This is a genomic window from Lentzea californiensis (assembly GCF_024648825.1).
GTDB lineage: Bacteria > Actinomycetota > Actinomycetes > Mycobacteriales > Pseudonocardiaceae > Lentzea > Lentzea californiensis.
On the sequence record NZ_JANBBE010000019.1, the window covers coordinates 55548 to 112187 of the forward strand.

Genomic DNA, 56640 nt, shown 5'->3' on the forward strand with positions numbered 1-56640 from the left:
CGACACGCCGCAGTAGTACACCTGGCGCAGTCCCAGGTGGTCCAGCAGTTCCACGACGTCGCCCGCCAGGTCCTCGATCGAGCAAGGCCCGGCGACCGGCGAGCTGGCACCGTGGCCGCGGTGGTCGAAGCGCAGCAGCCGGAACGGCAGGGAGAACTCGCGCCACAGTTCGGTGGTCGTGCCCAGGGCGTTGCCGAGCACCAGCACCGGCGCGTCTTCCGGCCCGGTCAGCGTGTGGTGAACGAGCACGGCGCCACCTCCTAGCGAGACCCCGACAACCGGAGTCTGCCTGGGGTGTTCCCCACTCGCACGACGAATCCAACCTGCGGATACCCGCTCGTCGACAACCACCGGCCTGGCCCCCGCCGAAACACTGTTACGGGGAGCAGAATGGGTACCTGCCGCAGCCACCGACCTCACCGGGAAGCCGATGAACCCCGTTGCCCCGTTCGCGCACGAAGCCCTGTTCTACCGGGACGGGGACACCTTCCTCTCCGGTACGGCCAGATTCGTGACGGAGGGTGTCGACAGGGGCGAGCCGGTGCTGGTGGCGGTGCCCGAGGAGAGCATCGGCCCGTTGCGCGAGCGGCTCGGCGACGACGCGGAGCAGGTGCACTTCATCGACATGACCGAGGCCGGCCGCAACCCCGGGCGGATCATCCCAGGTGTGCTGATGGCGTTCAGCGCGAGCACCCAGCGCCGGTTCCGCGTGGTCGGCCAGCCGATCTGGCCTGGCCGCACCGACCTCGAGTACCCGGCGTGCGTGCAGCACGAGGCGTTGATCAACACGGCGTTCGAGGGACGGCCGGGCGTCATCCTGTGCCCGTACGACGCGGCGGCGCTGCCCGCACACGTGCTGGACGACGCGCGGCGCACCCATCCCGTCGTGATCGACGGCGAGCGGCGCGTGGCGAGCGAGTGGTACACGGAGCCCACCGGGCTGGCCGACATCTACAACGTGGCGTTGCCGCCTCCGCCCGCGGACGCCGAGGTGCACTCGTTCTCCGTCGGCACGCTCGCGCACATGCGCAAGCTCGTGTCGGCGTACGCGCACTGGCTGCGCCGCGAACAGGTCGAGGACCTGGTGCTCGCGGTGAACGAGCTCGCGACGAACAGCATCCTGCACGCATCGGGCCGCGGGGTGCTGCGGCTGTGGCGGGAGGGCGGCACCGTCGTGTGCGAGGTGAGCGACACGGGCTCCGGTTTCCCGCCGTCGTTCACCGGCCTGTCCGGCTTCGGGATCGTGATGGTGAACCTGTTGTGTGACCTGGTTCGCACCCACACGAGTCACAGCGGTACCACCGTTCGAGTGTACTTGGGGCGGTAGGGAGTCACCGCCATCTCATCGCAATGCGCACGACACGATGACCTGTTTTCCTTGCACAGATATGACAGACCACCTCTCTCCCCTCGACATCGCTTTCCTCGCGATGGAGGGCGACACGAATCCGTTGCACCTCGGCGCGGTCGCGACCTTCGCACCGTCCACTCCGGTGCATCCGGCCCGCATCGCCGCGGTGCTCTGTGAACGGGCGCAAGAGATCCCGCGCCTGCGCCAGCGCGCCCGCACCTCGTTGCTCGGCGGCGCGCGCTGGGTGGAGGACCCCGGTTTCGCGCCGGAGGACCACGTCTTCACGCACCACACGCGCGGCCGTGACCGGTTCGCCACCCTGGTCTCGCACCTCATGGCGCAGCCGCTCGACCTCGCGCGCCCGCCGTGGGAGCTGCACGTCATCACCGGCCTCGCGGGCGGCAGGTTCGCCGTCGTCGCGAAGCTGCACCACTCGCTGTGCGACGGCATGAAGGCCGTCGGCCTGGGAATCCAGCTCTTCGACCCGTCGCGGCTGTCCATTCCGGACGCCGCGGAGCCGGTGGCGAAGTCGATCATCCCGTCGCTCCCGTCGCTGCGCGGAATCAAGGACGCGCTCGACATCGCGTCGAGCGTGCTGATGAACACCCGCCCGCCGACGCTGAACTCGCCGGTGCTCACCGCGTCCACCCGGCCACGCCGCGTGGTGATGTCGCGCCTGGATCTTGCGGACGTGCACCGAATCCGCCGCGCGCACGGCGGCACGGTGAACGACGTGCTGCTCGCCCTCGTCACAGGTGCGTTGCGCCACTGGCTTTCCGCACACGGCAGCGCGGGCCCCGATTCGGTCGTGCGCGCCCTGATCCCGGTTAACCAGCGCTCACGCTCCGGCGACGGCGGCTCGGGCAACCAGATCTCCGGTTTCCTGGTCACGCTGCCGGTCGGCGAGGCGGACCCGGTGGAACGGCTGCGGAACGTCCGCGCGCAGATGGAGTCCGCGAAGGCCGCCGGCCCGGACCGGGGTGCCGGGGCGCTGCCGCGGCTCGCCGACAAGGTGCCGCCGCTGGTCCACCGCCTGGCCGCGCCGGTCATGGGCCGCTGCGCGCCGCTGCTCTTCGACACGCTGGTCACCTCGGTGCCGCTGCCGTCCGTCGCCCTGTCCCTGGACGGCGCCGCGCTGTGCGAGATGTACCCGGTCGCGCCCGTCGCACCCGGCCACGCCGTCGGCATAGCGCTGTCCGTCTACAAGTCATCTGTCCACGTCTGCCTGAACACGAACCAGTCGTGGATGTCGGACGCGCACTGGCTCGACAGCGTGCTGCGCCGCGAGCTCTCCTCGCTCCAGGAGAGCAGGGAACTGGTGGGTTTGCCTAGGTAGACGTGCGGGCAAACCTGTTTTCATGAGCAACACCTTGGTCCTCGACGTGGACGGCACCCTGGTCGACACCAACTACCACCACACGGTGGCGTGGCTGCGCGCCTTCCGCACGGTCGACATCACCGTGCCGGGGTGGCGCGTGCACCGTGCGATCGGCATGGGCGGCGACAAGCTGGTGGCCGCCGTAGCGGGCGACAAGGTCGAGCAGGACCATGGCGACAAGGTGCGCCAGGCCTGGGAGCGCAACTTCGACGAGGTGCTGGACGAGATCCAGCCGCTGGAGGGCGCACACCGCCTGGTCCGCGCCGCCACCGACCTCGGGCTGGCCGTGGTGCTCGCCAGCTCGGGCAAGCGCAAGCACGTCGAGCACTACCTGAAGCTGCTCGACCCCGGCGACGTCGCGTGGACGACCTCGGACGACGTCGAGGACAGCAAGCCGGCACCGGACCTGATCGAGGTGGCGCTGCGCGAGGCCAAGGGTGAGCGCGCGGTCGTGGTGGGCGACTCGGTGTGGGACTGCGAGGCGGCCGCACGGATCGGGTTGCCGTCGATCGGGCTGCTCACGGGCGGGTTCGGCGAGGACGAACTGGTCGACAGCGGAGCCTCGGCCGTCTACTCGGACCTGGACACGCTGCGGGCGGAGCTTTCCGACCTTCCGTTCGCCGTGGTGGAGGACCCGAAGGCCTGAAATTCCGTTGCGGAGCCGTCCGGGCAGCCGATGCCCAGACCGCATGTTCTGCTGGATGGACCTCGAGACCCACGACCCCGACGGCACCGCCGCCTACTTCTCGCAGACCCTGGGCTGGCGCTTCGAGGTGGACGAACAGGACTGGCGCAAGGCCGTCAAGATCTCCGTCGACGGCCACCTGATCGGCGGCGTGAGCGACCTCACGAACCCGGTCTACTCGCCGGGAACACCGGCCCACATCGCCTACTACCTGGCCGTCGACGACGTCGACCGCAGTACCGCGACGGCGGAGGCGAACGGCGCCCGCGTCGTCGTGCCGCCCTTCGAGGCGGGCGACCAGGGCCGCCTGGCCACAGTGATCGATCCGTTCGGCGCCGCCTTCTCGCTCTGGCAGCGGGCCGGCTTCGCCGGGTGGACGTTCCCGCCCGGGCTGCCGGGGGCGCCACGCCGCGTGGTCCTGGCCTGCGCACGACCGGACGACGCCCGGCGCTTCTACGAGGAGACGACCGGCGCGCCTTTGCCCGGCGCGGACTTCGTCCTCTCAGCAGGATCCGCACCTCCTCGGTGGGAGCTCGCGGTCGAGGCGCCCGGCCCCTGCGGCGAGCGGGTGAGCAGCCCGGAAGGTCTGACGTTCCGGGTCTACGGCTGAGGAACGGCCGACGGAATCGGCAACCCCGAAGGCTTGCCGTTCCTCTTCTCCTTGCTGGTCTTCGTCGTCTCCCCGGTCGGCTCCACCTCGGTGGTCTCGACGACCGGTGTCGACGACGGCACGACCCCACCGGCGCCTGGCTGCGGCGCCCCGGGCTCACCGGGCGCGATCGAGGCGTTCGAGGCATCCGAAGCGCCCGGCGTCTGCACCACGGTCACCGCGGATTGCGTCACCGTCACGACCTGGGTGTGCGCGTCCGGCGTCACCGGCTTGTCCGCCGCCGGCGCCTCGTTCCCGCCACCGGCGAAGTTCGCCACCACGACGGCCACCGCGCTGACGGCGACGGCCGCGGCCGCGATCGCCAGGCGCTTGCCCTTCCGCGACCTGGGTTCGGGCACGGCAGGAGGCGCGTCCGGTGCGACGGCCGCGTCCGGCAGCAACGCGGGCAGACCGCGGCTGGCCTCGAAAGCGGCCTGCAACGATCGGGAGCACTGAGCGGCGGTCGGACGGCGTGCCGGGTCCATGTCCGTCATCGCGGACAGCAACGACACCCACGCCAGCGGCAGGTCGACGGGGATCCGCGGCGACCGGGCGAGGCGGGCGAGCGCTGCCTCGGCGTCGCCGCCGGGGTACTCGGTCCGCCCGGTCAGGCACTCCAGCAGCACGAGACCCAGCGAGTAGACGTCCGCGGGCGGGCCGACCTCGGCGCCGCGCACCTGCTCCGGCGACAGGTACCCGGCGGTGCCGACCAGCACGCCGGACGTCGTCACCCGCGTCACCTCCGCCACCAGCGCGAGGCCGAAGTCAGCCAGGTAGGCCTGCTTCTCGGTGTCGTCGAGCAGGATGTTGGACGGCTTGATGTCGCGGTGCACGACGCCCAGGTCGTGCACGTGGTCCAGCACCGCGGCGATCTGGCTGCCGATCCGCGCCACGAACCTCGGCGGCAGCGGTTCGCGCATGCGCTGGCGCAGCGTGCCGCCGGTGATCTCGCGCATCACGAAGTACGGGCGCCGGGACACCGTTCCGGACGCGTAGACGGGGATGATGCCGGGGCAGTCCAGCGAGACCAGCATCGAGGCCTCGCGCTGCAGGCGCAGTTCGTCGTCGGGCAGGCCGGGGCCTGAAAAGATCTTGATCGCCACCGAGGACGTCGTCGATCGGTCGTACGCGCGGTAGACCTCCGCCATGCCGCCGGACCCGAGGAGTGTGCCGACCACGAAGCGGTTGTCGATCACCGCCCCGGTCAGATCGCCGTCCCAAGGTGCGCTCATGGGCCTCCGCTCGCCTGCGCAGCAACCTAACGGGTCACCTGGAATTCCGGTACCCGCCTTACCTGAAGATCAAACTACGACAAGTCCGGCGTTGATCTCCCGGTGCCTACCGAACCCAACGACCTCCGCAGGTCATCGGTTCGCGACACGGTGAAACCGTCCGGGCCGATCGTCGCGAGTTCCCGCACACGAGCACCTTGTCGTCGCGAAGGTTCAGCCCGTTAGCGCAGCCGGAGATCCGGCCGAGGCGGCGGTCATTCGAACCGCAACGTCTTGTAGACGGGTGCCGTCACCAGACAGCCGGACGACGCCCGCCACACCCTTGCGAGCCGCGTGCGGAGATCCGTGCCGCCGCTCAGTGCCTGGGCCACGAACTGCAGCCCGAGCAGCTCCGCGACGATCTGCTCGGCCGCGTGCCGGACGTTCACCTCCGGCCGCAGCTCACCGCGTTCCCGCGCGAGCGACAGCAGCTCCCGCACCACGGCGACCCAGCCGACGACCTGCGCGGCGGCCACGACGTCGAAGAACACGGCCTCCCGCAACAGCTTCGCGCTGACCCGCACGGTGAGGTCGGAGTCCAGCCTGCGGGAGAACTCGAACGACATGGCGATCAGCGCCTGGATCGGTGACTGCTCGATCGCGAGCTGCTCGTCGCGCAACCGGTGCCACAGCAGCGACTGCTCCTCGATGATCGCGACGCCGAGCGCCTCCTTGGAGCGGAAGTGGCAATACAACGCACCTTTCGACACGTTCGCCCGTGCGCAGACGGCGGTGAGGCTGGATCCGGCGAACCCGTCCCGGTCGAACACCTCCGCCGCGGCGTGCAGCAGCTTGGCCCTGGTGCGGATCGATCTCTCGCGGTTGCTGCTCATGCCTCAGTCCGCGCGGCCCCTGTGGCAACGGCGGCGGCCAGTGTGTCCGGCATCTGCCAGTACTGCTCGATCTCCCCCAGGTGCACCGACACCACCACGGCGAAGCGCACGTCCACCCGCTCCGACGTGGCAAGGACCCGCCAGCGCGCCGAACCGATCACGGCCGCGTCTCCTCCGTCGACGATCACCTGGCGGGCCGAGAGCCGCTCCAGGTCGAACGTGGCGAACAGGGTGAGGAACTGGGACTCGACCTCCCGGCGGGTGCGCGGGCCTGTCGTCCAGCGGGTGCCGCCCAGGTCGGGCGCCTCCCATTCCACGGTCGGCGCGCACAACCGCGCTATGCCTGATGCGTCCTGCGCGGCCAGCCGCGCGAGAAGCACCTGCACCACTTCGACCGTCGAGAGCATTTTCTCCACCTTCTCATCCCGGTCATTGCTGTCGCAACGGCCGGCGCAGTCACACTAGTCAAAGCTCCACAATGCGAGAGCGCACGCCCCGTTGGCCCAGTTCCCTTTCACCCAAACATCCGATCGACTGATTCCGGCGGTACGCGAACTTTCAACGACCGTCGGTATCACCGCAATGCAGGGACCCATGATCCAGACTTTGCGGCATGGTGGTCGAGTCACCCACCTCATCACACCGAAACGGAGCAGAACCGTGCTCAAGGCAGCCAGACCAGCCCCAGAGCACCAGGACGTGCCGTCCATTACCGCGCTGATTCCGCAGGCCAGGCGGGAACAAGGCCTCACCCAGCGCGAACTGGCGGACCTGTTGTGCGAGATCTCACAAAACGACAGCGTCACTCGTGAAGAAGTGTCGAGATGGGAACGCGGAAAACGCATTCCCGGTCCCTACTGGCGCGCCTTCCTCAGCGCCGCGCTCGACGTGCCGCACGCCGCGGTGGACAAGGCGGCGACGATCGCACGTGAGACACGCAGGGGCACCAAGGAAGACCACCCCGCTTGACGGGGAGCGGGCAGGCGCAGGAGCCCTGCGCCCAGCCGGAGGAGCGGTGGACCGCCGAGACCCCGCGGTCACCGTCTTCCCGCAAGTCCCAGGCAGAGAAGGTCTTTGGCCCCCTGTGACGACCGCCGGGCCCGCGCCAGACTGCGATCGTGACACCCCCAGGCAACTCCGTCGCAACGTACCTGCTGCTCGCCGGTGCCGCGCTCGGCGGCACACCGGGGGTCTCCCCGGTGAAGGTGAACGAGATCGCGCTCGGATCGAGCGGATTCGTAGAACTGCGCAACACCGGCTCCACCGGCGCAGACGTCGGAGGATGGACGATCCAGGCCTGCGCCGGCTCCACTCCGCGAATCCTGGCCACCATCCCTCCGGGCACCGTGCTTCCGCCGGGTGAATACTTCCTGGTGGTCGGCAGCGCGTTCAGCGGAACGGCGCCCGGCGGGATCGTCGTGGAAACCGTGGACGGAAGTGGCGTAATCGCCCGAAACCGGCACGGCGCACACACCGACAGCGTTGGCCTCAGCTCCTCCTCGCCGTGCCGGGAAGCGGGATCCGCGACACCGTGCGCAGATTCATCGCTCGGCCGTGATGGCCCCTCCCACGACACTGATCACAACTCAGCCGACTTCACCTGCCGCATTCCTTCTCCCGGCGAAAGCAATGACTGATCAATCATCAATGGCCCCTTTCGAGCCCGAACGAATGCGAGCAAAGTCAGTCCCAGCGGCAAGACAGGTCGTTCCCCCGGACCACCTGGCCGCTATGAGAAATATCCGAATTCACTTTCTCGAAGGGACAGGACAATGCGTCGACTGCTGAGCGGAGCTGCCGCCCTGGCAATCGCGAGCACCATCGCGTTCGCCGGACTGGCAACGGCCGCCGAGGAGCCCGAGTCTCCCGAGGTCATGCAGCTGCCGGCAGTGCTGATCAACGAGGTCTCCACCATGGGACCGAACGGCCCGCTCGACGAGGCGATCGAGCTCATCAACACCACGAGCGAGCAGGTCGACCTGAGCAACTGGGTCATCAGGATCTACAACCAGCGCAACGAGGTCATCCAGACGATCCCGTTGGTCGACCCGCTCGGCGGGCCGCTCACGCTGGCGCCGGCGAACAACGTCGGCAGCACGCTCGTGCTGACGGGTGCCGAGTTCTCCGGCACGACGTCCACGCCGAACGTTCTCCCGGTGCGATTCACCGGTGTCGAAGGCATCCCGGCCCTCGGCGGTGTGGCGGTCTTCGGCAGCCTCGCCCCGACTGCCTTCAAGATCGACGGCGTCGCATTCTCGTCGCCGGTGACCACGGCCAAGGAAGGCGTCCACGCCCAGCCCGAGAACCAGCGCACCGCCCAGCTCAACGGTTCCAACACGCGCAACCTGCTGAACCAGGACACCAACAACAACCAGCGGGACTTCTCGCTGCAGGAACGCACCTTCTGATCAACTCCATCTGACCGTCAAGCGGGTGCACCGATCGAAGTGCCCGGACCACCTCCCTCGGTGGTCCGGGCACGCTCGTGTGCGGCGTGAAGTCGCCAACGGCGACTAACCGCCGCTTTTTGCTGTTTCCCAACGATTTGCGGCCCCTCATCCTGCTGTGACCTGATCACCGAGGGAGGGCGCCGTGATTCGACAAGTTCTGGCACTCGCCACAGCTGCCGCAACGCTCGTCGCACCAGTCGCGTCCGCCGCGTCACCACCGCCGCGGGCGCAGACATCCGAGGCCTCACACCGGGTCACGCTCATCACCGGTGACGTCGTCGACTACACCGAACGCTCGGACGGGCGAAAATTCGCCCAGATCCACGCTGCGCCAAGGGATGGCGAGCAGCCGATCTTCCACACGATGACGACGGCGAAAGGTCTGCACGTCTACCCGTCGGACGCGATGAGCGCCGTCACGTCCGGAACGGTCGAGCGCACGCTCTTCAACGTCACGGAACTAGTGCGCACCGGGCAGTCCGATGACCGCGCGAGCACGGTTCCGGTGCTGATGACCGGTGGCTTCTCCGCCAATGCACATACCCGGATCAGCAGTCTCGACGCTTCGGGCATCCGCGTCGAGAAGTCGAAGGCGCAGGAGTTCTGGCGTTCCCTGGACATGAGCGCCAAGTCCGGCGTGCGGGTGAAGTACGACCGTCCGGTCCGCATCTCGCTCGACCAGACCACCAGGCAGATCGGCGCCCCGGAGGCGTGGAGGGCCGGTCTGGACGGCACCGGTGTCACGGTCGCCGTCGTCGACACCGGCATCGACGCGAACCACCCCGACGTCGCCGGCAAGATCACCGCGTCCGAGAACTTCTCCGGCGAACCGGACGTCGTCGACCGGCACGGCCACGGCACGCACGTCGCCTCGACCATCGCGGGCACCGGCCAGGGCGCCGCCGGCAGGTACAAGGGCGTGGCCCCCGGCGCGACACTCGTGATCGCCAAGGTGTTCAACGGCGCCGGTGAGGCGGACACCTCCCAGGTGCTCGCCGGCATCGAGTGGGCGGCCCGCTCCGGAGCGAGGATCGTCAACCTCAGCCTCGGTGGTGACGTCACCGACGGCAGCGACGAGATGAGCGCGCTGGTCGACAGGCTCTCCGCGGAGACGGGCGCGCTGTTCGTGGTGGCGGCGGGGAACAACGGCCCGGCGGGCCGCTCGGTCACCTCACCGGGCGCCGCCGCGTCCGCACTCACCGTCGGCGCGGTCGACCGGCAGAACAAGCTGGCACCGTTCAGCAGCACCGGTCCGCGCATCGGGGACGCGCACGTGAAACCCGAGATCAACGCACCCGGGGTCGGCGTCGTGGCCGCCCGCGCGGCGGACACCTCGATGGGCTCACCGGTCGACGGCCGCTACACGGCCGCCTCGGGAACCTCGATGGCGACGCCGCACGTCGCGGGCGCCGCGGCGCTGCTCACGCAGCAACACCCCGACTGGGACGCGCAGACGGTGAAGAACGCGCTCGTCAGCAGCGCCACCGATGTCGGCATGTCCTGGTACGAGCAGGGTGCCGGCCGTCTCGACGTCGCACGGGCCATCACGCAGAAGGCCACGGCCACCGCGTCGGCGAGCTACGGGCGCCACGAGCGCGGCGCGGGTGGGGTGCTCACCAGGGAGGTCCAGTACGTCAACACCTCCGGCACGGCGCTCGACCTCGACCTCACCGCGACGTTCAAGGGCTGGGACGGGAAGTCGACGACCGGGTTCGCCCTCGGCACCACCCGGTTGACCGTTCCCGCCCACGCCAAGGCGTCGGCCACCCTCACCCTCGACCCGGAGGTGGGCCCGGCGGGCGTGTACGGCGGCGTGGTCACGGCGACCGGAGGCGGCACGACGTTGCGCACCCCGGTCAGCGTGTACGAGGCACCGCAGACGTTCCCGGTGTCCGTGCGGGTCCGCGACGGCGCCGGCAAACCACCCGCACCGGCGATGGGGCAACTGATCGACGACACCAACGGTGGTGACGACGTCAACGACCCGTTCGACGAGACCCTGAGCTACTACTTCGACGTCGTGAACGGCGAAGGGGTCGCGAACGTGCCGAGCGGCCGCTATTCGGCGGTGACCTGGGCGACCGAGAACACGGCGGGAGTGCGGCGCTGGTCCGCGCTCGCCGCACCGGAGCTCACCGTCACCGGCGCCGCCGACGTCTCGCTCGACGCGCAGAAGACCGTGCCGATCGAGGTCGTGCCACCAGGTCCGGCCGAACAGCGCGACCGCACCGTGACGATGCGCCGCGTCGTACCGGCGGAAGGCGAGAAGTCACCACTGATCACCGAGATGGCCGCCGCGCTCGGCAGCGCACCGTGGGAGATCCGCGCGACGCCTTCCGCGGCGGCGAAGAAGGGCGCGATCTCGTTGCAGGACAACCTGACCCTGCAGACCGCGACGGTCACAGCGTCTTCGGGAGGCCGGATGCTCACCACGGACGGCGACGTGGCCGTGCTGTCCGCGAAGTGGTCCGGTGAGCGCGACCTGACCCTCGGCGTGGACACGGTACTGGTGAAGATCACGCCGGACACGCCCGCCAACATGGTCAAGGCGGCGAACACCGCCGCCACCGCCGCGGCCCAGGCCGGCAAGAAGGCGATCTTGTCCTATGTGGACGCTCCGGGCGCGCTCGCGCTCACCGGGCTCTCCAGCGCCTCGCTCCCGGCGCTGGGCGTCGGCAACTCGGACGGCGAGTTCCTCGCTAAGCAGACGTCCATGAGGCTGACCGTCGAACCCGGCCCGGAGTCGGTGTTCAACCTGAGCTTCCTGGACGCCAACGGCATCCCGGCCGACCACCGCCGGACGGTGGACCCCGCCAAGCTGGTCAAGCGGCAGACCGCCTACCACGCCGACAAGCCGGGCCTGACCGTCCAGAAGTCGTGGTACCCGTTCCCGACCGGCCTGTGGCAGACGCAGATCCTGCGCGGCACCACGTTCACCCCGCCGGCCGCGTGGACGGAGTACATCGGCCCTGGTGACGACCGGATCGTCTGGAAGCGGCACGTGACGCTGAGCGGAACCGACGCCAAGGGCCAGCGTGCGGCCATGACCATGTTCCAGGAGAACGTGTTCCGCGAGGGCGCCGATCCCGCACCGGAACGGTGGTTCGCGGGACCGATGCACAGCACCGCGATAGCGCTGCAGTCCGATCATCCCGCTCGCTACCCCGCCGCGAACGGCGCGTGGCGGCAGCTCTGCTCGAACTGCCGGACGGGCGACACGTTCGTCCCCGCCCTGCAGTGGACCGACGGCAACCCCGGCCACTACACGAACCCCTACCAGAACAGCAAGTTCTTCACGACCACCAAGGTCCGCCTGTTCCGGGGCGACGCGGAGATCCCGGCCACCCAGGAGCCACTGGCCTTCTACCCCACCTTCACGATGGCACCGGAGAAGGCGGCCTACCGGCTCGAAACGGTCGAGACGCACGCTCCGGGAGCCGTCGCGGGCGCGGTCAACCCGGTGCTGTTCACCCTCGCCCCGCGCACCGAGACCACGTGGACCTTCCAGTCCTACCGCTCGCAGAACCCTCCTCCCCCCGGATACGCGTGTCACGCCGGCCAGCCGGCCTGCCAGTTCCAGCCGCTCATCCGGCTCCGCCACGACCTGCCGCTCGGACTCATGAACTCCGCGCCGGCGGGCACACCGTTCACCTACCACTTGCACGCGTCCAACAGCGCACCCATCACCCTCGTGAAGGTGCAGTGGTCGTCAGATGACGGCAGGACGTGGAACCAGGCGGCGAGCCAGCCGAGCGGAGATCGCTGGCAGGTCACGATCGACAAACCGAGCGGCGACGTGTGGCTGCGCACGGAGGCAAGGGACGGAGCGGGGAACACGGTCGTGCAGACCATGCAGAAGGCTTTCCGCACTCACTCCGGTAGCTGAGGTGGCAGCAGGGAACTAGCCCCTCGAGCCGCGGCGCGCAGACCCGCCTGGAACCGGGTCTGCGCGCCGAGTTCGTCCATCAGCCGGTGCAGGCGGCGCTGGTACGTCCGGTAGCTCAGCCCGAGCTGCTTGGCGATGCTTCGGTCCGGCAACCCCGTGGCCAGCAACGCGAGCAGCCGCGCGTCCGCGATCGAGACCTCGGTGCTCGCGGGCTGCCCCGGCAACGACAGCGGTACCGCGTCGTCCCAGAGCTTCGCGAACAACGCCCCGAGCGAGTCGAGCAACGCCGACCGGTGCACGATCACCGCGCTCTCCAGCGTCGTCTCGGTGCTGTACAACGGGATGAGCCCGAGATGGGAGTCCGCGAGGATCATCTTCGTCGGCGCGGCCGCGACGACCCGCGCCTCCTCTCCCAGCGACAGCCCCATCTCCAGGTCGGCGCGCAGGTCGTGCAGCTCCAGGGCGCGGCGTTCGTAGATGCCCCGGAACCGGATGCCGCGGTTCAGCAGCTCCTCCTCCACCGGGTGCAACGACGTGGGTGCCTTGGCGTACGGCGGTTTGTCCACGAACCGCACCTCGTGCCGGGCCGTGCGCATCACCTGGTCCGCGCGCCGCGAGATCGCCTCGGCGCCGTGCACCACCTCGACGAGGTCCGCGGGAGCGCGCACACCCGCCGCCCGCTCGTAGCGGACTTGCAGCGCGCCGGCGAGCAACCGTTCCCGTCGCAGGTCGTCCTCGCGGCGCAGGAAGTACGCCGCCAGCGCGACGTCCGGGGCGACGGCCGTGTGCAGCCCCTCGACCTGGTGGACGAAACCGAGCTCGGTCAGCGACCTCAGCGTTGCCCGCACCACGTGCTCGGCGAGGCCCGCCGCAGGGCACAGCTCGTCCAGCCCCAGCTGGTAGGAGTCCACGAGCACCTCGTAGACCGCGAGTTCCGCCGGACGCAATCCGAGCACGCAGGTCAGTATGCCGACTTCGGGCAGCGGTTGACGCGGGGCCGGAAACGGCGTGGACGGCGTGGTTCAGTCCCGGACGAGGTGCGCCTGGAGGTCGTCGACGAACCGGCTGAGCAACCGGCCGAACGCCGTCTTGTCCTCCTCGGACCAGTCGGCGATGGCCTCGGCGAACCAGCCTAGGAGGGCCTCCAGATAACGCCCGGACGCGTCGGCGCCCTTCTCGGTGAGCTCGACGAGCCGCGCGCGCTGGTCGTCGGGATCGGTGACGCGACGGACCAGGTCGGCGCGCTCCAGGTCGTGCAGGTGCCTCGTGACGTGCGGGCCGACGACCTGCATCCGCGTGGCGATCTCCCCCACCCGCAACGGCCGGTCGGCCATGCGCAGGGTGATGAGCACGGTCGGGTCGAACGACTCCACGCACGGCTTCCTGAGCTTCGCGCGCGCCGAGGCCCCGTTCCGCGCGTTCCGCGACCCGCAGGCCCAGCGCGACCTCGTGGCGGAGGTGTTCGCCGGCGACGGCTGGGAGGTGCCGGGTCTGGTGAAGGCGATGCAGGAGGCCGACGACCTGTTCTTCGACGCGGTCAGCCAGATCCGCATGCCGCGCTGGTCCTCCGGCCGCGTCGCACTGACCGGGGACGCCGCGCACGCCCCGTCGTTCCTCACCGGGCAGGGGTCGAGCCTTGCACTGGTCGGCGCCTACGTGCTGGCGGGCGACATGAGCGACTTCGGGGCGTACGAGCGCACGATCCGGCCGTTCGTCGAGGCGAACCAGAACCTGGTCGACGTCGGCGACGCGGAACTGTTCCCCGGCACCGCCGAGGCGCTGGCCGCGCGCAACGCCGCCCTGCGTTCGCGCGAGACGATGCCCGCCGAGACCGCGCGCCCCGAACACTCCGCGCTGACCCTGCCGGAGTTCAGCTAGACGCATGACAGGTTCTCCACAGGCGGCTCACAGGATTCGGCCGCAGTCTGGGTCGCATGACGGACAACCACGACCGCGGCCTCCAGTTCGACCTCGCCACGCTCATCGGGCGCAGGCGGGCGTTGTCGCTGCTCGGCGGCGCGGGCCTCACGCTCGTGGCCTGCGCCCCGTCGACCACCACCGCGACCTCGACCACCACCACCGGTCCGTCCGCCACGGCCGGCGGCTCGCCGCTGGAGACCATCCCCGCGGAGACCGCCGGCCCCTACCCCGGCGACGGTTCCAACGGCCCGAACGCGTTGACGCAGAGCGGGATCGTGCGTTCGGACATCCGTTCCAGCTTCGGTTCCTCCAGCCGCACGGCCGAGGGCGTGCGGCTGACCATCGACCTGACGGTCCAGGACGACGACGGCAAGCCGTTCGCGGGTGCCGCGGTCTACCTGTGGCACTGCGACATCAACGGCGACTACTCGATGTACTCGGACCGCGTGAAGAACGAGAACTTCCTGCGCGGGGTCCAGGAGGCCGACGCTTCCGGCGAGCTGACGTTCGTCAGCGTCTTCCCCGGTGCGTACGCGGGGCGCTGGCCGCACGTCCACTTCGAGGTCTACCCGAGCCTCGCCGAGGCGACCAAGGCCGGCAACAAGATCACGACCTCGCAGCTCGCGTTGCCGGAGACGACGTGCAAGGAGGTCTACGGCACGACCGGGTACACGCAGAGCGTGCGGAACATGGCGCGGACCTCGCTGAAGCAGGACATGGTGTTCCGCGACGGCGTCGACCACCAGATGGCGACGATGTCGGGCGACGCCGGGTCCGGCTACACCGCCTCACTGACCTTCGCGGTGCAGGGCTAACCACAGTTCCGCGCGCAGGCCGGGCGAGTCGAGCGAGCGGTTCAGCGCCTGCTCGGCCCTGCGCACCCGGTTGCGCAACGTGTGCCGGTGCACGCCCAGTTCCATCGCTGCCGGGTCCCACGCGCCGTGGTGCGCCAGCCACACCCGAAGCGTCGCACGGGTTTCCGCGTCGAGTGGTTGCAGCAACGCGTCGGCGAAGCCGTCCGGCAGCGGCAGGTTCCCGGCGAGCTCCTCGAACGTGCGGACGCCGGCCTTCCGCGCCTGGCGGGCCTCGCGGTACCCGCGCGCGACGCCGTTCTGGTCCACTTCGGACGAAGCGACGCCGTCGAACTCATCGGTGAGCACGACGATGTCGCCGTCGTGCTCTGCCCAGAACACGTCGTCGTCCGGTGGTTCGGCGGTGAGGAAGACCCGGAACCGGCCGGGCAGTCCGTCGACGGCGAGCCCGGCCAGCAGCATCCGGAACTGGCCGGCGCGAAGCTCTCTCCTGGCCGCGTCGACGGAGTCGTGCTGGGCGAGTGCGAGGACAAGCAGCGACGCGGCCGTGTTGACGATCCCCGGCTCCGGCCTGGCGGTGCCGACCGCCAGAACGCCTCGGGCGCGGCTGCCCAGGACCTGGAGGAACACGTGCACGCCGTCGAGTTCGAACGCGGCGCTGGCCAGGCCGCCCGCAGTCTTCAGGCGGGTGAGCTCGGCGGTCAGGTCCGGGACGAGCCGCGGGTTGTGGGCGTGCACGGTCCGACCGGCCGCGTCGAGCAGCACGGCCCAGCCGTCGATCCACTGACCGAGCCTGCGCACCACTCCCCCGACGCCGGTCCGGACCGCGGCTCTGGTGAGTGCGCGCTGGGCTTCGCTGGTCCTGGTCAGCGCCGCGTACTCGTCGGCGGCGAGCGCCTTCGACACCGCCTTGCTGATCGCGATGAACGGCACGTCGCGCGGCACCTCGACGAGTCCCAGGCCCACCTCCTCGGCTGCCTCCACCAACGCGGGCGGCACGACGTCGTGCCCCAGTCCCGTGCCGAAGCCGAGCCCGACGACGCCCGCGCGCACGAGCCGTTCGACGTAGCCGTCCCGCAGGGCGTTGAGGCCCGTGGTGAGCAGCAGCTCGCCACCCTCCAGGAACGGTGCGGGGTCCGCGAGCTCCGTGCCGTGCACCCACCCGACCGGCTTCGACACGTCTCCCGCCAGCACCGGCAACGCCAGCTTCCCCGCCAGTTCCCGCACCGTGATGGGCATGTGCCACTTTGTACAACCTCACCCGCACAGATCGCCATTTCAGACCCTGCGCGCGCCACTGACCAGGGCCATGCTGAGTACATGACCCGACTGCGCACCGCGATCCCAGGTCCCAAGTCCCTGGAACTCCAGGCGCGGCGCAAGGGCGCCGTCGCCGCGGGGGTCGGTTCGACGCTGCCCGTCTTCATCGACTCCGCCGACGACGGCCTGCTGATCGACGTCGACGGCAACCAGCTCATCGACCTGGGCTCCGGCATCGCCGTGACGAACGCCGGCAACCCCGCGCCCGCCGTGGCCGAGGCCGTGCACGCGCAGATCGACAGGTTCAGCCACACCTGCTTCATGATCACGCCGTACGAGAGCTACCTCGAGGTCTGCGAACAGCTGAACGAGCTGACCCCGGGAGACCACGAGAAGCGGTCGGTGCTGTTCAACTCCGGCGCCGAGGCCGTCGAGAACGCGGTCAAGATCGCCCGGCACGTCACCGGCAGGCAGGCTGTCGTGGTGTTCGACCACGGCTACCACGGCCGCACGAACCTCACGATGGCGTTGACCGCCAAGAACATGCCGTACAAGCACAGGTTCGGGCCGTTCGCTCCCGAGGTCTACCGCGTGCCGGCGTCCTACCCGTTGCATGACGGCCTGACCGGTGCCGAAGCGGCGGTCAGGGCGATCGCCGCCGTCGAGAAGCAGGTCGGCGCGGACAACACCGCCGCCGTCGTGATCGAGCCGATCCAGGGCGAGGGCGGGTTCATCGAACCCGCCGAGGGCTTCCTGCCGGCGATCGCGCGGTGGTGCCGGGAACGCGGCGTGCTGTTCGTCGCCGACGAGATCCAGACCGGCTTCTGCCGCACCGGTTCGTGGTTCGCGCTCGACCACGAGGGCGTCGTGCCGGACCTGATCACCACGGCCAAGGGCATCGCGGGCGGGTTGCCGCTCGCCGCCGTCACCGGTCGCGCCGAGATCATGGACGCCGTGCACGTCGGTGGCCTCGGAGGCACCTACGGAGGCAACCCGGTGGCGTGCGCGGCGGCGCTGGGCGCCATCCGCACGATGCGCGACCGCGACCTCAACAGCGCTGCCCTCCGCATCGAGGAGACGGTGCTGGGCCGGCTCAGGGCGATCGCGGAGAAGACGGACATCATCGCGGACGTCCGGGGCCGCGGCGCCATGCTCGCCATCGAGTTCACCGAACGCACGCCCGACGTCGCCGCGCGCGTCGCGAAAGCGTGCCACGAACAGGGTGTCGTAGTGCTGACGTGCGGCACTTACGGCAACGTGATCCGCCTGCTGCCCCCGCTGGTCATCCCCGGCGACCTGCTCGCCGAAGGACTCGACGTGCTCGAAGGAGCTCTGCTCGCATGATCGACTTCCACACCCCCGGAGACGTCGAGAACGCCGTCGCGAAGGCGCACGCCGTCGCGCCCGAACTGGCCGCGCTCCCCGCGCACCGCCGCACGTCCGCCCTGGACCACGTGTCGCGGCGCCTGGCCGAGCGTGCCGAGGAGTTCGCGCAGGCCATCAACGACGACTCGGGCAAGCCGCTGAAGTGGGCGCGCGTCGAGGTGACCCGCGCGATCTCCACGTTCCGCTGGGCCGCGGAGGAGGCCCGCCGGTTCTCCGGTGAGCTGCAGCGCCTCGACACCGACCCCTCCGCCGAGGGCCGTCTCGCGCTGGTGCGCCGGGTGCCGCGCGGCCCGGTGCTGGGCATCGCGCCGTTCAACTTCCCGCTGAACCTGGTGGCGCACAAGGTGGCGCCCTCGCTGGCCGTCGGCGCGCCGATCGTGCTGAAGCCCGCGCCCGCCACGCCGAAGGTCGCGTTCCTGCTCGGCGAACTGCTGGCCGAGACCGACCTGCCCGGCGGTGCGTTCGCGGTCCTGCACCTGTCCAATGAGGACACGGCGGCCCTGGTCGAGGACCCGCGCCTGCCGGTGGTCTCGTTCACCGGTTCCGGACCGGTCGGCTGGGGCATCAAGGAACGCGTGCCGCGCAAGCACGTCACCCTCGAACTGGGCGGCAACGCGGCCGCGATCGTCGCCCCCGACTGGCAGGACCTCGAGTTCGCGGCGCAGCGCATCGCCACGTTCGCGATGTACCAGGCCGGTCAGTCGTGCATCTCGGTGCAGCGCGTCTACGTGCACACCGACGTGTACGACGCCGTCTCGGAAGCCGTTGTGCAGCACGTGAACAAGCTCGACGTGGCCGGCGACGTCGGCCCGTTGATCAACGACGCCGCGGCCGACCGCGTCGAGTCGTGGGTGCGCGAGGCCGGTGCCACGGTCCTGACGGGCGGAACCCGTGACGGCCGCACGTACGCGCCCACCGTGCTGACCGACGTGCCGGAGGACTCGAAGGTCAACGCCGAGGAGGTGTTCGGCCCGGTCGTGACGCTCACGCGGGTGGACAGCGTCGAGGAGGCGTTCGACCGCGTCAACGCGTCCCGCTACGGCCTGCAGGCGGGCCTGTTCACCACGGACGTGCGGCTGGCTTTCCGGGCCGCGCAACGGCTCCAGGTCGGCGGCGTGATCGTCGGCGACGTGCCGAGCTACCGCGCGGACCAGATGCCTTACGGCGGCGTGAAGGAGTCCGGCATCGGCCGGGAGGGCCTGCGCGCGGCCATGGACGACCTCACCGAACAGCGCGTCCTGGTGCTGACCGGGCTGGAACTGTGACCGGCGGACGGGGTCGTTCTTGACCTTGACTGCGATGATTTGCCCGTGGCCGTCACGATCAGGGATGTCGCACTCCAGGCTCAGGTCTCCGTTTCGACCGTCTCACGTGCTCTGAGCGCGCCGGGACTCGTCAAGGAGGCCACCCGGCAACGGGTCCTCGACGTCGTCGCCGGGCTCGGCTACCAGCCGAACCGGGCGGCGCGAAGCCTGATCACCGGCCGCACCGGGAACCTCGGCATCGTGGTGCCCGACCTGCTCAACCCGTTCTTCCCCTCGATCCTGCGGGGCGTGCAGACGAGGGCGGGCGAGGCGGGCACCTCGGTGTTCTTCTGCGACAGCAGGGAGGACCCGGCCACCGAGGCCGAGCTCGTGCGGACGATGGCGGCGCAGGTCGACGGCGTGGTGCTGTGCGCGTCGCTGCTGTCCGACGACACGATCGCCGACCTGGCGGCGATGACCCCGCTGGTGATGGTCAACCGCATCGTGCCGGGCGTCTCGTCGGTCCTGATGGACAGCGCGTCCGGCATGGACCAGGTGGTCGCGCACCTGGAGTCGCTGGGCCACGAGGACCACGTCTACCTGGGCGGCCCCGCCGCGGCGTGGTCGAACGACCGCAGGATGCAGGGTCTCGCCGGCCGTGCCCGGCTGCTCGGCTCGTTCGAACCGAACTTCAACGGCGGCCACGCGGCCGCCGAGCAGGCGCTCGACACCGGTGCGACGGCGTTCATCTGCTACAACGACCTGATCGCACTGGGTGTGCTGGCCTACCTCGCGGCGCACGACGTGAAGGTGCCGGAGCAGATCAGCGTGACGGGGTTCGACGACATCCTCTACGCGACGATGTGCTCCCCCGCGCTGACGACGGTCCACATGCCGACCGAGGCCGCCGGTGAGGTCGCCGTCGACCTCCTCGCCTCGCTGCTCGACGGCGGACCGGCCGAGCACCGGGAGCTCCCGACGACGCTCGTGGTCCGCGCGAGCACGGCTGGACGTCTGCGGGCTGCCTGACGCCCGGCCCGGAACAGGCTTGGACGATTCCTCACGAAGAACGAACAACTGGTCCGCATTCGGGCCGAGGGAGTCGCTTCGGGGTGACTCCCTCACGCAGCCGATGAGTGATGTCTAGTCGTAACCGCGAACGTGCCCGTCCTCGTCGGCGAGAATCTCGTAGCCGTCCATGCCCAGCTCCTTCCGTTGGTGTCCGACCTCATAAACCGTAGAGCCTCAGACGCGTCCTGTGGAGTGAATTTACATCGCAATCGGGGTAGCCGAAGATAACCCAGAGCAGTCGTGGTGACGGCTCTATCTCGATTCCGAAGCGTCAAGAACAACGCAAGAATGGGCCGCTCACCTACGCGTAACAAAGCGCTCCCAGGCGTAACCGGAAATCGATTCAGTGATCGTGAAAGTCCTGGAAGACCGGGATGGCGAATCACGCCGTTACGACTGCGCGAAGAGTCACCGCAGCCCGGCGGTCTCCGTGACCGCCCTCAGCGCCGCCACCACGGCCGAGAACGGCGGCACGAACGGCTTCACGGCCGGCACCTCGCCGTGCCACCGGACCCCGCCGCCGTCGATCCGCGACGGCGGCAACGGCACGAGCGTCCCCAGCCGGTGCGTCAGCGCGCCCCGCGCCCGCAACCGGATCAGGTTCACCTGCGACGCCTCGTCGGCGGACTCGGTGAGGATGAGCCATCGCCCGGGAGCCCCCGCGGCCGAGGGCAGCACCACCACCGGGCCGCCCAGCATCCGCACGGACAGATAGGCCTGCACCTCCCGGCCGATCCCCGCCGCCATCTCCACGGCGGACACCGAATGGTCGGTGGTCAGCAGCAGGCGGTTCTCGGACCGCAGCACCAGCCACCCCCAGCCCGAGTAGCGCTCGAGCGCGCCGGCGAACGTGTCGAGCTGCGGCAGAACTCCGGCCGGTAGTACTCCCTCAGGCGAGTTCATGGATCTCACCCTCACTTGTTTCAGTACGGTGTAACTCCGATCACACGATTTGACTCTCCGCCGCCTTGAACTCACTATCGGCCCGCCATCGGCACACTCGAACGGGGCTGGAGAGCGTGAGTCACCTGCGGGAACGGCATGTCACCATGATCGCGCTGGGAGGTGTGATCGGAGCGGGCCTCTTCGTCGGGACGGGCGCCGGCATCGCGCTCGCCGGACCGGCGGTGCTCATCTCGTTCGGTCTCGCCGGAATTCTGGCGTTGCTCGTCCTGCGCATGCTCGCGGAAATGGCGGCCGAGCACCCGAGCGGCGGCGCGTTCTCCGTGCACGCGGAAAAGGCGATCGGGCCGTGGGCCGGGTTCACGGTCGGCTGGACGTACTGGGCGGCGGTCGGTGTGGTCCTCGCGGTCGAGGCGACCGGCGCGGCCAAGATCGCCTCGGGCTGGGTTCCCGCGGTGCCGCAGTGGGTCTGGGTGCTGATCTTCATGAGCGCGCTCACCGCGGTGAACCTCGTGGGCGTCCGCAACTTCGGCGAGTTCGAGTTCTGGTTCGCGGGCCTCAAGGTCGCCGCGATCGTCCTCTTCCTCGCGCTGGGGGCGGCGGCCATCGCGGGCCTGCTCCCCGGCGTCGACTCCCCCGGCACGCAGAACCTGAGCGACTTCCTGCCCCACGGCTGGGGAGGCGTCATCGCCGGGTTCATGGCGGTGGTGTTCGCGTTCGGCGGCCTGGAGGTCGTCACGATCGCGGCCGCCGACGCCGAGAACCCCCAGCACGCCGTCAAGAAGGCCGTCCGGACGTCCATGACCCGGCTGCTCGTGTTCTACCTCGGCTCGATGGCCGTCGTCGTGACGCTCCTGCCGTGGAACGACTCGGAGGTCGGCGCCAGCCCGTACGTCGCGGTGCTGAACCGGATCGGGATCCCGGCGGCCGGGCAGATCATGAACGTCGTCATCTTCGTGGCGCTGCTGAGCGCCATCAACGCCACGCTCTACGGCGCCGCGCGCATGCTGAGCTCACTGGCCGAACGCGGCGAGGCCCCGAAAGCCTTGCTGGTCAAGAAGAACGGTGTGCCGCGCAACGCGGTGCTGGCCTCCACGGCTTTCGGGTTCTTCTCCGTGCTCCTCAACTACCTGTGGCCGGACACGGTGTTCCTGCTGCTGCTCAACGCGGTGGGCTCGGCGCTGCTGGTCGTCTGGGCGTTCATCGCGGTCTCGCAGATCCGGCTGCGCCGCACGATGGAGAACCCGGCGGTCCCCATGTGGGGCCATCCGTACCTCTCCTGGCTGGCGCTGGCCGCGATCGCCGGCGTCATCGTGCTGATGCTGAGCGACGAGCAGGCCCGCGGGCAGATCCTGTCCACGGGCGTGCTCGTCGCCGTGGTCGCGGCGGTGGCGCTCAGCCGGTCGGCCTTGCGCCTGCGCCACCACGACCGGACCTGACGCTCAGCCCGTGACGTTCTTCAACCGGTAGGGCTTGTACTTCGAGTTCGTCAGGCCGTACGTGAGCACGCGGTGGTCGGTGCCGTGGCCGCCGCGTTGCTCGTAGGCCATGTACTGCGACTTGTCGGCCTTCGTCCACTTCTCGAAGATCACGACGTGGCGGAAGTCGTCGCCGGGTTCGTCGACCGGGTCGATGAAGAGATCACCGGGCTTGAGATCGGCGATCTTGATCGGAGTCGTGTACTTGCTGGTGGCGAGAGCGACGGTGTTCGGCCCACCCTTGGGATTGGCGTTCCCCAGTGTCGCGGCCATCGAGACGAAGCCCGAACAATCCTGCCGATAGCCGTCCTTCCAGTACTTGGACATGCTGTACGGCACCTGCTTGCCGTTGTTCGCGGTCAGCCAGGTGGCCGCCCGCTTGAGCACCTCACCCCTGCTGATCTGCGCTTCCGGCGTTGCGGACGCCACGGGCGCGCCGACGAGAACGAACGCGAAGAACGCAGCGATCACAGCTGAAATGAATTTCACCATTTCCCCCTGATTCGAGAAGAGCGAATCTCGTGGATCCACCCGAACACGGGGCACAACGGGTCGTCAAGGTCATCTGCTGAACTGCCGCTGATCTCAAACTTTAGTGGTAACTCGACCGAGCGAATTCTCCGCGATCAGGCCGATCGGCTCTGCGGGGTCAGCAGTTCGTTGATGGAATCGAGGGAGATCCCGAGTGCACCGGCGAGGGCGGCGATGGTGAAGAACGACGGCGTGGGGGCGCGTCCCGTCTCGATCTTGCGCACGGTCTCGGCGGACAGGCCGGCGCGTGCCGCGATCTCGACCATGCTCGCCTCGCCGCGGGCGTCCCGCAGCAGCTGACCGAGCCTTCGGCCGCGCTCCCGTTCCAGCGACGTCAGTGGGATGCGCACCATGCCTGCGGATTCTACGCGAAACGGGCGCCCGAGGTGACGTGAGAAAAGTCCGTTGCGAGCCCCGCCGCAGTCGACGTAGGTTCGTCTTACACACGAGAGGAGGTGGTCCGAAGTTGTATAGCAACAGGACTCGTGAGGTGGCTGTCCGATAGGACCGCCTTTTGGTGACGCCTAGTCGTAAACCCAGGCAGCCACCCGACCCCCGGACTTCGAGCGCTGGTCCCGCTCGGCCTGCTCGCGCAGGAGTCGTCCGGGGGTTGTCCCGTTTCAGGGCGTCTTCAGGGCCTTCAGGTCCGCGACGAACGCGTCGAACGCCTCGCTGAAGTTCTCCGCGCGTACGACGGACGACGGGTGCACCGTCACCCCGACCTTCAGCCCGTCGTGGTCCAGCACCTGACCGCGATTCTCAGTCAGCTTGAACGACGGCCCCAGCACCGCCTTGGCCGCCACGGCCCCCAGCACGACCACGAGCCGGGGCTTCACCACCCGGATCTCCTCGCGCAGCCAGGGGAAGCACGCCACGACCTCGCTGCGCCGGGGCTGCTGGTGGATCCGGCGCTTCCCGCGCTCGGTGAACCGGAAGTGCTTCACCGCGTTCGTCAGGTACGCCTTCGAGCGATCTATGCCGGCTGCCTCGAACGCCTTGTCCAGCAACCGTCCGGCGGGCCCCACGAACACGTGGCCCGCGGTGTCCTCGCGATCACCCGGGCACTCCCCGACCACCATCAGGCGGGCCGGTACCGGGCCCTCGCCGAACACGGTCTGCGTCGCGTCCCGGTAGAGCTCGCACCCGTGACACCCCACGGCCGCAGAACGCAAAGCCGCCCAGTCCGCCCCCTCGGGGACGTACTGGGCGGCATCCGCGTTCTTGCCAGGACTGCTACTTGTCCGAGCGGAAGGCATCCTTGACCTTCTCACCGGCCTGCTTGATGTCGGCCTTGGCGCGCTCCGCGCGGCCCTCGGCCTGCCACTGCTCGTTGTCGGTGGCGTCGCCGACGGCTTCCTTGGCGCGACCCTTGAGTTCTTCGGCCTTGTTCTCGAACTTCTCATCGGCACCCATGCAACTCGGTTACCCGGCGAGCACCGTCCGAAACAGTTGATAAGGTGATCACTCGCGGTTGAGAACCCAGCCGCAAGCCGATGTGACGGCTTGCCCTGGGTGTGCCCGCCTTTCGCCATGCAGCTCCCGAGCACCGTCGTCACACCGGCATGCCGCTGTGACATGACGACGCGAAAGGAGCCGGCGGTGTCGTCCGCGAGAATCACCGCCCTCGAGGCCGAGGTGGCGGGGCTGCGCAAAGCTCTGGTGTCCCGGACTGTCATCGGGCAGGCCACGGGCCTGATCGCCGCACGCAAACCCTGCACACCCCAGCAGGCTTTCCAGCTGCTGGTGCACATCTCCCAGCACCACAACATCAAGCTGCACGTCGCCGCGGACCGGCTGGTCACGGCGTTCGTGCACGCGTACCTGGGGCGGCCCGTCGACCTGGCCGACCAGATGTTGTGGGATCACGTCGACGCGACGACCGCGAACGAGTCCGGTGGAAGCGACGACGGGTTCGCCGAGGAGGCGAGCAGCACTTCTCCGTGAGGCAACGGGACGGGGGTCGTGCCGAGGTTCACCACCACGCGGATCGCTCCGCGGTGCAACACCAAGCACTCCCCGTCCTGCTTCACGACGAACCTGTCCAGTCGCGGGTCGGCCAGCTCAGGGCGGGAGCGGCGCAACGCGATCAGGGCCTTGTAGGTCTCCAGGACCTCGGCGTGGTCACCCTCCCGCACCTCGTCCCAGCGCAGCCGCGAGTTCTCGACCGTCTGGGGCGACATCGGGTCCGGAACGTCGGATTCGCCCCATCCGTGCCGTGAGAACTCACGCCTTCGGCCGGTACGGACGGCCTCCGCGAGCTGCGGGTCCGGGAACGACGCGAAGAACTGCCACGGGGTGGACGCCGCCCACTCCTCCCCCATGAAGATCATGGGCGTGTACGGCGAAGTCAGCACGATTGCGGCTGCACACAACAACTTCCCCGTCGACACGGACGCGGTCAACCGGTCCCCGGAGGCCCGGTTGCCGATCTGGTCGTGGTTCTGCGTGTACGCGAGGAACCGGTAACCGGGGATCAGCGCCGTGTCGACCGGCTTGCCGTGGTGCTTCTCACGGAACGACGACCAGGTGCCGGCGTGGAAGAACACCTTCTCCAGCGTGTTCTTCAACGCTCCCGGCGCCGCGAAGTCCTCGTAGTAACCGTAGGTCTCGCCGGTCAGCGCGACGTGCAGGCAGTGGTGCAGGTCGTCCGACCACTGCGCCTGCAGGCCGTAGCCGCCGGCTTCGCGCGACGTCACGAGCCTGGCGTCGTTCAGGTCGGACTCGGCGATCAACGTGAGCGGCCGGCCGACGGACGCCGACAGGGCGTCCACCTCGGCGGCCATCTCCTCGAGGACGTGGGTCGCCCTCTGGTCCGCCAGCGCGTGCACGGCGTCGAGCCGCAGCCCGTCGACGTGGAAGTCCCGCAACCACTGCACCGCGTTGTCGATGACGTACCGGCGCACCTCGTCGGAGCCCGGCCCGTCCAGGTTCAGCCCGGGACCCCAGTCGTTGCGCCCGGCGAAGTACGGCCCGAACTTGTCGAGGTACGCACCGGACGGCCCGAGGTGGTTGTAGACGACGTCCAGCAGCACGGCCAGACCGCGCGCATGGCACGCGTCCACGAACCGCTTGAACCCGTCCGGCCCGCCGTAGGGCTGGTGGACGGCGCCCCACAGCACGCCGTCGTAACCCCAGCCCTCGACGCCGTCGAAGCTGTTGACCGGCATGACCTCGACGAACGAGATGCCGAGGTCCACCAGGTGGTCGAGCTTGCCGATGGCCGCGTCGAACGTGCCCTCTGGCGTGAACGTGCCGATGTGCAGCTCGTAGATCACACCACCGGGCAGCGCCCGGCCGGTCCACCCGCTGTCGGTCCACGCGAACTCGTGGGAGTACACCCGCGAGGCCTCGTGCACCCCGCGCGGCTGCCACAGCGACCGCGGATCCGGGTACGCCTGGCTCTCGATGACGAACGCGTAGTCCGTGCCCACCGGCGATTCGACGTCGGAACGCCACCAGTCGCCGTCGCGCTTCATCTCGTGGTCGGCACCGTCGACGCGGACGTGCACCGACTCGGGCGTCGGCGCCCAGACGGAGAAGCTCACTGATCCCCCTGCACCAGCAGCGCTACCGGATAGGTGTCGAGCAACGACGCCAGGTCCTCCGTCGCCGGACGCCCGGTGAGCACGTCCGTCCACTTCGCACCCGGCAGCGGCAGAACCGTGTCCTGCCAGCCCTTCTGCTCCAGGCCGACCGGCAGCCTCGTCGCCACCGTGATCACCCCGGACCGTTCGAACGCCAGCACGTGCTCGGCGGCCGGACCCTCGGCGTGCAGCGGCCGGTAGCCGTGCAGGCCGCGCTTGCGCACGTGCAAGGCCTTCTGCACCACGAGGAGCTTGGCCGCGCCCGAGTCGTCGACCTCCGGCAGCCAGCCGGATTCGATGCGCGCCAACAGGTCCCGGCGCACGTCGTAGTCGACGGGCCTGCGGTTGTCCGGGTCGACCAGTGAGAAGTCCCACAGCTCGGTGCCCTGGTACACGTCCGGCACCCCCGGCGCGGTGAGCTGGACCAGCTTCTGCCCCAGCGAGTTCGACCAGCCGGGAGCCTTGATCCGTTCGGCGAACGCGGCGACCTCGGGCTCGTTCAGCGCCTTCGCCGGCCACGCGGCCACCTCGGCGTCGAACTCGGCGTTCCGGTCGACCCACGAGGTCTTGATCTTCGCCTCGCGCGACGCCTTCTCCAGGTACTGCCCCAGCCGTTCCTCGGTGAGCGGCCACGCGCCGACGACCGACTGCCACGCCAGGCGGTTCAGCGTCGGTTCGGAGAGGCCGTGCTTCTGGCTCATCTCGGCCTCGAACGCGAGGTAGGCGTCCGGGATCTCCGCGAGCACCGCGAGCCTCGCCCGCACGTCCTCCGAACGCTTCGTGTCGTGCGTCGACAGCGCCGTCATGGCAGCCGGCTCAGCGGACTCACGCCGGGCGGCGCGCTGGTGGAACTCGCTGACGGGCAGGCCGAACCTGTCCGGCGAGCCGCCGACCTCGTTGAGCGCCACGAAGTTCGTGTACCGGTAGAACGCCGTGTCCTCGGTGCCCTTCGCGACGACCATGCCGGACGTCTGCTGGATCCTGGTCGCCAGCTCGCCGTGCGGATCGGCGCGGACCTGCTCGTCCAGCGCGCGCACGGCGGGCGACCTGCTCAGCCTGACCGCGGTCTCCCAGTGCCGCAGGCCTTCCGGGAGGTACGACCGGTAGACCGGGAAGTTGACCATCACCTCGGCGACGGCACGGCACGCCTCCTCGAACTCCACCCCTTCGACGAGGCGCGCGATGCGGCGCACCTCCGCCACCAGGATCGAGTCCGCGACCTGCTGCCGTGAGGAGTGCTCGACCGAGTGGAAGTCGCCGTCGTAGGCGTCCGTGGGTGCGATGAACACGCCGCAGATCTCGCGCAGCGCGTCGTAGCCCGTGGTGCCGTCGACCGGCCAGCTCTGCGGCAGCGACTCGTCCGGCCCGAGGATCTTCTCCACGACCAGCCAGCCGTCGAAGTGCTCGCGCAGCCGCCGGAAGTAGCCGCCGGGGTCGGCGAGCCCGTCCGGGTGGTCGATGCGCAATCCCGTGACACCCCACGACAACACCTCCCGGTGCGTCGCCTCGAACACCTCGGGGTCCTCGACCCGCACCGCCGCGAGCTCGGTGATGTCGAAGAACCTGCGGTAGTTCAGCTCGGTGTTCCCGCGCCGCCAGTTCGCCTTCAGGTAGTGCTCGTGGACCTCTTCGGGAGCGTCCTCGCCCAAAACAGGCAGCAGCACCTTGCCCGACGACCAGTCGATGTCGAAGTACCGCGCGTACTTCGAGGCCTGGCCGTGCGCGAGCACGTCCTCCCACCACGGGTTCGGCACGACCATGTGGTTCGGCACGATGTCGACCACCAGGCCGAGGTCCAGCGCCTTCAGCCGGACCTGCAGCGCGACCCGCTCGGCGTCGCCGCCCAGCTCGGGCCGCGCGCGAGTCGGATCGGTGACGTCGTAGCCGTGGGTCGAGCCCTCCCGCGCGTCGAGCATCGGCGACCCGTAGAGCGCGCCCACTCCCAGGCGCGCCAGGTAGTCCGCGATGCCGGCGGCGTCGGCGAAGGTGAACGACGGGGTGAACTGGACGCGGTAGGTCGAGGACGGCGCGCCCATCAGCCCACCCGCTGCAGCACGACGAGCGACCGCGCGGTGAGCGACAGCTGCCCGGAGGCGGCGATCGGCTTCTCGTTGCCGCCGACCTCCCCGGTCGTGGTGTTCACGACGACCCTCCACTCGGGACCGTACTCGGGGTCGGGCAAGGTGACCTGGATGTCCTCGTGGTGCGCGTTGAACGCCATCAGGAACGAGTCGTCGGTAACCCGCATGCCGCGCGAGTCGAGGTCGGGGATGCCCTCGCCGTTGAGGAAGACGACGATGCACCTGCCGAAGTCGTCCTCCCAGTTCTGCTCGGTCATCTCCTCGCCCGCCGGCGTGAACCACGCGATGTCGCGCAGCTCCTCGCCCTTGCGGATCGGCCGGCCCGCGAAGAACCGGCGGCGCCGGAACACCGGGTGCGCCTTGCGGAACGCGGCGAGCGCCGAGGTGAACTCGGCCAGCTCGGCGTTGGCCTCGAGCAGCGACCAGTCGACCCAGGAGACCTCGTTGTCCTGGCAGTAGGCGTTGTTGTTGCCGTTCTGCGTGCGGCCGAACTCGTCGCCGTTCACGATCATCGGCACGCCCTGCGACAGCAGCATCGTCGCCATCAGGTTGCGCCGCTGCCGGCGCCGGAGCGCGAGGATCTCCTCATCGTCCGTCGGCCCCTCGACACCGCAGTTCCAGGACCGGTTGTGGCTCTCGCCGTCCTGGTTGTCCTCGCCGTTGGCCTCGTTGTGCTTCTCGTTGTACGACACCAGGTCGTTCAGCGTGAAGCCGTCGTGCGCCGTCACGAAGTTGATCGACGCGTACGGCCGGCGGCCGTCGTCCTGGTAGAGGTCGCTGCTGCCGGTGATGCGCGACGCGAACTCGCCGAGCGTCGCGGGCTCACCGCGCCAGAAGTCGCGGACCGTGTCGCGGTACTTGCCGTTCCACTCCGTCCACAGTGGAGGGAAGTTGCCGACCTGGTAGCCACCGGGACCGACGTCCCACGGCTCGGCGATCAGCTTGACCTGCGACACGACCGGGTCCTGCTGCACGACCTCGAAGAACGTCGCCAGCCTGTCCACGTCGTAGAACTCACGGGCGAGGGTGGCCGCGAGGTCGAACCGGAAGCCGTCGACGTGCATCTCGGTGACCCAGTACCGCAGCGAGTCCATGATCAGCTGCAGCGTGTGCGGCGTGCGCACGTTCAGCGAGTTGCCCGTGCCCGTGTAGTCCGTGTAGTACTGCGGGTCGTCGTCCTCGAGCCGGTAGTACGCCTCGTTGTCGATACCGCGCATCGACAGCGTCGGCCCGAGGTGGTTGCCCTCCGCCGTGTGGTTGTAGACGACGTCGAGGATGACCTCGATGCCCGCCTGGTGCAGGGCCCTGACCATGCCCTTGAACTCCTGCACCTGGTTGAGCGGCAACGCCGAGTAGCCGTCGTGCGGCGCGAAGAACCCGATCGTGTTGTAGCCCCAGTAGTTGCTGAGCCTGCGCTCCGCCAGCGTGTGATCGCTGATGAACTGGTGCACCGGCATCAGCTCGACCGCGGTGACGCCGATCTTGACGAGGTGGTCGATCATCACCGGATGCGCGAGACCCGCGTACGTGCCCCGCAGGCGCGGCGGGATCTCCGGGTGGTCGATGGTGAGACCGCGAACGTGCGCCTCGTAGATGACGCTCTCGTTGTACGGCGTCTTCGGCAGCCTGTCGTTCGTCCAGTCGAAGAACGGGTTCACCACCACGGATTTCGACACGTACGGCGCGGAATCGTCGTCGTTGCGCTCGTCCGGCGACCCGAACTTGTAGCCGTACAGCGCCTCGTCCCACGACAGGCCGTTCGAGATGGCCTTGGCGTACGGGTCGATCAGCAGCTTGTTGGGGTTGCAGCGCAGGCCTCGCGCCGGGTCGTACGGGCCGTGCACGCGGTATCCGTAGCGTTGTCCCGGGCCCACGCCCAGCAGGTAGCCGTGGTGGACGAAACCGTCCACCTCCGGCATCCGCACGCGTGTCTCCGTGCCGTCCTCGTCGAAGAGGCAGAGCTCGACGTACTCGGCGACTTCGGAGAACAGGGCGAAATTGGTGCCCACTCCGTCGTAGCCGGCGCCAAGCGGGTAGGGCCTACCGGGCCAGGGTCGCACAATGCTCCTCGTCGCAAGAAACTAGCTGCTGAAAAGACCATATCCGTGCGACAACGTCGTGGCATCACGTCGTTGCGGCACGGCAGGCCGGGTTCTCATCCGGTCCGGTCACCCGGTGCGGGGACGACGTGTCAAGGCCACCAGTCCACGTGCAGCGGGTCTTCAGGTGGGCGCCACGCCCGTTCGAGCCGCCGGGGCTTCAGGGGTGTCAGCCCGGCCTTCACCGCGCCAGGATCCGAGCGGATCTTGGACGACGGGGACCAGCGGGCTGCCACGACCAGACAACTACCCAGTCGGCGCGCTTCGTACTCCTGCTGACGAAACTCCGCGCGCGAGACTGGGCGGGACCTGCGGCGCGACACGACCGGCGCGTGGGCCGAAGCGCGCGCGAACCTCACGGCACCGCGGTGCGCGGGCAGTGCCCACGCCAGGGCCGGGTTCGATGCGAACCGGCAGGCCTGGTGAACGATCACACCCGAACCCTACGAGCGAGCACTGACGTTTCCGGCCCGCTGCAGCAAGGTTCTCACGAGAGTGGGAGCGGCTTTATTCGATCGTGTGATCGTCACCCTGCGGCGACTACCGGACGCAGTCACACTCCTTCGTGCGCCAGCACCAACTGGCCGCGGGCGGCGGTCAGCAATGTGCGGGCTTCCTGGATCTCCACGTACTTCAGGTGTTCACACGCGGCCTCGGCGCACGCCAGCGCGTGCTGCAGGGCCGTGTTGTCGTCCACGGGACCGGCGTCCCGCAGCGCGTCACGCAGGGATTCCTCCGCGCGCCGTGCCCCGACGACCGGGTCGCCGAGCGCAGTGGGTCTCACCGAAGCGAGGACCTGCTCGACGGCCAGTTCAAGCACGCCGGTCGATGTCCGCGTGCCCACGGCTGAGCTCATTTGGTACGCCACCTCCAAGAACGTTCGTCTTCCGCCGTCCGGTGACGGCTTTAGAGTACTACTCAGGTCTATGACCTGCCGTTACGCAAAAGTTTCATGTTCTGCGGCTGCGGAGCGGCCGGGTGACCTCACGGACGCGGGGGAAGAACTCGTCCAGGTCCACCGGCAGCGGGATTCTCCAGTTCGGGTGCTCGTCGATGGTGCCCGGCACGTTCGGCTGCCGGGTTTCCCGCAGAGCGTCCTGAGGTGAAGTCAGGACCAACGCGCAGGGTGCCTGCGCGAGCAGTTCGTGGGCGCCCTCGACCCTGTCCGCGGGCTTGATGCCCTCCTGGCGCATCAGCTCGTCGAAGTCGGGGCCGTCCGGTCCGGCGAAGAACGTCGCCGCGGTCGGCAGGTCGTGCGTCGAGATGCTGGCCATCTGGTTCGGGTTCCACTGCGACGGCGGGATCAGCGGGTGACCCTCGGCGTAGTAGTCGCGCTGGAAGTACAGGACGGCGCTGGTCAGCATGCCGTTCTCCTGCAACGTCTTCGTGACGACCGGCTCGACCGTGCCGAGGTCCTCGCCGACCACGACCGCACCCGCCCGGTACGCCTCCAGCGCGAGCACGCCGAGCATGGCGTCCGCGTCGTAGTAGACGTACGTGCCGCGCGACGGCGGCTCGCCCGGCGGGATCCACCAGAGCCGCCACAGGCCCGCGACGTGGTCGATGCGGATGCCGTCCGCGTGCTGCAGGACGCTGCGCAGCACCTGCCGGAACGGCCGGTAGCCGGTCTCGGCGAGCCTGTCCGGGCGCCACGGCGGCAGGCCCCAGCCCTGGCCGTCCGCGCTGAACGCGTCGGGCGGCGCGCCCACCGTGACGTCGATGGCGAACGCGTCGGGGTCGGCGAACGTGTCCGCGCCACCGGGGTCGACGCCCACCGGCAGGTCGTGGATGACGCCGACGGCCATGCCGGCCTCGTGCGCGGCGAGCCGGACGTCCTGGAGCTGGCGGGTGCAGAGGTGCTGCACCCAGGCGTGGAACGCGACCCGTTCGGCCGGTGGGTCCTCCCGGTCGGCCGGCCACTCGCGCCAGTCCTTGCCGTGGATCTCGGCGAGCGCGCAGTAGGTCGCGAACTTCTCCAGCTCGGCGTCCATCTCGACCTCGCCGCCGGGGAAGAGCAGTTCCAGTGCCTGCTTCTTCGCGTCCCACACGGCGTCGTAGTCGATCAGGTCCTCGTTCACGGGCTTGAGGTCGCGGATGAGCTGCCGGGTGCGCGGGCAGGCCTGCAGGAACTCGGCCGTGTCGGTGACGCGCAGGTAGAGCGGGTTCGCGAACCGGCGGGTCGTCGGCGAGTACGGCGAGCGCTCGACGGGATGCGTCAGGCTCGGCGCCTGCACCGGGTTGACCAGCAGGACGCCGGCGTCGAGTTCGAGGGCCGACCTGCGGGCGATCGTCGCGAGGTCGGCGAAGTCGCCCATCCCCCACGACTCCTTCGAGCGCGCGGCGTAGAGCTGGAGCATCCAGCCCCAGGTGTGCGGGACCTCGGGCAGCGTCCTGGGTGCGACGGCGAGCGTGACGGTCTGGTCCTCGGTCACCACCCGGTGCCAGCCGAGCGGCACCGAGTCCGGAAGGTGCCGTTCGACCGTGAACGAGGTGCCGTCCTCGAGTTCGACGGTCGCCGGCCCGCGCAGGTCGTACGTCTCGTACTCGCGGATGACGATCGTGGGCGGGAGCTTCTGCTCGGCCCTGCGCCGCTCGACCTCGGCGAGCTCGCGGGCGACCGAGTCCTCAGTGGACGCGTCGACTCCGAACTGGGCGAGGATCTTGACCACGACGTCGCGATCGACCGCAACCTCTTGCTGGTCCGCGTTTTCGTACCGAGTGGCTACGCCCCAAGCGTCCGCCAGCCGCGTCACCAACTGCTCCACGAGTACAAGCTATGTCACAGCTCGGTCCGCATTACCAGAGCAAATGGTCCCTGGTCACCCGATGGGTGCAGGCCGGACGGGACGCACACGCAGGGATGCTTTTACTCAAACATCCGATGCTTCACTTGGAATAGCGACGACCGCCTCGACCTCGACCAGGAAATCGGGTCCGAACAACGCCGCCACCTGAACCAGCGTGCTGGCCGGGTTGTGCACCTCGCCCAGCGCGGGCCGCAGAATTTCGTCACGTACGGCACGAATGGTCCGAACGTCTGATGCGTCGAGCACGAACCAGGTGAACTTCACGACATCCGACCAGTCGGCGCCAAACCTCCGGATGACGTGATGAAGATTGCTCAGTGCCTGCCTCGTCTGCGCCGCCAGGTCGTCGACGCCGACCACGCACCCGTCCGCGTCGACCGCCACCTGACCGGAGACGAACGCGAGCTTGCCGGTGACCGCCACGGCGTGCGCGTAGCCGGGGGTGGTCGGCAACGCGGCGAGCTCGGTCAGGCGTTCTTCGGCGGGCATGGCGCCACCCTACTCAGGCGGCGGGCCCGCTGGAGTTGCGCACGACCAGCCGCACGTGGTGCTCCGCCGGTTCGATCTCCCCGCCCCTGATCAGCGTGAACAGGTCCGCGACCGCCCGTTCCCCCTGCGCCTTCGCCGCCCCCTCGACGGCGGTCAGCCCGACGACGCGGGTGAGCTCCTGCCCGTCGAGCGACACGATCGACACCTCGTCCGGCACCGCGCGCCCGTCCCGCTGCATGCGCAGGAAGATCCCCACCGCCGCGGCACCGTTCGAGCTGATCACCGCGGTGGGCAGGCGTTCGCCGTCGAGCAGCACGTCCACCACCTGCTCGCCACCGTCGACCGTCGGCGAGCACCAGACCGTCCACTCGGGACGCACGGCGAGCCCGGCGGCGACCAGGATCTCGTCGTAGGACTCGTCGACGCCGTCGGCCAGCACCAGGGCCACGTCTCGGTGCCCCAGCCCCTGCAGGTGGGACACGGCGGTCCGCAGCGCGTGGCGGAGGTCGGTGTCGTCGACCGCGACGTGCGGGACCTCCAACGACTCCAGGGAGACCTGCTCCACCGGGGACAACGACATCGACAGCAGCAGCACACCGTCCACACGACGCCCCAGCGGCAGCTCACCGAAGAACTTCGCGCGCGCGTCCTCGTCCCCCAGCACGTAGAGCAGCACGTCGTACCCGGCCTGCCGCAACGCACCCTCCGCGCCCGCCAGCACAGGGCTGACCTCGGACGTCAGCACCGCGATCGCGTACCGGCGCCCACCGGCCAAAGAGGAGGCGTCGCGCGCGATCGCGTACTTCATCCGCCGCGCGATCTCGCTCACGTGCTGCCGGGTCGCCTCGGACACGCCCGGCTCGCCCCGCAGCGCACGCGATACGGTCGCAGCGGACACCCCTGCGGCCTTGGCCACGTCGGACATGCTGGTCACGGCCCGAGCGTATTGGAGATCCATGAAGCCAGGCGACCTCGCCCCCGACTTCACACTGCCCGACCAGGACGGCACCGACCGCAAGCTGTCGGCGCTGCTCGAGGCCGGCCCGGTCGTGCTGTTCTTCTACCCCGGCGCGATGACCACCGGGTGCACCGCGCAGAGCTGCCACTTCCGCGACCTCGCGAAGGAGTTCGCGGAGGCGGGCGCCCAGCGCGTCGGGATCTCGATGGACGACGTGGCGAAGCAGAAGCAGTTCGCCGAACTGAACGACTTCGACTACCCGCTGCTCTCCGACACCGGCGGCGACGTCGCCGAGCAGTACGGCGTGCGGCGCCGGTTCGGGCCGATCCCGGTCAAGCGGCACACGTTCGTCATCGGTGCCGGCCGGGAGATCATCGAGGTGATCAAGAGCGAGTTCTCCATGAACGCGCACGCGGACAAGGCGCTGGCCGCGCTCAGGAGTCGGTGATCGTCAGGACGCCGTAGGGCCCGGAAGCCTTGCCCTCGCGAACAGTCGCACCGTCGATCGTGTACTTCCCGTGCACCTCGGCGCCGTCCGGACCGGCGACCACCACGAGCATCACGGACTCGGACGCGCGGTCGGCGGGCACCTCGACGGTGCGCGTCCACGGCAGCGTCACGCCCGCCTCGTTGTGGATGGACGCGCCGACGGTCGCGGTGACGTTGAAGGCCTTGCCGGTGCCGGTCACCTCGAACACGACGGTCCGCTTCGCCGGAGCGGGCGAAGGCGACTGCGAGGGCACCATCACTTGGCCTGAGGAGGGGCCGGAAAGGCCCTCAAGCTTGTACATCACGTGATTGCCGAACGCGAGTCCGCCCACGACCACCGGCACCGTGATCAGCAAGAGCAACCAAGGCCACTTCGGCGACCTGGCTGGCTCGTGCAGCGGTGGTGCGATGCCGTATTCGGGCGGTTGGTGTGACATGGAGTCCCCCTCACCCCGAAATGTCGATCTCCGAGCGCCCGTCGTTACCGTGCCCCGCTCGCCGCGCCTGCCCGCGCGAGCCGTTCGACGTGGTCGGCGCTGAGCGGGCCGGCGTCGTGGCGCCGGTACTCCACCGCGAGTTCGCGTGCCCGCAGCCGGAACGTGCCGCCGTGCAGCACTTCGCGCACAGCCGCCTTGATCGCCTTCTCCGACGGCGCCGACGTGCGCAGGTTCAGCCCGGCGCCGGACCGTTCGACGCGGGCGGCCACCTCCGGCTTGTCCTCCGTCGTGCCCGCCACGACCAGCGGGACGCCCTGTGCGAGCGCGAGCTGCACTCCGCCGAACCCGCCGTTGGTGACCATGGCGGAGAGTTCCGGCAGCAGCCTGTCGTAGGGCAGGAACGGCGCGGTGAAGGCGTTGGCGGGCAACGGGCCCACGTCGTGCGCGCCGGTGCTGGCGACGACGGTGACGTGCTCGTCCGCGAGCGCGCGGATGGCGGGCAGGACGAGTTGTCCGAGGTCCGTGTCCGCGACCGTTCCCTGGGTGACGTGCACGATCGGGCGCCCCGCGGTGATCATGCGGTGCCACCAGTCCGGCAGCGCGGCCGGCGGTGCCGGGTCGACCAGCGCGCCCACGAACTCCACCTGCGGCGGCATGAACGAGCGCGGGTGTTCGAGGCCGGCGATGCCGTTCTGCAGGTGCAGGTGCTGTGACACGGTCGCGAGTTCGCGCTCGCCTTCGGGCAGGCCCAGGCCGGCGAGGATTCGGGCGCGGTGCTCGAGGACGGGCTTGAACACCACGTTGTCCAGCAGCCCGCGCACCACCGCGTACCGCAACCGGGCGAGCGGGCCGGTCCGGTGCTTGAGGCCCGGTCCGAACGGCGGCACGTCCGGCGCGGGCAGCATCATCGGCATGACGCCGACGCTGACGGCACGCGGCCCGCCGAGCTGTTCGAACACGCTCGCGCCGATGTACGCGGCGTCGTGCAGGACGAGGTCGGCCGGGCGTTCGGCCAGCGCCTTCCGCAGGTCACCGACCTGCGCCGGGATCGGGTCGAGGAACACCGCGTTCATGTCGTAGCGCAGCTTCGTGATGCCCTTGAGCTTGGCGCGCTCAGGGAACAGCTCGTCGACGTTGCGGCCCTGGTGGTCGATCGACGGGTCCATCTCGACGAACTCCGCGCCGGTGGCGGCGATCCGGTCCGCGAACACCCGGCCGGTGCACCAGCGCACGTGGTGGCCTCGCTCGGTCAGCTCACGGGCGATGGGCAGCAACGGCGCCACGTGGCCGGGGACGGGCATGGTCGCGAACAGCAGGTTCAGCACGCCTCAGTCGACCAGACCGCGCTTAACGCTCCCTAATTCGTCATCTCAAGCCGGCCAGCACGAAGTCCGCGATCTCCCCCGCCAGCTGAGCGGGCGTCTTCTGGCCGTCCGGCCGGAACCACATGGGCAGCTGGTTCACGACGCCCAGCGCGATCCGCACGACGGTGTCCGCGGGCACGACGGAGCTGAACTCGCCGTCCGCCTGCCCCTTCTCCACGACCGCGAGGAACGTCTCGTGGTAGCGGCGGCGTTCGGCGCGGAAGTCCGTCATCCGGTCCTCGCCGAGCCGGTGCAGCTCCCGGACGAACACCGCCGTCTCGTCGACCCGTTCGGCCGTCGAGATGACGAGCGACGCCAGGATCTCGCGCACCGTCTCGGCGGCGGACAGGCCGAGGCCGATGATCCGGTCCATGTCGGCGGACTGGGCCGTGATCAGCAGCCGGTAGATCTCGAAGAGCAGGTCGTCCTTCGAGCGGAAGTAGTGGTACAGCGCGCCCTTGGTGACCTCGGCGGCCTTGACGATCTCCTGCACCGAGGTCGCGTCGTAGCCCTGCGACGCGAACAGGCGCACGGCCACGTCGATGATCTTCTGCTCGGTCGCGCTGGGCACGGTTATCCCCGGGGTGCGAGCGCGCGTGCCTGCTCGGCCTGGTCGCCCCCGGTCGGGAGCAGCGCGATGATCGGGGTGTCGACGCCGTTGGCCTGGTACTCGGCCACGCGGCCGCGGCAGTGGTCGAGCGACCCGTGCACGACCAGCGCGTCCACGACCTCGTCCGGGATCGCCTTCGACGCGGCCTTGCGGTCGCCCGCCGCCCACGCCTCGTGCATCGGGCGCAACGCCTCGCCGCGGCCGAGCCAGTCGTGGAACGCCGCGTACGCCGGCACGGTCAGGTACGTGCTGATCAGCATGCGGCCCAGTGCCCGCGCGGCGTCGGCGTCCTCGGTCGGGCACACGAAGATCCGCGCCGCGAGCTCGGCGTCGCCCAGCTCGGAACGCACCTGGGCCACGTCGGTGGCGGCGAGCCAGTTCGTGATCGCGCCGTCGGCCTCGCGACCGGCCAGGCGCAGCATGTTCGGGCGCAGCGCGGCGAGCATGATCGGCACCTTCTCGGCGGGCGGGCGCTCCAGCTTGAAGCCCTTCACCGAGAACGTGTCGTAGTCGGCGGAGACCTTCTCGCCCGCCAGCGCCGCCTTCAGGAACCGCAGCGTGTCGCGGGTGCGCTTGAACGGCTCCTCGAACGGGATCGCGTTCCAGCGCTGCACGATGGCGGGCGACGACGAGCCGATGCCCAGCACGAACCGGCCGCCGGTCACCTCCGCGAGCGTCGCGGCGGTCATCGCCAGCGTGGCCGGGCCGCGCGTGTAGACGGGCGCGATCGCCGTGCCGAAACGCAGCTCCGAGGACCACTGCGCGGCCAGGGCGAGCGGCGTGAACGCGTCGGTGCCGGTCGTCTCGGCCGACCACACGTCCGTGTAGCCGAGCCCGGCGAGCTCGGACACCAGCGCGCGGTGCTCCAGCACCGGCACACCGATCAGCGGCAGCGTGATTCCCCAACGAGCCATGAACGCCTCCAGGTCGACTTCGCTGCCACCCTACCGACCGGTCGGTATGCCCACAACCTCACTTCTTGCGAGCCATGGTCAGCCCGTCCGCGATCGGCACCAGCACCGACTCGACCCGCGTGTCGGCGAGCACGAACCTGTTGAAGGCGTCGATCGCGGCGGCGTTGCCCTCGGGCTGCTCGTCGGCCGCCTCGCCGTAGTAGAGGGTGTTGTCGGCGAGCAGCAGGCCGCCCTGCCGCACGCGCGGCACCAGCAGGTCCCAGTAGTGGACGTACCCGACCTTGTCCGCGTCGATGAACACCAGGTCGATGACCGGCTCCTCCGGCATCTCGGCCAGCGTCTGGGCCGCCGCGCCGAGCCGCAGGTCGATCCGGTCGCGCACACCGGCCGCCTGCCACGCCTCCTCCGCGATCGAGGTCCATTCGGCGGAGACGTCGCAGGTGATGACCTTGCCGGACGGGGGGAGCGCCTGCGCGAACGCCAGCGTGGAGTAGCCGGTGTAGGTGCCGACCTCGACCACGGTCTGCGCGCCGGTGATCCTGACCAGCAGCGACAGCAGCACCGCCTGCTCGTGCGGGATCTGCATCTCCGCCGAGTCGCCGAGCTCCAGCGTGCGCGCGATCAGCTTCTCCTGCACCGCGCTGGGCCGGCCGGCCTGCTCGCGCACGTAGCGGTAGATCTGCGGGGTCATGACCACGGCCTTGAAGTCGTTCACGCGCGGCCTTCTCTCATAGTCGGGTGGCGAACGTCCTGAGTGTCTCTCCGTACTCGGGGCTCAGCGGGTGTTTCGCGAGGTCGTGACCGATCGCGGACAAAACGGCGGCGCGGTGCGCGCGGTAGCGGCTCACGCACACGTTCTCCCGGCTGACGAGGAAGAACTCGTCGAACCGGGCCCGTTCGGCGTCGGTGGTGGACGTGCGCGCACGGCCGGACTCGCGCAGCAGCGACGGGCCGCCGGGCACGAGCCTGCGCATGACGTCCATGTGCGCCACCAGATTCGCCTTGCTCGCAGAGGTGAGCGGTTCGGCCGCCACGGACCCCAGTGCGGCACGCGCCCGGCGCAGCAGGCCGGGCAGTGGCTCGTAGTCACGTGCCCATCGCCCGCTGAACGCCGGGTCGAACGTCACCATCATCGGCCGGATGACGTCCTCGTACACCTCACGGGAACAACTGCCCGAATAGGCGAGCATCACCGAGTACGCGTCGTATCCAAGCGCAGTGACGCGGACTAGCCGCGAATCAGGCTCACGTATCAACCGATCGAGTGAAGCCGAAAGAAACTTCCAGACCAGGAACGCGCCGTGGTGGCCGAGGAACCACCGGTGCACGGCGCGCTCGACCGGATCTTCCGGGGTGCCGATGGCGATCGGCAGCTCGAAGCAGCCGGTCGCGCACGGGATCAGTTCCTCCTCGGGCATCGGCAGCCGCAGGACCGGCAGGTCGACCCAGGTGTGCCCCCACCGGGGGAGGCAGACGGGAGCACTCATCAAGCACCCTCCACTTCGGACACGAGACTGTCGAGGACGTCCGCCACCCGGCCCAGCGCGGTGTCGAGCGGCCGGTCCTCGGTGATCGGCGGGACCTCGTCCGCGAGCCGGTCGAACACCGCCGCGAGCCGAGTTCCCTGCGGACGGCGTGCGCCGACGTGCACTGCCTGGCGCAGCCCGATCACGAGTCCCGCGTGCAGGTACCGCAGCAGCCGCGCCTGGTCGAGCGCCGTCAGCGCGGCCTGCGTGCCGAACGGGACGACGTCCTGGTTGTGCAGGTTCGTCGGCAGGCTCTGCACCGAGGCCGGCGTGGCCGCCCTGCGCATCGCGGCGACGGTGGCGGTCGCACAGAGCTGGACGCCCTGCAGCGCGTGGTGCTGACCGGGCAACGGGCTGAGCATCGGCGGCAACCCGTTGCTGCGGTGGGGGTCCACCAGCAGGTCGAGCTGACGTTCGGCCAGGTTGCCCAGCTGCACCAGGGCGACGTTGAGCTGGTCGGCCGCGAAAGCGCTGGGCTGGCCGAAGAAGTTGCCGCCGTGCACGACCTCCCCGGTCTCCGGGAAGAACAACGGGTTGTCGCTGACGCCGTTGAGGTCGCGGCGCACCACCTCGTCGGCGTGCCGCACGCTCGTGCCGGCCGCGCCGATCAGCTGTGGTGTGCAACGGATGCTGTACGGCTCCTGCAACGGGCGTGCCCCGGATGGCGTACTGCCTTCGAGCCAGGTCCTGATGGACGCACCCGACTCAGCGACGTCCGGATGCCCGAACGCGGCCAGTAGTCCAACCGACGTGAACTCGGTGCCGCAACCGAGGACGTCGGTCATCAAGGCGGACAACAACTCCGCCGTCCGGCGCGCGCGAACCGCCTGCGCGACAGCGAGTCCGAGTGCCGCGGCGGTCACCGAGATGCCGTTCACCAGCGCGAGCGCGTCACGCCCGTCCAGCACGAGTTTCTGGAGACCGGCCCGTGCAAGCGCTTCCACGGCGGGCATCAGCCGCCCCTGGAAGAAGGCGTTCCCGTTACCGCGCAAAGCATGTGCCACGTAGGCGAGCGGCTGTAGATCACCACTCGCACCGAGTGAACCCAAACGAGGCACGGCTGGGGCGAATTCGGTGTCCAGCATGGCAGTCAGCGAGTCCACGACCTGCTCGGACACTCCGGATCGCCCTTGCGCCAACGAGAAGAGCCGGGCGAGCACGGCCGCACGGGCGACGGCGGGCGGCAGCAGTTCACCGTGGCCGACGATGAGGTGGAAGATGGTGTTGTCACATTGACCGGCGCTGTCCGGACGGCCCGCGAACTCGACCAGTGGGCCGAAACCCGTTGTGACACCGTAGATCGCGCGTCCGGACGCGCTGACTTCGAGCACGAACCCGCGGCAGCGCGCGATCCGGTCGCGCACGTCCGCCGGCAGATCGACGTGCAACGGGTCGCGGGCGAGTTCGAGGTGAGCCGGTTCGAGGTGCGCGGCCAGGTTCAGGGCAGCAGGGGATGTTCCGACAGGCACGACGCCTCCTGGGGAATTGGGGAGCCACTCGCGACGATCCCCGTTGACCCGTCAGCGAGGAAGGGCCTTATGTACGCATCAAACGAGGAAAAATTCTCAGCTGTCCTTCGGCGTGATCAGGCCACCGGAGAGGTGATCGAACTCTCCGCGCACGATTCGAGCCAAAAGATCGGCCGACTGCTCCACCGGGGTGAACCTGCCCGCGGCGCGCTGAGACCTCGACCACTCCGCGATCCTGAGCCGGTGCGGATCACCGGAGTCCATCGTGGCGCCGCGGCGCATCAGGCCTATGTCGACCATGCCGGGGTCGTAGCTCAGCACGGCGATCGGCCGGTGCTTCAGTTCGACCGCCAGGTTCTCGGTCAGCTTGATCACGGCCGCTTTGGACACCGAATACGCCGTGACGTAAGGCCATCGGTGCGCACCGGCGTTGCTGACCACGTTGATGATCCGTCCGCTCGTCATCGTGCGGATGGCGGCGTTCGCGGCGAACGCGGTGCCGCGCAGGTTCACCTCGAACGTGTGCCACCAGTCGGTCTCGTCGACCTGCCACGTCGGACCGACGGGCCCGCCGAGCGCACCGTTGTTGACCAGCACGTCGATCCCGCCGAGGCTCTCGATCAGCTTGGCCGTCGCGTGCGGGTCCCCGAGGTCGGCCACGTGGGTCTCGACATCGACGCCCTGGGCCCTCAGTTCGGCTTCGGCGGTGCCGAGCGCCTCCTCGTCGCGACCGGTGAGGACGAGCTGATGTCCCTGCGTGCCAAGGACGCCGCTGAACGCCCTGCCGAGTTCCTTGGCGCCACCGGTGATCAGCACCTTCACTGAGAGGGGGCCTTCAGCAGGCGACGGAGGATCTTGCCCGACACGGACCTCGGTATCTCTCGCACGAACTCAACCTGGCGGATCTTCTTGTACGGCGCCACCTCCGCCGCCACGAACGCCATCAGTTCGTCCGCCGTGACGTCGCCTTGCGTGACCACGAAGGCTTTCGGGATCTCGCCGTTAACCCGATCGGGCGCACCGATCACCGCCGCGTCCCGGACCGCGGGATGACGCCGCAGCACCGCCTCCAGCTCGGCGGGCGCCACCTGGTACCCCTTGTACTTGATCATTTCCTTGATGCGGTCCACGACGTGGAACCGGCCGTTGTGGACGCGCACCAGATCCCCCGTGCGCAACCAGCCGTCCACGAAGGCGTCACGCGTGGCCTGCTCGTCACCGAGGTAGCCGTCCATGACCTGCGGGCCGCGGATGAGCAGCTCGCCCTCCGCCGCGTCCGTCGTGGTGCCCGGTTCGACGATCCGCGCTTCCGTGCCCGGACACAGCACACCGACGCTCGCGGGGTCGGATTCCACGTCACCATCGAATGTCTGGTGCGTGCCACCGGCTTCCGTGAGGCCGTAGCCCTGGCGGACGGGTGCCTGGAGCTTGCGCTCGGCCTCCCGGCGGACGGTGTCGTCGAGTGGCGCGGCGCCGCAGAGGACGAGCTTGAGGCCGAGTTCCGGAACCGGTCCCTCGTGGTCCGCGATGGCGGCGGCGAGTGGCGGCACCAGGAACGCCCGCGTGACGCGGTGTTCTCCGAGGCGCCGCAGGTAGGTGCCGGCGTCGCTGCGGGGCATGGTGACGAGCGTGGCGCCGCCGAGCAGACCGGAGTTGAGGATGACGGCGAAGCCGTAGACGTGGAAGAACGGCAGGTTCGCGGCGAGGACGTCGGTCTCGTCGATGCGCCAGCCAGGCCGGTGCTGCTCCAGGTTCGCGACGAGCGCGCGGTGGCTCAGTCCGACGGCCTTGGTGAGACCCGTTGTGCCGCTGGAGAAGAGGACGACGGCGGTGTCGCAGGGATTTCCCGGTGGGAGCGAATCTTCGTCGCTCGCGCTCGCGGGAAGGTCGTCGAGGTCGAGCGTCGTCGTGGCGTTCGCGAGTTCCTTCAGCCGCGTGATCTCCGGCGGCGTGAGCATCGGGTTGATGAGCGCGGCCGTCGCCCCCGCGGCCATGACCGCGTGCAGGCCGACGGCGTAGCGCGGCCGGTTGCCGCTGGCGATCGCGACGGTGTCACCGGGTTTGATCCCGTTGCGCACCAAGCCTTTGGCCGTCGTCTCGACCTGCCGTGCCAACTCGGCGTACGTGAGCGACTCGCCGGTGACGGCGTCCACGAGAGCGAGCTTGTCGTTGTGCCGCGCGTGTTCCAGCACGTGTGCGGGGACGGTGCGCTCGGGAACGGCCACCGCGGGCAGGGGGCTGCGGTAGATCACTGGCTCGGCTCCGGTCTCCACGCCGCCGCACCTCATGCACGGCGGCGTGGCCGGAGACTATCGAGAGTTCTCGTGATCGTGTGACCGGATTCGGTCAGAGACTCACACCGCGCTCGGCCAGCCAGCCGACGGGGTTGACCTTCTGACCGCCCGCGACCCACACCTCGAAGTGCAGGTGCGGCCCGGTCGACTGGCCGCGGTTGCCGATCGTCGCGATCTGCTGCCCGGCCTTGACCTTCGCACCCTGCGCGACGTCGATGGTGTTCATGTGCCCGTAGACGGTGATGGTGCCGTCCTCGTGCTGAACGCGAACCCACAGCCCGAACCCGGACGCGGGCCCGGCCTCGACGACGGTGCCGTCCAGGACGGAGACGATCGGCGTGCCGATGGCGTTCGCGATGTCGACACCGTTGTGGCTGGTACCCCAGCGGGCACCGAACCCGGACGTGAACGACCCCTCGGCGGGCCGCACGCACTTGGGCCGCTTCGCCTCCTCCTCGGCGGCGATCCGCGCGGTCTCGGCCGCGACCCGCTCAGCCTCGGCCTTGGCGACCGCCTGCCGCTGCGCGTAGGCGCCCTCGGCGGACTTGAGCGCCTCGGCGAGGTGGAACTGCGCCTGGATCTGCTCGGCCTGCAACAGCTTGCGCGCCTCAGACCCGGTGCTGACATTGTGGATCGTCTGCGGCCCCTGCGGCTGGGCCTCGGCCGTCATCACCGCGGCGAGGTTCTTGGTGGCCGCGACGGGGGCGATGATGCGGTCGACCGGGCTGACGGTGGTGGCCGCCTGGGCGAAACCGGCGCCGGCGATGGCGCCCGCGGCGACCACCACCGCAACTGCCTTCTTGCGATCCAGGTCCACCTTGGTGATGACGTCCACCAGGGGACCCTTCGAACGATGCCGTGCCAAACCAGACTCCATGCACTCGGGGGAGTTCGGATGACCGCGCTTCGCCTGGCGTCGGGGGGCCTGGCTGCGGGCTTCGGGGGCCCGGTGGTGGACTGGACCGCTTCGGGGGTGATCCGTGTCCTTGCGGTTATCGAACCGTGACATGCGACGCAAAACGTAACCTCGTGTGACCGGCGCGGGCAAGCGAAGTGGGCGTTCAGGTGATTAGACCCACTTCTGGTTACTTTGGGTAGTCGAGTGGTTTAGGGCATGGTCAACGCGCTTTAGACCAATCTGCGGGTTGGTGTTTGTACTGGTCAGTCGCTTTATCGTGAAAGGTTTGCGGGGTGGCGGGGTGGGGAGCGGGCTTGGTTGGGCGGTTACTTCGGGTGGCTGGGTCGTTTGGGTGGGCTTGATGGGCTGACTTGGGCCTGGGCAGGTGTGCGGGCAGGCGTGTCGTCGCGAGGTGGGCGGCGAGAACGCGCGGGTGGGTGGGCCGCGCGGGTCGGCTTGAGTGGTTGGCGCGGTTCCAGCGGGGTGGTCACCTGCCGTGCGGGCGGTCGCCTTGCGAGGGGCGGGCCGGTCACCACCGCTTCACCAGCAGGCCTAGGTTCACACGCCTCGGCTTCGCCCTTGCCGCTGGCGGCAGGGCGGCTCGGCTCTGCCGTTGCCCTCCCGCCCAACCCACCCGTCTCACTCCGCATCGGCTTCTCCACGCCAGCCCTACGCTGGTCGGCCGCTCCACGGCCTGATCACACCGGCCCCGCTCGGCCTCTGCCCGCCCCACCGGACACCTGCCTCCCCGCCCAACGCAAAGGACCGCCGGACGCGCGTGGCGTCCGGCGGCCCTGTGACCGTGCGGTCCTTACTTGTACCTGGCTGCGGCCGGCGGCAGTGGTGCCATCGGGAGACCCTCGTGGATCGCCTTCATCGCGTTGAACCAGGTGGGAGCGGCTACCTGGCCACCGAAGACGCCCTGTGAGCTGCCGGGGCAGAGGCGGATCGGGTTGGCGCAGATGACCTGCGGGTTGTTGCCGTCGGCGTAGGTCATGACGGCGCCCGCGTACTGCGGGGTCGCGGCCAGGAAGGCGACCGACTTGTGCTCTTCGGTGGTGCCGGTCTTGCCGATGGCCGGGCGGTTCCAGCCGGAGCCGGTCGCCGCGCCCGCTGCCGTGCCGCCGCCCGTCGTGTCGTGGGACATGCCCTGGGCCAGGCTGTTCGCCAGGTCCGGTTCCACGGCCTGCTCGCAGGGCATTTCCTTCAGCGGGACGTCCTTGCCGTAGCGGTCGATGACCTTTTCGACCGGGGTCGGCGGGCACCAGGTGCCGCTCGAGACGATGGTCGCTGCCACGTTGGCCAGTTCGAGGACGCTGGTGGCGCCGGGTCCGAGGGTGTACGAGCCGGCGTTGTTCTGCTTCGTCCAGTCGCCCTGGGACGGGCCGTTCGAGCCGTCGGACTTCAGGGGCTCCGCGCCGCGGTTGACGCCGGTGAGGGTCTCACGCATGCCGAGCTTGTAGGCCATGTCGACGACGTTGTTCAGGCCCGCCTGCTCCTGCAGGATCACGAAGCCCGTGTTCGGGGACGTCGCGAGGGCCTGGGTGAGCGTCATCTCCTCGGGGTAGTCGGCCGCGTTCTGGACGCGCCAGGCCTCGCCGCCGTTCGGGTAGACCCTGGAGTTGTAGACCTTCGGGACCTTGATCTTGCGGTCGATCCCGGTGACGCCGTTCTTCATCGCGGCGGCGGCGGTGAAGATCTTGTTCACCGAGCCGGGACCGAACGGCAGGACCTCGGCGGGCACGGGGCGGGCGACCTGGCCGAGCTCGGCCTTGTTGCCGTAGTCGCGGGAGGCGACGAGGGCGCGCACGCGGTGCTTGTCGGTGCCCGGCTGGACGACGGACATGACGTTCGCGATGCCGTTCTGGGTCTTCGGGACCTGCTGCTCGGCCGACTGCTTCGCGGCCTTGGTGGCCTTCGGGTCCATCGTGGTCTTGATGGTGAGGCCGCCGCGCTGCAGCTGCTTGTTCGTGATGCCGGAGGCGCGCAGGTAGTCGAGCAGGTAGGAGCAGAAGAAGCCGTAGATCGGGCCGTCACCGGCGCCGACGCAGCCCTTGGGCAGGATCTGCAGGTCCTCGACGATGCCCAGCGGCTGGGCCTTGAACTCGTCGGCCTTCTTCTTCGCCTCGGTCTCGTCGGAGCCGAACGCGCCGTTCTCGCGCATCTTGTCGATGACGATGTTGCGGCGCTCCAGCGCCTTGTCCGGGGAGGCACCGGGGTTCAGCGACGACGGGCGGTTCGCGATCGCGGCGAGCAGTGCGGCCTGCGGAACCGTCAGCTTGTCGGCCGTGGTGTTGAAGTACGCCTTCGCGGCGGCACCGACGCCGTAGGTCTGGTTGCCCAGCGGCACGATGTTGAGGTAGCCGGTGAGGATCTCGTCCTTCGTCATCTGCTGCTCGAGCTGCAACGCGACGCGCGCCTCGCGCATCTTGCGGCCGACGGTCGCCTCGGTGGCCTTCTCCCAGGCCTCCTGCTCGTTGTCGGCGCCGAGCACGAACGCCATGTAGTTCTTCACGTACTGCTGGGTGAGCGTCGACGCGCCCTGCGTCGCCCCACCGTCCACACCGGCCTTGGCGGCGGCACGGGCGATGCCCTGCCAGTCGACGCCCTGGTGGTCGTAGAACCGCTTGTCCTCGATGGCCAGGATCGCGCCCTTCATGGTGTCCGCGATGTCCTTGGTCTCCAACGGGATGCGGTACTGGTCGTACAGATAGGCGATCGGGTCGCCGTTCATGTCCTGAATGGTGGTGACGAGCGGTAGCTCACCCTTCGCGAGGTCACCCGACGTCTGGTCGACCGTGTCGGCCGCGCGGTTGGACGCGAGCCCGAGACCTCCGACGAACGGGAACACCATCGCAGCGAGGAGGACGCCCGCCGTCAGGCACAACCCCAGCAACTTGACCAAGCCTGACGCGCGTGCGGCGAACAACCCGCAACTCCTTCCGAACAAACCCCAGAGACTCTCTACGTATTAAGTCGCGCGGGAGGCCCGTGAGGTTGCGTCCGCTGATCGACTGTTTTCAACCTACCGGAGTAGTCGAAGGCCGATCGTCGGACTGGCCCTGCGCACCTCGACGCCCGTGTGGTCGGGGAGCAGGTCGTCCAGGAACCCGTAGCGCGACAGTTCTTCGTCCGGCCGCCTGCTCACCGTCCGCCACCAGACCGCGATGTCTCCCCAGCCCGGTGCCGACAGCGAACCACCGAAGTGCTGCACGGACAGCGCGGCGCACAGGTTCGCGAACCGCACCCGGTGTTCGAGCGGCCACCCGGCCAGAGTGCCCATCACGAACCCCGCGCCAAACACGTCACCGGCACCGGTCGCGTCGAGTTGGGCGACGTTGAGCCCGGGCACGTCCACGCATTCGCCGGTGGCGCTGTCGACCGCGACCGCTCCCCCGCCGCCCCGTGTGACGACCACCACCGGCACGTGCTCGGCGAGTTGACGCGCCGCGGCCTCCGGGGTCTCGGTGCGGGTGTAGCCCTGCGCCTCCACGTGGTTCGGAAGGAACACGTCATAGCCGTCGAGCCTGCGCAGCAACTCCGGCGACCACGCACCGGTGCGGTCCCAGCCGATGTCGGCGAACAGCTTCGCGCCGTTCTCCTTCGCCGTGCGCACCCACTGCTCGTCCTCCGCCTGGATGTGCACGAAGGCCGCCCGTGTCGACGGCGGCGGAGAGAAGAGGTCATCGGCGATGACGGGCGACTTGTGCCCGTGCGTGACCATGCTGCGGTCACGCTCCATCGCCATGGACACGGTCACGGGCGAATGCCACCCGTAGAAGCGACGACAGTAAGAGAGGTCGACGCCCTCCTGGTCAGCCAGCACGTCCCAGCAGAAGTCGCCGTACGCGTCCTCCCCGAACGCCGCCGCCAGCGCGGTCTTCAACTCGAGCCGGCGCAACGCCACGGCGAGGTTCGCGATGCCGCCGGGACACGACCCGAGTCCCTCGGCCCACACCTCGGTCCCCGGCTCCGGTGGCCGGGGCAGACCGGTGAAGATGATGTCGAGGAAAACGGTGCCGGTGAGCAGCACGTCGTAGGCGGGTTGCGGGTCGGCCATGCGTAAACCTTGCCATCCGGGGCCGCTGGTCATGCGCTAGAAACAGCCCTCATGGGGGTTCCGCTCAGGAAAAACGTCCAATTCCAGCTGCTGTGGATCGGTGCCGCCGTCTCCCAGTTGGGCACGCAGCTCACGACCATCGCCGTCCCCCTGCTGATCTTCGCGGTCACCGGGTCGGTCTTCTGGGCGGGCGTGATCGCGGGGGTGCGGTCGGCGGCTCTGGTCCTCGCCCAGATGCCGGCGGGCGTGTGGGTGGACCGCTGGGACCGCGGCAAGGTCCTGGTCTTCAGCCAGACCACGCAGGCCGTTGTCATCGCGGCGATGGCGGCCAACGTCGTCACCGGCCTCGACTCCATCCCGCTGTTCCTCGTGCTCGCGGCGGTCGACGGCGTCTGCACCGCGTTCACCGGCCCCGCCCGCGCCACCGCGATCAAGGAGGTCGTGCCGCCCGGCCAGCTCAAGACCGCGTACGCGCAGGAGGAAGCGCGTACCCACGTGGCGTACCTGGTCGGCCCGTCCCTCGGCGCACTCCTGTTCGGCCTCGGCCGCTCGGTCCCGTTCGTCGGCGACGCCCTGTCGTTCCTGGTCGCCGCCATGTGCGCGTGGTTCGCCAAGATCCCGCCGCGAGCAGGGCAACGGCCGCGTCAGCCCATGCGCCAGGACCTGCGTGAGCCGTGGGCCTGGCTGCGGCACCAGCGGGGGCTGCGCAACATCGTCGCGATCTTCCTGGCCCTGAACCTGCTCGGCGTGGCCTCGATGCTCCCGGTCATGGTGCTGGTCAAGGAGCGGGGCGGCGCCGACTGGCTCGTCGGTCTGGTGCTCACCGGCATCGGCGTGGGCGGCGTCCTCGGCGCCCTGCTGGCGCCCAAGGTCACCATGACGCCTGCCCGGCTCATCGTCGCGGTGCTCACCGTCTTCGGCACGTGCACGATGGCGATGGCGCTCCCGTTCGGCGCGTGGTGGCCGTTCGTGCCGCTCATGCTCACCGCGATCGCCACCCCGATGCTCAACGTCTCCGTGGGCGCCGTCTTCACCGCGATGGTGCCCGACGACCTGATGGGCAGGATGGACGCCGTTCTGAACTTCGTCAGCCGCGGGCTCACGCCGGTCGCCCCGGTGCTCGGCGCGTTCCTGGCGGACCTGGCCGGCGGCGCGGTCGCGTTGCTGGTGTTCGGCGCGTCGGCGCTGGTCACGACGGCGATCGCGGCGTTCGCGGATCTGGGGACGACGGTTCCGCAGCCGCATTGAGGCGCGCGGCCGCGGTCCCTCCTCAAGCTCGGTCGGCGACCGCGGTCGAACGCCTCGATGCAGGACACTCCCCGTTGCTGTCCTGCCGGCGAGACCTCGCCGCGCTCGTCGAGCGGGTCAGCCCTCCTCGGCGATCATCTCCCGCATCCGGGTGAGCGCGCGGTGCTGTGCGACCCGCACCGCACCCGGAGTCGACGAGACCGCCATCGCGACCTCCTCGGCCGAGAGGCCCACGGCCACCCGCAGCACGAGGATCTCGCGCTGGCGGGGCGGCAGCTTGTGCAGCAGGCGCGTGACCTGGGCCATCATCTCGCCGTTGACGGCGTGCTGTTCCGGGCCCGTCTCGAGCGACGGGCAGTCCGGCAGCTCCGGCACGACCTCGGCGCGGTTGCGGACGGCGCGACGGCGGGCGTCGGCGACCTTGTGCGCGGCGATGCCGTACACGAACGCGAGGAACGAGCCGGGTTCGTAGCGGTACTTCGACAAGGCGCCGAGCACCGCCACGCACACCTCCTGCGCTATGTCCTCGGCCGAGACCAGCGTGCGCTCCCGGCCGCCGACCCTGGCGCGGCAGTAGCGCACGATCAGCGGCTGGATCCGGCCGAGCAGGTGCTCGACCGCCCGTCTGTCTCCGGCAAGAGCGGCATCGACGAGGTCGGCGAACTCGGCTTCGGCGAGCCACTGGTTGGAGATCGGTGCCTGGAGCACCCGACGGCGCATGGGCACCGTTGGCCGGTTCCAGGCCTCTGTGCCTTCACCGGGCACGAGGACCGCGACACCGCCACCGGCCCGCACGGCTGTGGGTAGAACCATCCCGGCGACCTCCTCCACTACAGCGACACTTGGGGCTTCACTGAAGAAGAGACCGCAGCGAGCCGATTGATACCGCCTGCTTCAAAGAGGACCACGAAGTCCGCACGGGCGGGGGAACCAGCACCCTTTTGGGGTAGAACGTGGTCCTAACGGCCCAGTCGTTCGGCCATGCCGAACTGCTGCACCCCCAGGTACCCGACGCGGAAGCCGGCCTCCGAGTAGGCCAGGTAGAACTCCCACATCCGGCGGAACGTGTCGTCGAAGCCCAGGTCCCGCACCTCGTCCCAACGGGTGAGGAACGTCTCGCGCCACCGGCGCAGCGTCTCGGCGTAGTCGAGGCCGAACGACCGCGACTCGACGATCTCGAGCCGGGTGTTGTCGCGCACCGAGTCCTCGATCGACCGCACGGACGGGATGAGCCCGCCGGGGAAGATGTACTTGTGGATCCAGGTGTAGCTGGCCTTGCTCGCGATCATGCGGTCGTGCGGCATGGTGATCGACTGCAGTCCCGCCCGGCCGCCCGGCGCGAGCACGCGGTCGAGCACCGAGAAGTACTCTGGCCAGTATTCGGCACCGACTGCCTCGATCATCTCGACGCTGACGACTGCGTCGTACCGGCCGTGCTCCTCCCGGTAGTCGCGCAGCTCGACCGTCACACGATCGTGGAGACCCGCGTCCCTCACCCGGTCCAGCGCCAGCTTGCGCTGTTCGGCGGAGATGGTCAGCGACGTGACCGTCGCACCCCTCTGGGCGGCGCGGATGGCCAGCGCGCCCCAGCCCGTGCCGATCTCCAGCACGCGTGAGCCCGCGCGCACGCCGGCGTAGTCGAGCACGCCGTCGATCTTGCGCAGCTGGGCCGTGCGCAGGTCGGCGTGCCCGCCCTCGAACAACGCCGACGAGTACGTCATCGTCTCGTCGAGGAACGTCGCGAACAGCTCGTTCGACAGGTCGTAGTGCCGGTGGATGTTCTGCCGCGAGCCCGCGACGTCGTTGATCTCGGTCTGCCGCCGCTCCGCCCACCGCCGCATCAGCTGCAGGCTGGGCGGGATCAGCGTCGAGAGCTTCGCCGCGAACACCGAGAGCACGTCCGCGAGCTCGTCGGACTCCCAGTCGCCCACCATGTAGGCCTCGCCGAAGCCGATCTTGGCGTCGGCGCCGAGGCGGTGGAAGAACTCGCCGGGCCGGACGATCCGCATCACCGGACCGCCCGCTCCCCACGTCCTGCCGTCAGCGAACCGGACGGTCACCGGCAACGGGCCCGCGGCCTTGCGGAACAACGCCTCGGCGATGCGGGCGCGCATCGGCGAACGCGGTGCCGTGAACAGCCCGGGCCACATGCCCTGGCCGGGACGGGGCAGGGACAACGTGCTCATCCATGACTCCTGGGGATGATCGGGATACGCCTCAGGTAGAGGGCGATGCCATGACGGCGGATCAGCGCGGACACGCGCTGGGGCATCAGCGGACGGCGCAGCAGCATGCGCAGCCCCGAACTGCGCTCACCCTTCATCGTCGCGCTGAAGGTGGTCTTCCCGTTCTGCCGCAACGCGATGGTCACGGACAGCTGGTCTCCCGGCTTCGGCATCTTCATGACGTAGTGGCCGTCGACCTCGAGGAACGGGGAGACGTAGAACTCCTTGTCGACCGACGCACGGCCTTTGTCGTCAGTGCGCAGCAGATAGCAGTGCCGTCCGCCGTAGGTGTTGTGCACCTCCGCGGCGACGCACACGAGCTCTCCGGAGGCGTCGTGGCACCAGTACACGGACAGCGGGTTGAAGACGTAGCCGAACACGCGCGCGTTGGCGAGCATCAGGACCTGGCCGCCGCCGAGGTCGATCCCGTGCCCGGCCAGCCACTCGTCCAGGTTCTCCCGGATGGTCCTCTCCGGTGACCCGAGGTGGTCGCGGGCATCGAACTTCGCGAACGGGCGCGCCCACCGGGGCAGCCGCGGTAACTCGGCCAGGTCGACCAGCCACATGTAGGCGCGGTGGCTGAACGCCCGGTCGATGAGCTCGCGGCGGGCGTGCGTGATGACGACGTCGTAGATCACCACGTGACCCCGAAGTACTGGGCCGCGCGTACTCCCGACGCGCAGCCGTCCTCGTGGAAGCCCCAGCCGTGGTACGCGCCGGCGTAGGCGGTCACGGCGGTGTTGATCTCGGGCAGACGTCGTTGCGCCGCAACGGATTCCGGCGTGTAGACCGGGTGCTCGTAGACCATCTTCGCGAGCACGCTGTCCGGGTTCACGTCGTGCGGGTTGAGCGTGACGACGAAGTCGCGCGGCTCGTCCAGGCGCATCAGCCGGTTCATGTGGTAGCTGACGAGCACCTGGTCGTTCGCCTCGTGGCAGGCCCGCTTGTAGAGGTTCCACGACGCCCGCGCGCCGCTCGCGCGCGGCAGGATCGAGGCGTCGGTGTGCAGCCAGGTCTCGTTGCGCGAGTACTGGAACGCGCCGAGCACCTCCTTCTCCTCGCGCGTCGGGTCGGCCAGCAGTCCCAGCGCCTGGTCCGGGTGCGTGGCGATGACGACGTGGTCCGCGGTGTGCAGCACGTTGTCCTCGTCGCGGATCTCCACACCGGCGACGCCACGCGTGACGGCCCTGACGGGCGTGCCGACGTGCACGGCCTTGAGGCCCTTCACCGCCCGGTCGACGTACGTGCGTGAGCCGCCGACGACGGTCTTCCACTGCGGGGTGCCGCCGATCGCGAGCATCCCGTGGTTCGCGAGGAACTCGAACAGGTACCAGGCCGGGTACTTCATGCTCAGCGCGGCGCCGGACGACCACACCGCGCTGACCAGCGGCACGATGAAGTGGTCGACGAAGTACCGGCTGTACCCGCCGATCGCGAGGAACGCGCCGAGCGTGACGTCGTGCGCCTCCTCGTGGTCGAGAACGCGCTGGGCGTGCTTGTAGAACCGGGTGACCTCGGCGAGCATGCGCAGGTACCGGGGGTTGGCGGCGTTCTTCGGCTGCGCGAACAGGCCCGGCAGCTTCCTGGCACCCGCGTACTCCAGGCCGCAGCCGTCGCACCGGACGCTCATCGACATCTCGGAGTCCTGAGTGGACACGCCGAGCTCGCGGAAGAGCCTGATCAGGTTCGGGTAGGTCCGTTCGTTGTGGACGATGAAGCCGGAGTCGACGTGCACGCCGTCCAGGTCGTGCGTGTGCGCGTGCCCGCCGAGCCGGTCGTCGGCCTCGAACAGCGTGACGTCGTGCCTGCGTTGCAACACATAGGCGGCCGTGAGCCCGGCGACCCCTGCTCCGATGACGGCGACCTCAGCCACGCGAGCCTCCCAAGGGCACGTCGAGGCCTCGTGGCGAGGCCTCCCGCATGGCATTCGCGATGCCGGGGGCGACCGGTTCGAGTCCGAGTTCACCGTGGACGAAGGAGACGACCAGCCGGGTCCAGTCCCGCGCCCTCCTGAGCATCGCGTGCCCGTCGCCGACGACGCTGAACCGCGCCACCCGGTCCGTCACGGTCTTGGCCTGCCGGGCGAACGCCAGCGACCTGGCCGGGTCCGTCATCCGCTCCTGGTCGCCGTGCGCGATGAGCAGCGCCCTGCCCCTGAGCTGCTCGAACGGCTCACCGGGCACGAGCCACGGCGCCAGCGCGCACACGGCCACCACGCTCGGGTGGCCGGCGACGCGCAGCGCGGTCCGGCCTCCCATCGAGTGCCCGACCAGCACGACCGGCCTGCCGGGGTGGAGTTCGGTGATCCTCTCGAGCGCCCACCGCGCGTCCTTCACCGGATCGAGGCTCGGCGCGTTCCAGCCGCGGACCCGGTAGCGCATGTTCCAGACCTCGACGCCGGGCGCGCGCAGCGCCCGGGCCAGCGGGACCATGCGCAGGTACGCGAGGTTGTGGCGCCGGACGGGTCCGGTGCCGTGTTCCCGTCCGCCGTGCAGCACGAGCACGACAGCTCTCGTACCGGCCTGCGGTTTCAACACGTCTACCTGCGGATGCACACCTGCTGTTCGTGAGGCCACGCCCTTCGGCTCGCCCGTTGAGAGCCAGCTCACACCGGTAGGGTCGGACCCGTGATCGACCACATCACCATCTCCACCGAGGCAGGCTCCTTCGACGCCATCGCGTCCGGTCCCGAGGACGGCCGCCCGGTGTTGCTGCTGCACGGTTTCCCCGAGGCCGCGATCGAGTGGGAACACCAGGTGGCGGTGCTCGGCGTGAACGGTTTTCGCGCCGTCGCACCGGACCAGCGCGGCTACTCCCCCGGCGTGCGCCCGGAACAGGCGTCCGAGTACACGGTCACGCACCTCGTCGGCGACGTGCTCGCGATGGCGGACTCGCTGGGCTGGGACACGTTCGACCTAGTCGGGCACGACTGGGGTGGCGCCGTCGCGTGGTGGACCGCGATCGAGCACCCCGAGCGCCTGCGCACGCTCACCGTCTTCTCCACGCCGCACCCCGCCGCGCTGAAGGTCGCGCTGCAGTCCGATGAGGACCAGGCGATGCGGTCGCAGTACATGCGCGACTGGCGTGAGCGCAGCACCGAGAAGCGCATGCTCGACAACAACGCGCAGGCCATCAAGCAGATGTTCGAGTGGCGGATCCGGCCCTCGCACGTCGAGGAGTACGTCCAGCGGTTGAGCGAACCGGGTGCGCTCACGGCCGCTTTGAACTGGTACCGCGCGGGCAAGGCGCACGGTGCCGCGGACAAGGTCGGCGTCAAGACCATGTACGTGTGGAGCACGGAGGACGTGGCGTTCGGGTCGTTCGCGGCCTTCGAGACCGAGAAGTGGTGCACCGGGCCGTACCGGTTCGAGATGGTCGAGGACGTCAGCCACTGGATCCCGGAAGAGGTTCCCGAAGCGGCTTCCTCGCTGATCCTCGAGAACTTGAACTAGCCAGCCACAGCACGAGTGCCGTGTAGGCGCAGAGCACGGCGAACCCGGCCCAGCCCGGCAACGGGAAGTAGCCCGCCGACGGCGCGTAGTGGGCTGTGACCTGCGGGTGCTCCACCACCGTCTGCTTGACGGCGAAGCCCGCCGCCGGGGTGAGCCGCAGCAGCCAGTCCGCGACCGAGTCGGGCAGCAGTGGCACCGCGGTCACGGCGTAGGGCACGGCGACCAGCGCCAGTCCGGCGAGGATCGCCGCCCAGCCGCGGCGCAGCCACACGCCGAGCCCGTACGCCAGGACCGCGCAGAGCGCGAGCGCCGCGGCGACACCGACCACCACCCGGACGTAGGTCGCCAACGACGTCGTCGCGACGACGATCCCGGCGGGGAGCAGACCCGTGACGAAGGTGGCCGATCCGATGAGGACCGTCCGGGCGGCGAGCACCCGCCGGGGCGTCTCACGGGCGCCGTAGCGGGCCGCGACGACGAGCACGATGACCAGCGCGATCACCAGTCCGAACAACGCTTTCTCGACGC

Annotated in this window: 56 protein-coding genes (2 of these 56 running past the window's edge); 18 read left to right on the plus strand and 38 right to left on the minus strand. The window is 69.5% G+C overall.

Features of this window, described 5'->3' with window-relative positions; genetic code table 11:
* Positions 1–249 carry the beginning of an alpha/beta fold hydrolase gene (locus tag LX88_RS40760; protein WP_258953097.1) on the minus strand. It extends 489 nt beyond the left edge of the window, so only the first 249 of its 738 coding nucleotides appear in the window; the start codon lies at positions 247–249; its stop codon lies off the left edge, out of view.
* 181 nt (positions 250–430) lie between these two features.
* Here LX88_RS40760 and LX88_RS40765 point away from each other — a divergent pair, with 181 nt between their 5' ends.
* The 4 genes from LX88_RS40765 to LX88_RS40780 all read left to right on the plus strand — a co-directional run bounded on the left by LX88_RS40765 (position 431) and on the right by LX88_RS40780 (position 4024).
* On the plus strand, positions 431–1327 hold the full coding sequence (locus LX88_RS40765) for an anti-sigma factor RsbA family regulatory protein (RefSeq protein ID WP_258953098.1): 897 nt from the start codon (positions 431–433) through the stop codon (positions 1325–1327).
* A 61-nt stretch (positions 1328–1388) separates the two neighbouring features.
* A complete protein-coding gene (locus LX88_RS40770; protein WP_258953099.1) occupies positions 1389–2687 on the plus strand; it encodes a wax ester/triacylglycerol synthase family O-acyltransferase in 1299 nt (432 codons plus the stop codon).
* A 22-nt stretch (positions 2688–2709) separates the two neighbouring features.
* Positions 2710–3375, plus strand: coding sequence for an HAD family hydrolase (locus tag LX88_RS40775; protein WP_258953100.1), 666 nt, complete (start codon positions 2710–2712; stop codon positions 3373–3375).
* A 55-nt stretch (positions 3376–3430) separates the two neighbouring features.
* Complete coding sequence (locus tag LX88_RS40780) at positions 3431–4024, plus strand: VOC family protein (protein WP_258953101.1); 594 nt, start codon at positions 3431–3433, stop codon at positions 4022–4024.
* On the opposite strand, the gene LX88_RS40785 is transcribed toward LX88_RS40780, so the two are convergent.
* The 3 genes from LX88_RS40785 to LX88_RS40795 form a co-directional block, all read right to left on the minus strand.
* On the minus strand, positions 4015–5295 hold the full coding sequence (locus LX88_RS40785; protein WP_258953102.1) for a serine/threonine-protein kinase: 1281 nt from the start codon (positions 5293–5295) through the stop codon (positions 4015–4017). The genes LX88_RS40780 and LX88_RS40785 overlap by 10 nt on opposite strands.
* Positions 5296–5549: 254 nt before the next feature.
* The gene (locus tag LX88_RS40790) at positions 5550–6167 is read right to left on the minus strand and encodes a ScbR family autoregulator-binding transcription factor (protein ID WP_258953103.1); all 618 of its coding nucleotides are present in this window, start codon (positions 6165–6167) and stop codon (positions 5550–5552) included.
* Positions 6164–6574, minus strand: coding sequence for a nuclear transport factor 2 family protein (locus LX88_RS40795; RefSeq protein WP_258953104.1), 411 nt, complete (start codon positions 6572–6574; stop codon positions 6164–6166). The genes LX88_RS40790 and LX88_RS40795 overlap by 4 nt, the downstream gene beginning before the upstream one ends.
* 253 nt (positions 6575–6827) lie before the next feature.
* Here LX88_RS40795 and LX88_RS40800 point away from each other — a divergent pair, with 253 nt between their 5' ends.
* The 4 genes from LX88_RS40800 to LX88_RS40815 all read left to right on the plus strand — a co-directional run bounded on the left by LX88_RS40800 (position 6828) and on the right by LX88_RS40815 (position 12503).
* Entirely contained in the window at positions 6828–7136 is a 309-nt protein-coding gene (locus LX88_RS40800) for a helix-turn-helix transcriptional regulator (RefSeq protein ID WP_258953105.1), read from the plus strand.
* A 149-nt stretch (positions 7137–7285) separates the two neighbouring features.
* Complete coding sequence (locus tag LX88_RS40805) at positions 7286–7804, plus strand: lamin tail domain-containing protein (RefSeq protein ID WP_258953106.1); 519 nt, start codon at positions 7286–7288, stop codon at positions 7802–7804.
* 135 nt (positions 7805–7939) lie between these two features.
* Positions 7940–8575, plus strand: coding sequence for a lamin tail domain-containing protein (locus tag LX88_RS40810; protein WP_090065130.1), 636 nt, complete (start codon positions 7940–7942; stop codon positions 8573–8575).
* Between the two features lie 184 nt (positions 8576–8759).
* The gene (locus LX88_RS40815; protein ID WP_258953107.1) at positions 8760–12503 is read left to right on the plus strand and encodes a S8 family peptidase; all 3744 of its coding nucleotides are present in this window, start codon (positions 8760–8762) and stop codon (positions 12501–12503) included.
* On the opposite strand, the gene LX88_RS40820 is transcribed toward LX88_RS40815, so the two are convergent.
* Positions 12488–13459, minus strand: coding sequence for a helix-turn-helix domain-containing protein (locus LX88_RS40820; protein ID WP_258953108.1), 972 nt, complete (start codon positions 13457–13459; stop codon positions 12488–12490). The genes LX88_RS40815 and LX88_RS40820 overlap by 16 nt on opposite strands.
* 66 nt (positions 13460–13525) lie before the next feature.
* Positions 13526–13876 carry a MarR family winged helix-turn-helix transcriptional regulator gene (locus LX88_RS40825; protein WP_258953109.1) on the minus strand — a complete coding sequence of 117 codons (351 nt, stop codon included), beginning with the start codon at positions 13874–13876 and terminating at the stop codon, positions 13526–13528.
* On the opposite strand from LX88_RS40825, the gene LX88_RS40830 reads away from it, so the two are divergent.
* Both LX88_RS40830 and LX88_RS40835 read left to right on the plus strand, forming a co-directional pair.
* Entirely contained in the window at positions 13848–14381 is a 534-nt protein-coding gene (locus tag LX88_RS40830) for a Rossmann-fold NAD(P)-binding domain-containing protein (RefSeq protein ID WP_307792038.1), read from the plus strand. The two genes, LX88_RS40825 and LX88_RS40830, sit on opposite strands and share 29 nt — an antisense overlap.
* Positions 14382–14437: 56 nt before the next feature.
* Positions 14438–15238 (plus strand): dioxygenase family protein, encoded by an 801-nt coding sequence (locus LX88_RS40835; protein WP_258953110.1) that lies wholly within the window; start codon positions 14438–14440, stop codon positions 15236–15238.
* Here the strand turns inward: LX88_RS40835 and LX88_RS40840 are convergent.
* Positions 15212–16474, minus strand: a complete 1263-nt coding sequence (locus LX88_RS40840) for a PucR family transcriptional regulator (RefSeq protein ID WP_258953111.1) — start codon at positions 16472–16474, stop codon at positions 15212–15214. The two genes, LX88_RS40835 and LX88_RS40840, sit on opposite strands and share 27 nt — an antisense overlap.
* Before the next feature lie 81 nt (positions 16475–16555).
* Here LX88_RS40840 and gabT point away from each other — a divergent pair, with 81 nt between their 5' ends.
* From gabT to LX88_RS40855, 3 genes are read left to right on the plus strand one after another with little or no spacing between them, the layout of a single operon-like run.
* Positions 16556–17839: a 4-aminobutyrate--2-oxoglutarate transaminase gene (gabT, locus tag LX88_RS40845; protein WP_258953112.1), complete on the plus strand. Its 1284-nt coding sequence runs from the start codon at positions 16556–16558 to the stop codon at positions 17837–17839.
* Positions 17734–19146, plus strand: a complete 1413-nt coding sequence (locus LX88_RS40850) for an aldehyde dehydrogenase family protein (protein ID WP_372511526.1) — start codon at positions 17734–17736, stop codon at positions 19144–19146. The genes gabT and LX88_RS40850 overlap by 106 nt, the downstream gene beginning before the upstream one ends.
* Before the next feature lie 45 nt (positions 19147–19191).
* Complete coding sequence (locus tag LX88_RS40855; protein WP_258953114.1) at positions 19192–20154, plus strand: LacI family DNA-binding transcriptional regulator; 963 nt, start codon at positions 19192–19194, stop codon at positions 20152–20154.
* Positions 20155–20604: 450 nt separating this feature from the next.
* On the opposite strand, the gene LX88_RS40860 is transcribed toward LX88_RS40855, so the two are convergent.
* A complete protein-coding gene (locus LX88_RS40860; RefSeq protein WP_258953115.1) occupies positions 20605–21099 on the minus strand; it encodes a hypothetical protein in 495 nt (164 codons plus the stop codon).
* 116 nt (positions 21100–21215) lie between these two features.
* Here LX88_RS40860 and LX88_RS40865 point away from each other — a divergent pair, with 116 nt between their 5' ends.
* Entirely contained in the window at positions 21216–22538 is a 1323-nt protein-coding gene (locus tag LX88_RS40865; protein WP_258953116.1) for an amino acid permease, read from the plus strand.
* A 3-nt stretch (positions 22539–22541) separates the two neighbouring features.
* On the opposite strand, the gene LX88_RS40870 is transcribed toward LX88_RS40865, so the two are convergent.
* From LX88_RS40870 to LX88_RS40885, 4 genes are all read right to left on the minus strand, one after another.
* Positions 22542–23048, minus strand: a complete 507-nt coding sequence (locus tag LX88_RS40870; RefSeq protein ID WP_258953117.1) for an NlpC/P60 family protein — start codon at positions 23046–23048, stop codon at positions 22542–22544.
* 155 nt (positions 23049–23203) lie between these two features.
* A complete protein-coding gene (locus tag LX88_RS40875; protein ID WP_090010909.1) occupies positions 23204–23461 on the minus strand; it encodes a helix-turn-helix domain-containing protein in 258 nt (85 codons plus the stop codon).
* A 267-nt stretch (positions 23462–23728) separates the two neighbouring features.
* Positions 23729–24364 carry a UdgX family uracil-DNA binding protein gene (locus LX88_RS40880; RefSeq protein ID WP_258953118.1) on the minus strand — a complete coding sequence of 212 codons (636 nt, stop codon included), beginning with the start codon at positions 24362–24364 and terminating at the stop codon, positions 23729–23731.
* Entirely contained in the window at positions 24342–24521 is a 180-nt protein-coding gene (locus tag LX88_RS40885) for a CsbD family protein (RefSeq protein ID WP_090065142.1), read from the minus strand. The genes LX88_RS40880 and LX88_RS40885 overlap by 23 nt, the downstream gene beginning before the upstream one ends.
* A 186-nt stretch (positions 24522–24707) precedes the next feature.
* On the opposite strand from LX88_RS40885, the gene LX88_RS40890 reads away from it, so the two are divergent.
* A complete protein-coding gene (locus LX88_RS40890; RefSeq protein ID WP_245983899.1) occupies positions 24708–25052 on the plus strand; it encodes an ANTAR domain-containing protein in 345 nt (114 codons plus the stop codon).
* On the opposite strand, the gene treZ is transcribed toward LX88_RS40890, so the two are convergent.
* The 8 genes from treZ to LX88_RS40930 all read right to left on the minus strand — a co-directional run bounded on the left by treZ (position 24971) and on the right by LX88_RS40930 (position 35093).
* Complete coding sequence (gene treZ / locus LX88_RS40895; RefSeq protein WP_258953119.1) at positions 24971–26653, minus strand: malto-oligosyltrehalose trehalohydrolase; 1683 nt, start codon at positions 26651–26653, stop codon at positions 24971–24973. The genes LX88_RS40890 and treZ overlap by 82 nt on opposite strands.
* Positions 26650–28728 carry a malto-oligosyltrehalose synthase gene (gene treY / locus LX88_RS40900; RefSeq protein WP_258953120.1) on the minus strand — a complete coding sequence of 693 codons (2079 nt, stop codon included), beginning with the start codon at positions 28726–28728 and terminating at the stop codon, positions 26650–26652. The genes treZ and treY overlap by 4 nt, the downstream gene beginning before the upstream one ends.
* Positions 28728–30833 (minus strand): glycogen debranching protein GlgX, encoded by a 2106-nt coding sequence (glgX, locus tag LX88_RS40905; RefSeq protein WP_258953121.1) that lies wholly within the window; start codon positions 30831–30833, stop codon positions 28728–28730. The genes treY and glgX overlap by 1 nt, the downstream gene beginning before the upstream one ends.
* Positions 30834–30964: 131 nt before the next feature.
* Positions 30965–31306 carry a hypothetical protein gene (locus LX88_RS40910; RefSeq protein ID WP_258953122.1) on the minus strand — a complete coding sequence of 114 codons (342 nt, stop codon included), beginning with the start codon at positions 31304–31306 and terminating at the stop codon, positions 30965–30967.
* Positions 31307–31425: 119 nt separating this feature from the next.
* A complete protein-coding gene (locus LX88_RS40915) occupies positions 31426–31728 on the minus strand; it encodes a hypothetical protein (protein WP_090065276.1) in 303 nt (100 codons plus the stop codon).
* A gap of 94 nt (positions 31729–31822) precedes the next feature.
* Positions 31823–33637 carry a 4-alpha-glucanotransferase gene (locus LX88_RS40920; RefSeq protein ID WP_258953123.1) on the minus strand — a complete coding sequence of 605 codons (1815 nt, stop codon included), beginning with the start codon at positions 33635–33637 and terminating at the stop codon, positions 31823–31825.
* A gap of 105 nt (positions 33638–33742) precedes the next feature.
* The gene (locus LX88_RS40925; protein WP_258953124.1) at positions 33743–34168 is read right to left on the minus strand and encodes a RidA family protein; all 426 of its coding nucleotides are present in this window, start codon (positions 34166–34168) and stop codon (positions 33743–33745) included.
* Between the two features lie 13 nt (positions 34169–34181).
* Positions 34182–35093 carry a LacI family DNA-binding transcriptional regulator gene (locus LX88_RS40930; RefSeq protein WP_258953165.1) on the minus strand — a complete coding sequence of 304 codons (912 nt, stop codon included), beginning with the start codon at positions 35091–35093 and terminating at the stop codon, positions 34182–34184.
* 31 nt (positions 35094–35124) lie between these two features.
* On the opposite strand from LX88_RS40930, the gene LX88_RS40935 reads away from it, so the two are divergent.
* The gene (locus LX88_RS40935; RefSeq protein WP_258953125.1) at positions 35125–35574 is read left to right on the plus strand and encodes a peroxiredoxin; all 450 of its coding nucleotides are present in this window, start codon (positions 35125–35127) and stop codon (positions 35572–35574) included.
* Here the strand turns inward: LX88_RS40935 and LX88_RS40940 are convergent.
* The 12 genes from LX88_RS40940 to LX88_RS40995 form a co-directional block, all read right to left on the minus strand.
* Positions 35561–36052 carry an MmpS family transport accessory protein gene (locus LX88_RS40940; protein WP_258953126.1) on the minus strand — a complete coding sequence of 164 codons (492 nt, stop codon included), beginning with the start codon at positions 36050–36052 and terminating at the stop codon, positions 35561–35563. The two genes, LX88_RS40935 and LX88_RS40940, sit on opposite strands and share 14 nt — an antisense overlap.
* Before the next feature lie 44 nt (positions 36053–36096).
* Positions 36097–37377: a glycosyltransferase gene (locus LX88_RS40945; protein WP_258953127.1), complete on the minus strand. Its 1281-nt coding sequence runs from the start codon at positions 37375–37377 to the stop codon at positions 36097–36099.
* A gap of 40 nt (positions 37378–37417) precedes the next feature.
* A complete protein-coding gene (locus LX88_RS40950; RefSeq protein WP_258953128.1) occupies positions 37418–37987 on the minus strand; it encodes a TetR/AcrR family transcriptional regulator in 570 nt (189 codons plus the stop codon).
* Between the two features lie 2 nt (positions 37988–37989).
* Entirely contained in the window at positions 37990–38940 is a 951-nt protein-coding gene (locus tag LX88_RS40955) for an LLM class F420-dependent oxidoreductase (protein WP_258953129.1), read from the minus strand.
* 58 nt (positions 38941–38998) lie between these two features.
* On the minus strand, positions 38999–39655 hold the full coding sequence (locus tag LX88_RS40960) for an O-methyltransferase (protein ID WP_258953130.1): 657 nt from the start codon (positions 39653–39655) through the stop codon (positions 38999–39001).
* A 13-nt stretch (positions 39656–39668) separates the two neighbouring features.
* The gene (locus LX88_RS40965) at positions 39669–40427 is read right to left on the minus strand and encodes a 3-methyl-L-tyrosine peroxygenase-related protein (protein WP_258953131.1); all 759 of its coding nucleotides are present in this window, start codon (positions 40425–40427) and stop codon (positions 39669–39671) included.
* Entirely contained in the window at positions 40427–41935 is a 1509-nt protein-coding gene (locus LX88_RS40970; RefSeq protein ID WP_258953132.1) for an HAL/PAL/TAL family ammonia-lyase, read from the minus strand. The genes LX88_RS40965 and LX88_RS40970 overlap by 1 nt, the downstream gene beginning before the upstream one ends.
* 96 nt (positions 41936–42031) lie before the next feature.
* Complete coding sequence (locus tag LX88_RS40975) at positions 42032–42757, minus strand: SDR family NAD(P)-dependent oxidoreductase (RefSeq protein ID WP_258953133.1); 726 nt, start codon at positions 42755–42757, stop codon at positions 42032–42034.
* Positions 42754–44208, minus strand: a complete 1455-nt coding sequence (locus LX88_RS40980; protein WP_258953134.1) for an AMP-binding protein — start codon at positions 44206–44208, stop codon at positions 42754–42756. The genes LX88_RS40975 and LX88_RS40980 overlap by 4 nt, the downstream gene beginning before the upstream one ends.
* A 73-nt stretch (positions 44209–44281) precedes the next feature.
* On the minus strand, positions 44282–45064 hold the full coding sequence (locus LX88_RS40985; protein WP_258953135.1) for a M23 family metallopeptidase: 783 nt from the start codon (positions 45062–45064) through the stop codon (positions 44282–44284).
* Positions 45065–45938: 874 nt separating this feature from the next.
* Entirely contained in the window at positions 45939–48056 is a 2118-nt protein-coding gene (locus LX88_RS40990) for a transglycosylase domain-containing protein (protein ID WP_258953136.1), read from the minus strand.
* A 96-nt stretch (positions 48057–48152) separates the two neighbouring features.
* Positions 48153–49187, minus strand: a complete 1035-nt coding sequence (locus LX88_RS40995; protein WP_258953137.1) for a carbohydrate kinase family protein — start codon at positions 49185–49187, stop codon at positions 48153–48155.
* 51 nt (positions 49188–49238) lie between these two features.
* Between LX88_RS40995 and LX88_RS41000 the strand changes: the two genes are divergently transcribed.
* Positions 49239–50435, plus strand: a complete 1197-nt coding sequence (locus LX88_RS41000) for an MFS transporter (RefSeq protein ID WP_258953138.1) — start codon at positions 49239–49241, stop codon at positions 50433–50435.
* 117 nt (positions 50436–50552) lie between these two features.
* Here LX88_RS41000 and shbA read toward each other — a convergent pair whose 3' ends face one another.
* From shbA to LX88_RS41025, 5 genes are all read right to left on the minus strand, one after another.
* Positions 50553–51248, minus strand: a complete 696-nt coding sequence (gene shbA / locus LX88_RS41005; RefSeq protein ID WP_258953139.1) for an RNA polymerase sigma factor ShbA — start codon at positions 51246–51248, stop codon at positions 50553–50555.
* A gap of 146 nt (positions 51249–51394) precedes the next feature.
* The gene (locus LX88_RS41010) at positions 51395–52621 is read right to left on the minus strand and encodes an SAM-dependent methyltransferase (protein WP_258953140.1); all 1227 of its coding nucleotides are present in this window, start codon (positions 52619–52621) and stop codon (positions 51395–51397) included.
* A complete protein-coding gene (locus LX88_RS41015) occupies positions 52618–53298 on the minus strand; it encodes a DUF1365 domain-containing protein (RefSeq protein ID WP_258953141.1) in 681 nt (226 codons plus the stop codon). The genes LX88_RS41010 and LX88_RS41015 overlap by 4 nt, the downstream gene beginning before the upstream one ends.
* Positions 53295–54533 carry an NAD(P)/FAD-dependent oxidoreductase gene (locus LX88_RS41020; RefSeq protein WP_258953142.1) on the minus strand — a complete coding sequence of 413 codons (1239 nt, stop codon included), beginning with the start codon at positions 54531–54533 and terminating at the stop codon, positions 53295–53297. Before LX88_RS41020 ends, LX88_RS41015 begins: the two co-directional genes overlap by 4 nt.
* Positions 54526–55269 (minus strand): alpha/beta hydrolase, encoded by a 744-nt coding sequence (locus LX88_RS41025; RefSeq protein WP_372511528.1) that lies wholly within the window; start codon positions 55267–55269, stop codon positions 54526–54528. The genes LX88_RS41020 and LX88_RS41025 overlap by 8 nt, the downstream gene beginning before the upstream one ends.
* A gap of 18 nt (positions 55270–55287) precedes the next feature.
* Between LX88_RS41025 and LX88_RS41030 the strand changes: the two genes are divergently transcribed.
* Complete coding sequence (locus tag LX88_RS41030) at positions 55288–56112, plus strand: alpha/beta fold hydrolase (RefSeq protein WP_258953143.1); 825 nt, start codon at positions 55288–55290, stop codon at positions 56110–56112.
* Here LX88_RS41030 and LX88_RS41035 read toward each other — a convergent pair.
* A protein-coding gene (locus tag LX88_RS41035) for a DUF1349 domain-containing protein (protein ID WP_258953144.1) crosses the window boundary here: on the minus strand, positions 56045–56640 show its end. Its footprint extends 802 nt past the window's final position; 596 of the gene's 1398 nt are visible here — the last part of the coding sequence; the start codon falls outside the window, past its right edge; it ends in the stop codon at positions 56045–56047. The genes LX88_RS41030 and LX88_RS41035 overlap by 68 nt on opposite strands.

What these genes read in the sequence shown, in the direction of transcription:
- LX88_RS40765 (WP_258953098.1), top strand. Translation starts at nt 431, where the DNA reads ATGAACCCCGTTGCCCCGTTCGCGCACGAAGCCCTGTTCTACCGGGAC.
- LX88_RS40770 (WP_258953099.1), top strand. Translation starts at nt 1,389, where the DNA reads ATGACAGACCACCTCTCTCCCCTCGACATCGCTTTCCTCGCGATGGAG.
- LX88_RS40775 (WP_258953100.1), top strand. Translation starts at nt 2,710, where the DNA reads ATGAGCAACACCTTGGTCCTCGACGTGGACGGCACCCTGGTCGACACC.
- LX88_RS40780 (WP_258953101.1), top strand. Translation starts at nt 3,431, where the DNA reads ATGGACCTCGAGACCCACGACCCCGACGGCACCGCCGCCTACTTCTCG.
- LX88_RS40785 (WP_258953102.1), bottom strand. Translation starts at nt 5,295, where the DNA reads ATGAGCGCACCTTGGGACGGCGATCTGACCGGGGCGGTGATCGACAAC.
- LX88_RS40790 (WP_258953103.1), bottom strand. Translation starts at nt 6,167, where the DNA reads ATGAGCAGCAACCGCGAGAGATCGATCCGCACCAGGGCCAAGCTGCTG.
- LX88_RS40795 (WP_258953104.1), bottom strand. Translation starts at nt 6,574, where the DNA reads ATGCTCTCGACGGTCGAAGTGGTGCAGGTGCTTCTCGCGCGGCTGGCC.
- LX88_RS40810 (WP_090065130.1), top strand. Translation starts at nt 7,940, where the DNA reads ATGCGTCGACTGCTGAGCGGAGCTGCCGCCCTGGCAATCGCGAGCACC.
- LX88_RS40830 (WP_307792038.1), top strand. Translation starts at nt 13,848, where the DNA reads ATGAGCACGGTCGGGTCGAACGACTCCACGCACGGCTTCCTGAGCTTC.
- LX88_RS40835 (WP_258953110.1), top strand. Translation starts at nt 14,438, where the DNA reads ATGACGGACAACCACGACCGCGGCCTCCAGTTCGACCTCGCCACGCTC.
- LX88_RS40840 (WP_258953111.1), bottom strand. Translation starts at nt 16,474, where the DNA reads ATGCCCATCACGGTGCGGGAACTGGCGGGGAAGCTGGCGTTGCCGGTG.
- gabT (WP_258953112.1), top strand. Translation starts at nt 16,556, where the DNA reads ATGACCCGACTGCGCACCGCGATCCCAGGTCCCAAGTCCCTGGAACTC.
- LX88_RS40860 (WP_258953115.1), bottom strand. Translation starts at nt 21,099, where the DNA reads ATGAACTCGCCTGAGGGAGTACTACCGGCCGGAGTTCTGCCGCAGCTC.
- LX88_RS40875 (WP_090010909.1), bottom strand. Translation starts at nt 23,461, where the DNA reads ATGGTGCGCATCCCACTGACGTCGCTGGAACGGGAGCGCGGCCGAAGG.
- LX88_RS40880 (WP_258953118.1), bottom strand. Translation starts at nt 24,364, where the DNA reads ATGCCTTCCGCTCGGACAAGTAGCAGTCCTGGCAAGAACGCGGATGCC.
- LX88_RS40885 (WP_090065142.1), bottom strand. Translation starts at nt 24,521, where the DNA reads ATGGGTGCCGATGAGAAGTTCGAGAACAAGGCCGAAGAACTCAAGGGT.
- treY (WP_258953120.1), bottom strand. Translation starts at nt 28,728, where the DNA reads ATGGGCGCGCCGTCCTCGACCTACCGCGTCCAGTTCACCCCGTCGTTC.
- LX88_RS40915 (WP_090065276.1), bottom strand. Translation starts at nt 31,728, where the DNA reads ATGAGCTCAGCCGTGGGCACGCGGACATCGACCGGCGTGCTTGAACTG.
- LX88_RS40925 (WP_258953124.1), bottom strand. Translation starts at nt 34,168, where the DNA reads ATGCCCGCCGAAGAACGCCTGACCGAGCTCGCCGCGTTGCCGACCACC.
- LX88_RS40930 (WP_258953165.1), bottom strand. Translation starts at nt 35,093, where the DNA reads ATGTCCGACGTGGCCAAGGCCGCAGGGGTGTCCGCTGCGACCGTATCG.
- LX88_RS40935 (WP_258953125.1), top strand. Translation starts at nt 35,125, where the DNA reads ATGAAGCCAGGCGACCTCGCCCCCGACTTCACACTGCCCGACCAGGAC.
- LX88_RS40940 (WP_258953126.1), bottom strand. Translation starts at nt 36,052, where the DNA reads ATGTCACACCAACCGCCCGAATACGGCATCGCACCACCGCTGCACGAG.
- LX88_RS40955 (WP_258953129.1), bottom strand. Translation starts at nt 38,940, where the DNA reads ATGGCTCGTTGGGGAATCACGCTGCCGCTGATCGGTGTGCCGGTGCTG.
- LX88_RS40965 (WP_258953131.1), bottom strand. Translation starts at nt 40,427, where the DNA reads ATGAGTGCTCCCGTCTGCCTCCCCCGGTGGGGGCACACCTGGGTCGAC.
- LX88_RS40995 (WP_258953137.1), bottom strand. Translation starts at nt 49,187, where the DNA reads ATGGCCGACCCGCAACCCGCCTACGACGTGCTGCTCACCGGCACCGTT.
- LX88_RS41000 (WP_258953138.1), top strand. Translation starts at nt 49,239, where the DNA reads ATGGGGGTTCCGCTCAGGAAAAACGTCCAATTCCAGCTGCTGTGGATC.
- shbA (WP_258953139.1), bottom strand. Translation starts at nt 51,248, where the DNA reads ATGGTTCTACCCACAGCCGTGCGGGCCGGTGGCGGTGTCGCGGTCCTC.
- LX88_RS41010 (WP_258953140.1), bottom strand. Translation starts at nt 52,621, where the DNA reads ATGAGCACGTTGTCCCTGCCCCGTCCCGGCCAGGGCATGTGGCCCGGG.